The organism is Corynebacterium provencense, from assembly GCA_900049755.1.
Taxonomy (GTDB): Bacteria; Actinomycetota; Actinomycetes; order Mycobacteriales; family Mycobacteriaceae; genus Corynebacterium; species Corynebacterium neomassiliense.
This window is the reverse complement of record LT160593.1, coordinates 1464369-1507491: the sequence shown is the minus strand read 5'-3', so window position 1 is coordinate 1507491 and position 43123 is coordinate 1464369. Positions and strand designations below refer to the sequence as shown.

At 67.1% G+C, this 43123-nt stretch carries 39 protein-coding genes, 1 rRNA gene and 1 pseudogene (1 of these 41 running past the window's edge); 24 read left to right on the top strand and 17 right to left on the bottom strand.

Annotation, left to right across the window (positions count from 1 at the left end; genetic code table 11):
- Position 1: 1 nt before the first annotated feature.
- Positions 2–118, top strand: a 5S ribosomal RNA gene (gene rrf, locus BN3906_RS13220).
- Between the two features lie 205 nt (positions 119–323).
- On the opposite strand, the gene BN3906_RS13215 is transcribed toward rrf, so the two are convergent.
- Positions 324–1163, bottom strand: a complete 840-nt coding sequence (locus tag BN3906_RS13215; protein WP_066589329.1) for a response regulator transcription factor — start codon at positions 1161–1163, stop codon at positions 324–326.
- Positions 1163–2410 (bottom strand): ATP-binding protein, encoded by a 1248-nt coding sequence (locus tag BN3906_RS13210; RefSeq protein ID WP_187119938.1) that lies wholly within the window; start codon positions 2408–2410, stop codon positions 1163–1165. The genes BN3906_RS13215 and BN3906_RS13210 overlap by 1 nt, the downstream gene beginning before the upstream one ends.
- Before the next feature lie 237 nt (positions 2411–2647).
- Between BN3906_RS13210 and BN3906_RS13205 the strand changes: the two genes are divergently transcribed.
- A complete protein-coding gene (locus tag BN3906_RS13205) occupies positions 2648–3958 on the top strand; it encodes a PspC domain-containing protein (RefSeq protein ID WP_066589328.1) in 1311 nt (436 codons plus the stop codon).
- Here the strand turns inward: BN3906_RS13205 and BN3906_RS13200 are convergent.
- From BN3906_RS13200 to BN3906_RS13190, 3 genes are all read right to left on the bottom strand, one after another.
- Positions 3930–4694, bottom strand: a complete 765-nt coding sequence (locus tag BN3906_RS13200; RefSeq protein ID WP_066589326.1) for a gamma-glutamyl-gamma-aminobutyrate hydrolase family protein — start codon at positions 4692–4694, stop codon at positions 3930–3932. The genes BN3906_RS13205 and BN3906_RS13200 overlap by 29 nt on opposite strands.
- 104 nt (positions 4695–4798) lie before the next feature.
- The gene (locus BN3906_RS13195; RefSeq protein WP_066589321.1) at positions 4799–5467 is read right to left on the bottom strand and encodes a helix-turn-helix domain-containing protein; all 669 of its coding nucleotides are present in this window, start codon (positions 5465–5467) and stop codon (positions 4799–4801) included.
- A 62-nt stretch (positions 5468–5529) separates the two neighbouring features.
- Positions 5530–6768, bottom strand: a complete 1239-nt coding sequence (locus BN3906_RS13190; RefSeq protein ID WP_066589318.1) for an NAD(P)/FAD-dependent oxidoreductase — start codon at positions 6766–6768, stop codon at positions 5530–5532.
- Between the two features lie 121 nt (positions 6769–6889).
- On the opposite strand from BN3906_RS13190, the gene BN3906_RS13185 reads away from it, so the two are divergent.
- The 11 genes from BN3906_RS13185 to BN3906_RS13135 all read left to right on the top strand — a co-directional run bounded on the left by BN3906_RS13185 (position 6890) and on the right by BN3906_RS13135 (position 18605).
- On the top strand, positions 6890–8224 hold the full coding sequence (locus tag BN3906_RS13185; protein WP_066589315.1) for an allantoate amidohydrolase: 1335 nt from the start codon (positions 6890–6892) through the stop codon (positions 8222–8224).
- 100 nt (positions 8225–8324) lie between these two features.
- Entirely contained in the window at positions 8325–9461 is a 1137-nt protein-coding gene (locus tag BN3906_RS13180) for an ornithine cyclodeaminase family protein (RefSeq protein ID WP_066589312.1), read from the top strand.
- A 304-nt stretch (positions 9462–9765) separates the two neighbouring features.
- The gene (locus tag BN3906_RS13175; protein ID WP_227871004.1) at positions 9766–10401 is read left to right on the top strand and encodes a dimethylamine monooxygenase subunit DmmA family protein; all 636 of its coding nucleotides are present in this window, start codon (positions 9766–9768) and stop codon (positions 10399–10401) included.
- Positions 10398–11426, top strand: a complete 1029-nt coding sequence (locus BN3906_RS13170) for a PDR/VanB family oxidoreductase (RefSeq protein ID WP_237559554.1) — start codon at positions 10398–10400, stop codon at positions 11424–11426. Before BN3906_RS13175 ends, BN3906_RS13170 begins: the two co-directional genes overlap by 4 nt.
- On the top strand, positions 11423–12469 hold the full coding sequence (locus BN3906_RS13165) for a heme-dependent oxidative N-demethylase family protein (RefSeq protein WP_261797026.1): 1047 nt from the start codon (positions 11423–11425) through the stop codon (positions 12467–12469). Before BN3906_RS13170 ends, BN3906_RS13165 begins: the two co-directional genes overlap by 4 nt.
- 118 nt (positions 12470–12587) lie before the next feature.
- Entirely contained in the window at positions 12588–13820 is a 1233-nt protein-coding gene (gene amt / locus BN3906_RS13160) for an ammonium transporter (protein WP_066589306.1), read from the top strand.
- A 333-nt stretch (positions 13821–14153) separates the two neighbouring features.
- Complete coding sequence (locus tag BN3906_RS13155) at positions 14154–14477, top strand: cupin domain-containing protein (RefSeq protein WP_066590038.1); 324 nt, start codon at positions 14154–14156, stop codon at positions 14475–14477.
- Between the two features lie 84 nt (positions 14478–14561).
- Positions 14562–15038: a dimethylamine monooxygenase subunit DmmA family protein gene (locus BN3906_RS13150; protein WP_066589305.1), complete on the top strand. Its 477-nt coding sequence runs from the start codon at positions 14562–14564 to the stop codon at positions 15036–15038.
- The gene (locus BN3906_RS13145; RefSeq protein WP_066589302.1) at positions 15035–16048 is read left to right on the top strand and encodes a PDR/VanB family oxidoreductase; all 1014 of its coding nucleotides are present in this window, start codon (positions 15035–15037) and stop codon (positions 16046–16048) included. Before BN3906_RS13150 ends, BN3906_RS13145 begins: the two co-directional genes overlap by 4 nt.
- A complete protein-coding gene (locus BN3906_RS13140) occupies positions 16045–17193 on the top strand; it encodes a heme-dependent oxidative N-demethylase family protein (RefSeq protein ID WP_078057453.1) in 1149 nt (382 codons plus the stop codon). The genes BN3906_RS13145 and BN3906_RS13140 overlap by 4 nt, the downstream gene beginning before the upstream one ends.
- Before the next feature lie 125 nt (positions 17194–17318).
- Positions 17319–18605 (top strand): ammonium transporter, encoded by a 1287-nt coding sequence (locus tag BN3906_RS13135; protein WP_066589299.1) that lies wholly within the window; start codon positions 17319–17321, stop codon positions 18603–18605.
- Positions 18606–18702: 97 nt separating this feature from the next.
- Here BN3906_RS13135 and BN3906_RS13130 read toward each other — a convergent pair whose 3' ends face one another.
- Positions 18703–20184, bottom strand: a complete 1482-nt coding sequence (locus BN3906_RS13130) for a CitMHS family transporter (protein ID WP_066589296.1) — start codon at positions 20182–20184, stop codon at positions 18703–18705.
- A gap of 127 nt (positions 20185–20311) precedes the next feature.
- Here BN3906_RS13130 and BN3906_RS13125 point away from each other — a divergent pair, with 127 nt between their 5' ends.
- Positions 20312–21433, top strand: coding sequence for a sensor histidine kinase (locus tag BN3906_RS13125; protein WP_436834818.1), 1122 nt, complete (start codon positions 20312–20314; stop codon positions 21431–21433).
- Here BN3906_RS13125 and BN3906_RS13120 read toward each other — a convergent pair.
- Positions 21343–21657: pseudogene (locus BN3906_RS13120) on the bottom strand (ABC transporter permease subunit); the annotation flags it as partial. The gene BN3906_RS13125 and the pseudogene BN3906_RS13120 overlap by 91 nt on opposite strands.
- A gap of 94 nt (positions 21658–21751) precedes the next feature.
- Between BN3906_RS13120 and BN3906_RS13115 the strand changes: the two are divergent.
- Both BN3906_RS13115 and BN3906_RS13110 read left to right on the top strand, forming a co-directional pair.
- The gene (locus BN3906_RS13115; RefSeq protein ID WP_066589290.1) at positions 21752–22459 is read left to right on the top strand and encodes a response regulator; all 708 of its coding nucleotides are present in this window, start codon (positions 21752–21754) and stop codon (positions 22457–22459) included.
- A gap of 115 nt (positions 22460–22574) precedes the next feature.
- The gene (locus BN3906_RS13110; RefSeq protein WP_066589288.1) at positions 22575–23270 is read left to right on the top strand and encodes a hypothetical protein; all 696 of its coding nucleotides are present in this window, start codon (positions 22575–22577) and stop codon (positions 23268–23270) included.
- Between the two features lie 76 nt (positions 23271–23346).
- Here the strand turns inward: BN3906_RS13110 and BN3906_RS13105 are convergent, their stop codons facing one another.
- The 7 genes from BN3906_RS13105 to BN3906_RS13075 form a co-directional block, all read right to left on the bottom strand.
- A complete protein-coding gene (locus BN3906_RS13105) occupies positions 23347–24804 on the bottom strand; it encodes an APC family permease (protein ID WP_066589283.1) in 1458 nt (485 codons plus the stop codon).
- A gap of 11 nt (positions 24805–24815) precedes the next feature.
- Complete coding sequence (locus BN3906_RS13100) at positions 24816–26087, bottom strand: FAD-dependent oxidoreductase (RefSeq protein WP_078057452.1); 1272 nt, start codon at positions 26085–26087, stop codon at positions 24816–24818.
- Complete coding sequence (locus BN3906_RS13095; RefSeq protein ID WP_066589279.1) at positions 26087–27259, bottom strand: tyramine oxidase subunit B; 1173 nt, start codon at positions 27257–27259, stop codon at positions 26087–26089. Before BN3906_RS13095 ends, BN3906_RS13100 begins: the two co-directional genes overlap by 1 nt.
- Positions 27260–27347: 88 nt before the next feature.
- Positions 27348–27938, bottom strand: a complete 591-nt coding sequence (locus BN3906_RS13090; RefSeq protein WP_066589275.1) for a TetR/AcrR family transcriptional regulator — start codon at positions 27936–27938, stop codon at positions 27348–27350.
- A 73-nt stretch (positions 27939–28011) separates the two neighbouring features.
- A complete protein-coding gene (locus BN3906_RS13085) occupies positions 28012–28926 on the bottom strand; it encodes a 3-hydroxyacyl-CoA dehydrogenase (protein ID WP_066589272.1) in 915 nt (304 codons plus the stop codon).
- 21 nt (positions 28927–28947) lie between these two features.
- Positions 28948–29850, bottom strand: coding sequence for an NADP-dependent oxidoreductase (locus BN3906_RS13080; protein ID WP_066589269.1), 903 nt, complete (start codon positions 29848–29850; stop codon positions 28948–28950).
- 57 nt (positions 29851–29907) lie between these two features.
- The gene (locus BN3906_RS13075; protein ID WP_066589266.1) at positions 29908–30174 is read right to left on the bottom strand and encodes a hypothetical protein; all 267 of its coding nucleotides are present in this window, start codon (positions 30172–30174) and stop codon (positions 29908–29910) included.
- A gap of 137 nt (positions 30175–30311) precedes the next feature.
- Here BN3906_RS13075 and BN3906_RS13070 point away from each other — a divergent pair, with 137 nt between their 5' ends.
- The 5 genes from BN3906_RS13070 to BN3906_RS13050 all read left to right on the top strand — a co-directional run bounded on the left by BN3906_RS13070 (position 30312) and on the right by BN3906_RS13050 (position 34368).
- Positions 30312–30995 carry a hypothetical protein gene (locus BN3906_RS13070; protein WP_066589263.1) on the top strand — a complete coding sequence of 228 codons (684 nt, stop codon included), beginning with the start codon at positions 30312–30314 and terminating at the stop codon, positions 30993–30995.
- Between the two features lie 17 nt (positions 30996–31012).
- A complete protein-coding gene (locus BN3906_RS13065; RefSeq protein ID WP_130839038.1) occupies positions 31013–31984 on the top strand; it encodes a D-isomer specific 2-hydroxyacid dehydrogenase family protein in 972 nt (323 codons plus the stop codon).
- A gap of 65 nt (positions 31985–32049) precedes the next feature.
- Positions 32050–32826 carry a chymotrypsin family serine protease gene (locus BN3906_RS13060; RefSeq protein ID WP_066590031.1) on the top strand — a complete coding sequence of 259 codons (777 nt, stop codon included), beginning with the start codon at positions 32050–32052 and terminating at the stop codon, positions 32824–32826.
- A gap of 306 nt (positions 32827–33132) precedes the next feature.
- Positions 33133–34002: a 3-hydroxybutyryl-CoA dehydrogenase gene (locus BN3906_RS13055; RefSeq protein ID WP_066590029.1), complete on the top strand. Its 870-nt coding sequence runs from the start codon at positions 33133–33135 to the stop codon at positions 34000–34002.
- 168 nt (positions 34003–34170) lie between these two features.
- A complete protein-coding gene (locus BN3906_RS13050) occupies positions 34171–34368 on the top strand; it encodes a CsbD family protein (RefSeq protein WP_110482552.1) in 198 nt (65 codons plus the stop codon).
- Positions 34369–34418: 50 nt separating this feature from the next.
- Here BN3906_RS13050 and BN3906_RS13045 read toward each other — a convergent pair whose 3' ends face one another.
- Genes BN3906_RS13045 through BN3906_RS15275 form a run of 3 tightly spaced genes read right to left on the bottom strand, consistent with a single transcriptional unit; the run spans position 34419 to position 39167 of the window.
- On the bottom strand, positions 34419–36344 hold the full coding sequence (locus BN3906_RS13045; protein WP_187119937.1) for an ABC transporter ATP-binding protein: 1926 nt from the start codon (positions 36342–36344) through the stop codon (positions 34419–34421).
- Positions 36341–37546: a MalY/PatB family protein gene (locus tag BN3906_RS13040; protein WP_066589260.1), complete on the bottom strand. Its 1206-nt coding sequence runs from the start codon at positions 37544–37546 to the stop codon at positions 36341–36343. The genes BN3906_RS13045 and BN3906_RS13040 overlap by 4 nt, the downstream gene beginning before the upstream one ends.
- Before the next feature lie 52 nt (positions 37547–37598).
- Entirely contained in the window at positions 37599–39167 is a 1569-nt protein-coding gene (locus tag BN3906_RS15275) for a carboxylesterase family protein (RefSeq protein WP_066589257.1), read from the bottom strand.
- A 36-nt stretch (positions 39168–39203) separates the two neighbouring features.
- Between BN3906_RS15275 and BN3906_RS13030 the strand changes: the two genes are divergently transcribed.
- The 3 genes from BN3906_RS13030 to BN3906_RS13020 all read left to right on the top strand — a co-directional run.
- Positions 39204–41294 (top strand): M3 family metallopeptidase, encoded by a 2091-nt coding sequence (locus tag BN3906_RS13030; protein WP_066589253.1) that lies wholly within the window; start codon positions 39204–39206, stop codon positions 41292–41294.
- Positions 41295–41304: 10 nt separating this feature from the next.
- Positions 41305–41544, top strand: a complete 240-nt coding sequence (locus tag BN3906_RS13025) for a hypothetical protein (protein WP_066589246.1) — start codon at positions 41305–41307, stop codon at positions 41542–41544.
- Between the two features lie 193 nt (positions 41545–41737).
- A protein-coding gene (locus tag BN3906_RS13020; protein WP_066589244.1) for an AMP-dependent synthetase/ligase crosses the window boundary here: on the top strand, positions 41738–43123 show its 5' portion. It continues 462 nt past the right edge of the window; only the first 1386 of its 1848 coding nucleotides appear in the window; its start codon is at positions 41738–41740; its stop codon lies off the right edge, out of view.

The following is a 43123-nucleotide window of genomic DNA, read 5'->3' as shown; positions in this document are numbered from 1 at the left end:
TGTCGGTGGTTTCAGCGGTGGGGTCACGCCCGGTCCCTTTCCGAACCCGGAAGCTAAGCCTGCCTGCGCCGATGGTACTGCACCTGGGAGGGTGTGGGAGAGTAGGTCACTGCCGGCATCATTCTTTGTTGTTGAGGGTGTGTGGGTGCGGGGTCTGGTTGACTGTCCTGTGTGGATGGTTGGTCGGTTCCTGTGCCTGTGCACTCTCTGTTTTTTTGTGTGTGGTGTTCACCCACAATTCACCCCACAATCCACCCCAGGGGGCAGGGGTGTGTTTTCATTCACGCCGTCCGGTGTAGGTGCCCCCGCGGGACGGGGGACAGTCACCCCAACCGGTTGTCGGTCACCCAACGTGACAGCTGATGCCTGTTGCTCTGCTGTGTCTTACGCAGCACATGGGAGACATGGGTCTCCACGGTCTTCACCGAGATGAACAGCCTCTCCGCCATCTCGCGGTAGGTGTACCCCCGCGCCAGAAGTCTCATGACCTCCGTCTCCCGCGGTGTCAGTGCGTCCACCAGGACCGGTGCAGCCCCGCCCTCCGATCCCTCGTCCATCTGGGACGGGACCTGCCTGCCACCGCCCGGCATGTCAGTGGACCGCCCACCCGACCCGGCAGCACGCGGCCGTGGGGCGTCGACGTCGGTATCCACGTCAGTACCCGCTGCCGCTGCGGCACGGCTCGCGTGAGACCCCGAAGTGAAGGCGTCCAGAACATAGCCGGCCAGCCTGGGGGAGAACACGGCGTCCCCGGAATGCACCCGGCGCACCGCGTCCGCGAGCTCTTCGCCTCCGATACTCTTGGTGACATAGCCCCTCGCACCCGCGCGGATCAGCGCTATGACGTCAGCCGGCTGGTCAGACACGGACAGCCCGAGAAAACGGGGGGTGGTGCCACCCGGCTGTGTGTCCGGTGACCCGGCAGGATGCGCTACGGCGTCGCCGTCCGGAGCGAGGGAGGACCGGATCACCGCCAACCCACCGCCGTCAGGCATGTGGACGTCCAGGACGACCACGTCCGGGCCCAGCCCTGCGATGCCGGCGACAGCATCACCGACCGTTCCCGCCTCCCCGACAACCTCGAGATCGGCGACGGCATCGAGTTCCGAACGCACCCCCGCACGCACGATGGAATGGTCATCAACGAGAAACACCCTGATCATCACTGCCCCGTATCGGTCGTCGGAAGGTGAAGCGTCACTTCGGTGCCGAAGGTACCGGATTCAACCGTCGCACTGCCCCCGGCGTCCTTCATCCTCGCGATGACGGACCCGCGGACCCCGTGCCTGTCCGGCGGCACATCCTCAAGACGGAATCCCGGCCCACGGTCGTGGACGTAGATGTCGGTCGCATCATCACCTGTCTCGCAGAACACGTTGACCTCGTCACAGCCGGAATGGCGTGCCGCATTCACCATCGCCTCGCGGGCCGCCCGCAGCAGCTCCATGGAGGCTGCGGTGACCACCCGGTCCTCACCGACGGTCACCGGACGGATCTGCACCCCGTACATGTCCTCCACCTCCCCGCACGCGACCCGCAGACCACCGAAAACAGTCCCGGTGGACACCGACTCACCGGCACCGAACAACCACTGGCGCAACTGGCGCTCCTGGGTACGTGCCAGCCTCACGATCTCCGCCTGGTGGGACTTCCGCTGGACCACAGTCAGAGTCTGCAGCACCGAATCATGGATCCTCGCGGCGATCCGTGCACGCTCCTCATCAGCAGCACGTTCGCGGGCGGCGGCCTCGGCGGTGCTCCACAGCTTCAGCCAGAGAGGAATGAGAACAACAAGAACCCCGGTGACGAGGACCACCGCGGCGACAAGTGCGGGCAGGAAAGGACCCGACCCCTCGGCCCCCCAGGTCCGCCACGCCCAGAACCCCGGCCCGGCGGTGACCAGCAGCAGCCCACCGAGAAGTGCGGCCCACTGGGAGACACCGGGGGAGCGTCCGGGCGTCCTCCCCGGCAACCTGGCCGGGAGACCCGCAGGATCAGGACCGAACGTCCTCCATACGAGAACAGCGCCGGCGATGACGAGCACAGAGGACACTCCGAGGGTGAAAGACACCCCCACCCCGGCCCCGCACACCAGGACACCCACCGGAACCAGGAGACGGTCCACCGTCCCCGCGACCCGGTCACAGCCGCCACCCCTACGGGCCGCCGCAGGATTGGTCGCCTGATCCGCCGAATCCACCTGGACCGTCAGCGCGGTCAGCGCCGCATAGGCCATCGCCCCACTGCCGAAAGCCAGGCATGCGAGGACGAAGGCGATCCGTACCGATCTGGGGGAGACGCCCAGATGCGCGGCCAACCCGGTGCACACCCCCGACAGCACACGGCCCCGCCTCACCCGGTGGAGTTCCGGCGCCGGAGAAGCTGGGGCGGGGGACATGGGACCGGTCATGGTGTCCAGGGTGCCAGCCGGACATCCCCACGGCATCAGGGATCACCCTGAATCTCACCCCGACGACACGTGGCAGCCTACGGCCCCGACCGCCGTCGACCGGCTCCGCACCCTCGACCGGAGGTCGACAGGGCCGCACCGTCGACCGGAGGTCGACAGGGCCGGCCGGACAGCCGGGGGAATATCAGGGTGCTCCCCCGATGCGCGGACACCCCGCCGATAGGAAAGGTAGGTCCCATGGACGACAACCTCGAGAACCAGTTCCGACGCATGTGGGACTCCCGGCCACGACGCCTGCCACGGGACCAGTCACCCCACAGCTGGTTGTTCGGGGTGTGCGAGGGGATCGCAGTCAGGTACCAGATATCCCCGGTACTGGTCCGGGTCGTACTCGGGCTCAGCGTGTTCCTCGGAGGACTCGGACTGTGGGTCTACCTGGCGGCGTTACTGGTGTTCCCGCGCTACGGCGTCCCCCTGTCCCCGGCCGAGATCCTGATGAAGAACGTCACTGACCCCCGCTACGCCGTCGACCGGAAAGTCGGCGTACGCACCGGCCTGGTGGTTGTGGTGATGCTCGTGCTGGGAGGACTCGGCAGCAGCGGGGTGACACTCGGCGGAGTTCTTGGAGGAGCACTGGTCACCGGGGTGGTCTGGTGGCTGCTGCACCAGCGGCTTCCGGAACCCCCGGGAGACCTGACAGGCCACGGGACCACTGAGGCCAGGGCAGGGGCCACCGGGTCCGCGGCCGACCCGGTGACGGCTGTCCCGGACCTCGGGTCACTGACCCCGGCCGTCGGCTTCGCCCCGCCGCGGACCACTCCGCCGTCGTGGGATCCGTTGGGGGCGGCACCGTTCGCCTGGGACCTTCCCGACCCGCAGGACCCCGGCCCCGGTACAGGACAGTCGGGAGGCACGGCCGAAGCTGACCCGGGAGGCCCCGGAAGCAGAGCCGCCGGGACAGGGACCACCGGCAGCAGGACTCGCCGACCCGGCCCGTGGAGACGCCTGGTGCGGACGGTACTGGCCGGCGTCACCCTGGTGGCTGCCGCAGGTGTCGTGGTGGTCGTGGCACTGTGGGCAGGTGTCGGCAGGGACTCCGGGACGGCGGACACGCCAGACGGGGCGACGATGACCCGGAGCTTCACCGGTAGTGCCGTCCAGGTCCCCGACCTGGACCGGGACCGCACGGTGGAGGCACTGTTCTCCGACGTGGTCGTCGATCTCACCGGGGTGGAGTTCCCTGCGGACCGCGACAGGGCCGTACTCACCCTCGACAGCCGGTTCAGCAATGTCAGGCTGGAGATTCCGGAGTCGACGGCCGGACCCGCCTACCGCATCCGGGTGAACTGCACGGACGTGAAACTCAGTGACATCGACTGCGACAGCACCGCGACCGTGGAGGTCAGATCCACCGGCGGTGGTCGCGGCGGCGCCTCCGCCGGAACCCGCCCTGGGCAGGACGCCACCTCCCCCGGGGTCAGGGAACTGACCCTGGATCTGCGGGCCACCGCCTCAGAACTCAGGATGCGACAACATCCGACTGACTGAGCTGACGCTCCCGCTGCCCGCCCATCCGCAGCAGCAGGTGCGCCAGCTGTGTGGTGGCGACGTCGGGATGCTCAGGATGCCACTGCACCCCGGTGACAGGGGCGTGGTCGTGGAGGACAGCCTCGACCACCCCGTCGGCGGCGCGGGCCACCACCGTCAGATCCCGTCCGAGAACTCCGACAGCCTGGTGGTGGGTGCAGCGCACCGGTGAATCCAGGTCCAGGCCGTCGGTGTCCGTCCCGGGGACCGGGAAAACCGCGGTCGTGACGAACGGGTCGTCGCCGGAGTCTGACCGGTGAAGGTGGGTTGTCTCCAGATGCTGGACCAGGGTGCCACCCTGTGCGACATTGATCAGCTGCAGACCACGGCAGATGCCGAGCAGTGGCGTCCTGCGGGCCACGGCGTCGCGGATCACCGCGATCTCCACGATGTCGGCGGCGGGGTGGTGGCTCCCGGCGTCCTCGTAGTCGGCACCGGCACCGTAGAGGGTGGGGGTGACGTCCTCCCCGCCCATCACCACCGTGACATCCGCCGCCCGTGCCGCGGCGAGAGCGGCGTCGGTACCGACCTCGCCGGAGGCGGTGAAGTGGCAGCTCCACCCCAGGGAGGAGACTGCGGTCCGGACACCGTCGTTGAGCTGCAGGAGCAGGTGGTGGAACTCCGGGTCACCGGGTCTGGAGCTGACCGGGTGGAACACCTCGACGTGGAGAGCAGGGCTGGTGGGCTGGCTGGTCACGTTCGGTGCTCCTTGTCTGTCCGGGAGAGTCGGTCCGGGGCGTTCGCGGCCGGGCCCGGGGGATCGGTCCTCTGATTCAGGCCCTGTAGGTCAGGCTCTGTAGATCAGTCTTGGGGACTGTCTGCCGGGTAGGCGGTGATCGCGAGGAACCGGATGGGAAGTTCATTGAGTTCGGTGGGGCCGTGCACCCCCTCGCCGTCGAGGAGGAGAGCGTCCCCGGGCCGGAGCCGGTAGTCGGTCTCCTGGTAGCGGTAGGTCATGTCGCCGTCGAGCATGTACAGCACCTCGGTTCCGGGGTGCTGGAACCGCGGGTACGTCTCCGAACGGTCGTTGAGGGTGACGAGAACCGGTTCCAGATGCGGCCCGGAGGCTGTACCCCCGTGTCCACGGAAAGAACCGAGAAGCTCATATATGTGGTTGTGTCTGGTCCCGCGTCCGTTGATGATCGTGCCCTTGCCGGCCGGAGTGTAGGCGACCGGGCGTTCCACGGTGGAGTCCCGGAACAGGGTGGCGACCGGGACATCCAGGGCGGCGGCGAGGTTGGCCACCGAAGTCAGGGAGCAGGACGTCTGCGCGTTCTCGATCTTCGACAGCATCGCCTTGGACAGACCCGCCCGCTCCGACAGTGCCGCCACCGACATGCCCCGGGAGGTGCGCAGGGCGCGGACCCTGTGTCCGAGACCGACCTCGATGGACCTGTCCTCGACGGGTGTCGTCGGATCCGTGATCTCGTGGTCAGGGACGGCGTCGGCGGGGTCAGTGTGTTCGGTCATGGGCACTGATCGTAGCCGTACCGTGGACAATCCTCAGGACAGACAGACCGTCGGTGACCGGGCTACCTCATCTCGCCGGCGCCGATGTACGGGTGCAGGCTGCGGGTGAGGTCGCCTTCGGCGAAGCGGGACAGACGGAAGTCCGAGGCCGGCACGTCCGGGTCGGAGGATTCCCCGTCAAGCAGGAGGTCGGCGACGAACTCGGCGACGGCCGGTGCGATCTTGAAGCCGTGCCCGGAGAAGCCCACGGCGAGGAAGAGACCGTCGATACCGGAGGGGCCCATGATGGGGTTGTAGTCCGGGGTGGTGTCGTAGCAGCCGGCGTAGGTGCTGGTCAGGCCGGGATCGGGCATGTCCGGCAGTCGGTGCATGAGCTTGCCGATGGTCCACTCGATGAAGTCGTCGTCTGCACGGTTGGGGTAGTTGTCGGGATCTGCCCAGTGCGGTTCCTCGTGGTCGGAGTTGCCGCAGAGGATGTCGCCGTTGGGCTCGCCGGCGAGGTACTGCAGGCTGACGAGATCGGAGAGCACGGGGACGTGGGGGAGGGCCTCGCCGGGACTGACGAGCATCAGCTGTGCCCGCTGGGCGCGCACCGGGATGTCCAGCCCGACGGCGTCCCCGAGGCGGGAGGCCCATGCCCCGGTGGCGAGGATCACCTGGCCTGCTCCGACGGTGGATCCGTCGGCGAGGGTCACTCCGGTGACGCGGGCTCCGTCCTCACCGGATTCGCGGGTGAATCCGGTCACCTCCGTACCCTGGCGGATCTTGGCGCCCTGCCGGCGGGCCACGACGGAGAACGCCATGCCGAGCATGGGGGCGTCTCCGCGTCCTCCCAGGGGTTCATAGGCGATTCTGGCGAAGTCGTCGACGTAGAGGCCCGGCCACAGTTCGCGGGCTTTGTCGCCGCTGATGTACTCGACGTCGATGCCGAGGCCGTGCTGCATGTCGATGGTGGCTTCGAGGTTGCCGACGTTCTCCTCGCCGACGGCGACCATGTAGCCGCAGTTGCGGAATCCGCAGTCGTCGCCGAGGATCTCCTTGGCCCGGTGGAAGAACTGGGTTCCCTTCCACCCCATCTTCGCGACGGAGGGTGTGCCGTAGTGCGCCCTGACGACTCCGGAGGACTTGCCGGTCATTCCTCCGCAGAGCTGGTCGCGTTCGATGACGAGGACGCTCTTCTGTCCGCGGGAGGTCAGGCCCCAGGCTATGGCGAGGCCTTCGAGACCGCCGCCGACGATGACATAGTCGTAGTTGTCCGTGACGCCGGTCGGCGTGCCGGAGGTGCTTCCTGCGCTGCTCATGAAGTGTTGTCCTGTCTGTGGGGGAGGCGTACTGTGGAGCGAGATTCTTGCTGTGAATCGACGACAACTGACATGAAACTACCGCGATGTTACCGGAATGTAACGACAGGAAGAACGAACGATGACTGATATCCCGGCCGCCGCCCGCATCGCCGCAGAACTTGACGGTGACGCCGCCCTGGAGACCTTCCACACGATGTGGAGCGAACTCGACGCGATCGGGGTCCACCCCACGGGTACGCGCCGCTACTCGTGGACCGAAGAGGACGCCGCCCTGCGGGCATGGTTCAGCGCCCAGGCGTCCTCCCGCGGCATGGACGTCCACACCGACGCCAACGGCAACATCCGTGCCTGGTGGGGAGGACGCCCGGAGGACGGTACCTCCGGAGTGGTCACCGGATCCCACCTCGACTCGGTGGCGGACGGGGGGAAATGGGACGGTCCTCTCGGGGTGGTGCTCGGATTCCTCGCGGTGGACGCACTCGCGGCCGCCGAGCTGCAGGGGCGACGGGAGGGACCGTCGGGGTACGACGCCTACCGCCGGCGGAAGCCCCTCGGTGTCGTCGACTACATGGACGAGGAGGGCACCCGTTTCGGCGTGGCCTGTCTGGGGTCCAAGCTGATGGCGGGAGCGCTCGACCCCTCCAAGGCCCGGGAGCTCACAGACTCCGACGGGGTGACCCTGGCGCAGGCCATGCGGGACGCCGGCGCAGACCCCACCGGGATCGGCCGGGACGACGCGGAGATAGCCAGGTCAGGTGTCCAGGTCGAGGTCCACATCGAGCAGGGCAGGCAGCTCGACGTCATCGGCGCGCCGGTGGGGGTGGCCTCGGAGATCTGGCCGCACGGGCGGTGGGAGTTCGTCTTCGAGGGGCTTGCCGACCATGCCGGTACCGCCCGCCTGCAGGACAGGAAGGACGCCTCCCTTCCTTTCGCCGCCACCGTGCTGGCCGCCCGTGAGGCCGCCGCGGACCTGGATGCCCGGGCCACCTTCGGCAGGTTCAGGGTGGAGCCGGGTGGCCCGAACGTGGTTCCGGCGACCGTTGTGGCCCTGCTGGACGCCCGGGCCGCCACTGACGGCGTCCTCACTGCGATGGTTGACCGTGTCTCCCGGGCGGCGGGGACCGCGGCGGCGGAGCACGGGGTGACCGTGACGGTCAGGAAGATCTCCCATGCGCCGGTGGTCGAGTTCGACGCCTCTCTGCGTGAACTCCACGGGAAGCTGGCGGCGGCGGCCGGGGAGCCGGCCCCGGAGGTTCCGACGCAGGCCGGTCACGACTCCGGAATCCTGGCGCCGGTGATGCCGACGTCAATGCTCTTCGTCCGTTCCCCGCACGGGGTCTCCCACTCGATGATGGAGGATGCCTCGGATGCGGATGTCCTGGCGGGACTGCGGGCGCTGGTGCGTTCCCTGGCCGTGCTGACCGGCGGGGACGACGAACACTCCGATCATTAACAGATGCGAAACAAACCCTTGACCGGTCGGAAAACACCCGTCCGTAAGTTTCATAGTGTTCAACCTCAGCCACTCCAGGGAATCGCAAGGAGAACCCCGAATGACCATTGACGGCACCGCCATCAACTTCCGCTACCTCAGTGAACCCGACATGATCGAAGCCGGTGTCCTCGACATCGCCCGCTGCGTCGACGTGATGGAGGAGACCCTCATCCTGCTCAACAAGGGTGACTACCGGATGGCAGGTCTCAACCACAACTCCCACGGCGCCATGATCTCCTTCCCGGAGCACCCGGAGTTCCCGGGCATGCCCGCTGACGGCCCTGACCGCCGATTCATGGCCATGCCCGCCTACCTCGGCGGCCGGTTCAACAACACCGGGGTCAAGTGGTACGGCTCCAACGCCGAGAACCGTGAACACGGACTTCCCCGGTCCATCCACATCTTCGTGCTCAACGACACCGTGACCGGTGCCCCCAAGGCGATCATGAGCGCCAACCTCCTCTCCGCAGTGCGCACCGGCGGCGTCCCCGGAGTGGGCGTGAAGTACCTGTCCAACCCGGACTCCACGGTCCTCGCGGTCGTCGGCCCCGGCGTCATGGCCAGGACCAACACCGACGCCATCCTGGCACTGCGTCCGGGGATCACCACCGTGAAGGTGAAGGGACGCAGCCAGCGCGGCGTGGACGCCTTCGCCGCCTTCCTCAAGGAGAAGTACCCGCAGGTCGAGGTCATCGGATGTGACTCCATCGAGGAAGCGGTGAAGGACGCCGACATCGTCATGGCCGCCACCACCACTGACGCGGCGGGTCCCTCCGCCTTCCCGTACTTCAGGCAGGAGTGGCTCAAGCCGGGCTGTCTCGTCGCAGCCCCCGCCGCTGCGCGTTTCGACGACGAGTTCCTCGCCGGCGACGCCCGCCTGGTCCTCGACGCCTACGGCCTCTACGAGGCATGGGAGGAGGAGTACGGTGACCAGGCGTTCGTGTTGCTCGGCATCCCGGGCACCAGGTGGTACGACCTGGTCCGCGAGGGGAAGCTGGAGAAGTCCAAGATCGAGGTTGTCGCCGATGTCGCCGAGGGTAAGGCCCCGGGCTGGGATCCGGAGACGGTGACCCTCTACTCCGTCGGCGGAATGCCTGTCGAGGATGTCGCCTGGGCCACCGACCTCTACGCGACCGCCGAGGAGAAGAACATCGGCCAGGTGCTCAACCTCTGGGACAAGCCCGTGCTGGCCTGACCGTGGACCGTCGCTGGGATCGCCGGCAGGACAGCAGACAGGATGACCGACAGCTGCGGTGACGGCTGCGGTGGATGGTCCGAGGGGACCGGGTGTGCAACCCGGTCCCCTCGGGGCATGTCTGCCCCTGAGGTGGGTCAGGGGGACTGGTCCGGCGGCTCACCGGTAGCACCGGCGGTTTCCGCCGGCCGGTCCGGTGACGGACGCCGAGGTGTCGGCAGTGTTTCGGGAAGGGCGGGCCGTCGTCACCGACCTTTAACGGTAAGGCTCACAACATGAAACGGTTATTCATGACAATGAACCCATGACCACAGCAGAGATCACCACAGCACCACTGCACACCACCGGCCGGAACCCGCGGGACCCCTCCCCGCCGGCCACCAGTCTGCCCCGCTGGGCCCCCGCGCCGCCCCCGGTCGACGACACCTCCAGCGAACAGATGCTCGTCATCTGTGACGGGGACGCCGGTGCCGGCGACCACTGGTTGCGGGAACTGCGCTCCCGTGGCATCGAACCACTCCAGGTCAGGGTCCGTGCCCCCCGTCTCTGCGCCCCTGTACCCGTGCACACCGCCGAAGAACGGGGCCTCACCGGCCTCTCCCAGCTCCGGAGGATGCTCGACACCGCCACCGTGGGGCTGCGCCTGCTGGTCACGGGAACTGAATGGCAGGTGCTCACCGTCACCGCCGCCGCCCTGGAATGCGGACTGCTGCGCTCCGAGATACGTGCGGTCGCCACCTCACCGGGGATCTCCGGGGACCCGGTGCCGCTGATCGTGTTCTGCGTCCACTGTGAGGCGGAGACTCTGTCCCCGGCGGCGGCCCCGGGCGGAACCGTCACCTGTGCAGGTTGCGGCCGGTTGCTCGACATCCACCCCCACGTCAACAGTTCCCGCGCCCGTTACCTGGGCTCGGACGCCACGGCAGGAGAGCTGACATGAACGGTACCGCGAACACCACAGTGAAGGCCGGCCCGGTGACGGGCACAGGCAGGCCCCGTCCTTTCACCGTTGACTCCCGGGTGTGCGAGCTGGTCGTCACCGCCGTGGAACAGCCCACCGAACGGGTGAGGGTGCTCCACTTCGCCGCCCCGGACGGCCGTCAGCTCCCCGGATACTCCCCGGGCGCGAACCTGCAGGTCAATGCAGGCGGCAAATGGAACGCCTACTCTCTGACAGGGTTGGGTGTGGCCCCGGTGGAGTACGTCATCGGCGTCCTCGGTCAGAGCGGGGGATCCCGGTGGATCCACGACAACCTCCGCGTCGGGGACACCGTGGAGGTACGTGGTCCTGAAAACGCCTTCCTTCCCGATCTCAGTCAACGGCGCGTCTTCCTTGTCGCCGGCGGCATCGGCGTGACCCCCGTGGTCTCCTACGCCCGCGCGGCGGTCTTCCACGGCTGGGATCTCGAGGTCGTCTACAGCCACTCCGCGCCGGAGGACGCCTTCTCCCGCGAGCTGCGGGAGCTGGTCGACAGGGCGGGAGGACGATTCACCGAGGTGGGGCACCGGGACGAACTGACCGCGGTGCTCACGGACCGTTTCCAGCGTCAGCCCCTGGGGACCCGGGCCTATGCCTGCGGTCCGGACGGGATGATCGAACTGTACCGCAGCGTGGCCAAGAGCCAGGGCTGGCCGGAGGAGCGGCTGAACTGGGAGCACTTCGGTGTCTCGGACCTCGCACCGGGGAACGCCTTCGAGTACCGGGTGGAGGGGGACCCGGAGGGGGTCACCCGGAAAGTGCCGCCCGGGGTCAGCCTGCTCGATTCCCTCCTCGAGGAAGGACGCCGCGTTCCCTACCTGTGTCGGCAGGGAGTGTGCGGCCAGTGCCGCCTACCTGCCCGTGGCGCGACCATCGAACACCGCGACCATGTGCTCGACGACGCCGAGCGTGACGCCGGCGACTGTATTCTCACCTGCGTGTCCCGGGGAACCGGGGACGGAATTCTGGAGGTATCCCTGCCGTGAACACCACACCCGTGAAACTGCCTTCCGACCGCCTGGCCACTTTTCCCTGGCCTTTCTCCGGGGATGAACGGTCCTTCCGCTATTCGGTCAACGTCGGGGAGGCCCGTCTGCCCCAGCCCACAGCGGCGGGGGAGTGGGGTCGTGAGATCATCGCGATCGACGACGACTATCCGGCGCTGATCCGCGCCAGGGAGAATGTGCTGCGTGCCGACCCGGGCAGGCTTGCTGTCGCCGACCACATGGGACCCGCCTGCTGGGACGTGATGCTGTGGCTGATGACCCAGCTCGACGCCGACCACCCGGGTACCATGCACCTCGAACGGATCGGTGACGGTACCGGTGCGGGGGAGTACAGGTGGCGTAACGACCTGCTGGACATCGACCAGACCTTCGTCTTCGGTGACGACAGCTCCCTGCCGGAGAATCCGCTGCTCTTCATCGGCCGCCAGGTTCCGGAGGATCTTCTTCTCGCGACGGAACGGGAGGGCCAGATTTTTCTCGACGCAGGTCTGGTGACATTCGCCAACGACTGGTCGGTGAAATTCGACGTGGGAATGAGTTTCCGTGAAATTCACGGCCCGATTCCGAGGTTCACGGGCGAGGGAATCACGTCGCGTGCGGAGAAGTTCATGATGCTGATGACGGGGGAGAAAATTTACCGTCGGGTGAACTGGACATTCTCCGGAATAGGTTCCAAACGGATGGACGCGAGCCTGGAGACCTATGACCGGTGGGGATGGGAGCCTGCCAGGATCGTCGCAGACAGGGACTGGGGCAGGGTGCAGCTGCGCATCGAGCTCGAGCACTTCGTCCGCCTCCCGGTCACCGGGGCGCACCTGTTCAGCATCCGCACCTACATGGCGTCTCTGGCCGAGATCGCGGCGGTGCCGGAATGGGCGGAACAGCTCGCCGACATCGTCGAAGAACTTCCGGAGGATATTGCCACCTACAAGGGCTTCGTGGAATGGCGGGATGACGCCATGGCCTGGCTCCGGGACAATACCGTCACTGATTCCTCACCTTCCACTGCCGGAAACAATTGACTTCTGTTTCTTTTACCCGGGAGTAACCGAGGGTAGACGGTGGTGACACAGATTCACCGTAATCTCCTCTGCAGTGTTCCGGTCGGGTGCCGGGACAACTGACTGAGGAGAGTTACGTATGGAACCCGCAGACGTTGCATGGATCCTGGCCGCGGTGGCCCTGGTCCTGCTGATGTTCCCCGGCCTGGCCATGCTCTACGGCGGAATGCTGTCAGGGCGCAGTGTCATCAACATGATGATGATGGTCATGTCCTCCCTGGCCGTCACCACCGTCATCTACGTCATTGTCGGACACGGGCTTGTCGTCGGCGAATCTGTCGGCGGGCTAGGGCTCATCGGCGATCCGACAAGCTATTCGTTCTTCTCCGGGCTCGTCCATGACGACGGGGAGGGAACCACCCTTTTCGGGGCCTTCTACATCCTGTTCGCCGCGATCTCGGTGGCCCTTGTCGCATCCGGGGCGGCGGGGCGGATGAAGTTTGACGCGTGGATGATCTTCACCGTCTTCTGGGTCCTGCTGGTCTATGCCCCGCTGGGACACTGGGTGTTCAATCCGGAGGGGTGGATGCGCAACAACCTGGGCCTGCACGACTACGCCGGAGGTACGGCGGTGCACATGAACGCCGGTGCGGCTGGTCTGGCCCTGGCTTTCGCACTCGGCAGGCGGGCGAAGACAGAGGAGAAGCCGCACAATCTGCCTCTTATGCTCACCGGTACGGGCATGATCGCCATGGGGTGGCTGGGATTCAACGGCGGCACCGCCGGTGCGGCGAACTTCCTGGCGCAGTACGTGGTGCTGACCACGATTCTGGCCTTCGCCGGGGGAATGCTCGGATTCATCATCATGCAACGGATCTTCAACGGGGCCTACACGCTCATGGGTCTGGCCACCGGCGGTCTGGCCGGAATGGTGGCGATCACCCCGGTCGCGGACGCGGTGAACCCGGTCTGTGCTCTCGCGGTCGGTGCCTTGGGGGCGGCGGGTGCCTTCGGAATGATCCAGGTGAAGGACCGGGTCGGCATCGACGATGCGGCGGACGTCTTCGCCGTTCACGGGGTGGCGGGGATGGTCGGCGCTCTGTTCGTCGTCTTCTTCGCGGACCCTGCAACTCCTGCGGAGAGGACGGGCATCCTCTTCGGCGGTGAGTGGGACCTGCTGTGGAGGGAGGTGGTGGCCATCGTGGTCACCGTGGTCTTCTCCTTCGTGGTGACCTTCATCATCGCGAAGGTGATGAACATGGTCCATCCGATCCGTTTCGAGGAGTCGGTCGAGATCAGGGGGGTTGACGCCCAGGTCCACGCGGAGACCGCCTATGAGCGGGACAGTGCCTACGACAGGGTCATCGAGTAGCTCCTCTGCCAGGCCCGCCCCTGTCGCCGGGTCTGGTGTCGCCGTCGGGTCCCCGTGCGCTGCCGTAGTGGCGGACGGGGACCCGGTGTGTTTCGTGCATGTGTTGCAGGACAGGATGTATTGTTTACCGACCGGAAACTGATCGGAGACCAAGGGGAAAAGGGCGGCCCATAGAGTTTCTCAGTGTTCAACGACGAACACCCGGGGGAATTTTTTCCCGGACCGGAACCACTTTCCAGGAGAGCTCCAGTGACCGACCAGACCGCCACCGACTCCACCGCCACCCTTACCGGCACCACACCGTTCCTCGTGACCAAGGGCTTCTACGAGAACATGCCCCAGATGCCCGTCGAAGAGTACCCCGGCACCGAGGGCTACATCGACGACGTCTACGCAGATCCGTCCGGCTCATCCCTGTGGGCGGGGTACTTCCGCCTCAACCACACAGAGGCGCCGCTGGACTACCTCTACACCTACAACGAGATGAAGGTCGTCCTGGAGGGCACCTTCAAGCTTCACAATCCTGCCACGGGCCAGACCGAGTACGCCGGACCCAGGGACGCCATCTTCTTCCCCAAGGGGTCCCGGATCATCTTCTCCACCGAGGACGAGTACGCCCTGGCCTACTACGTCCGGTGCGAGGATCTCCCGGCCTAGCGCGACGAGACCAGCCGGTCCCCACAGCCGGTCCCCACAGCCGGTCCCGAAGCTCGGGGACCACAGAGAGGAAAGGAGAGCACCGTGCCCGTCCAGATGGAGACGACCACCGTCCCACGTTTCACCGAGACGTCCCCCACCGGCGGGGAGATACAGCGACCTGCCGACGCCCGGTACCGGGACATCGAGGTAGAGGTCCCGGCCGGAGACTTCGACACCACCGCGACCCGTCTGCTCGACCTGTGCCGGACGGCGGTGGTCGGGGACACGGTGCACCTCACCGGCCCGGAGGAGGAACTCCTCAGAGCTGCCGCTCTGCTGCGGGAGAACGGCTTCGACGACGACGAGATCAGCCTGACCTGCACCACCCCGGGCAGTCCGTTCAGCCGGCCCGGTGCGCGCCGGGTGAACTGCTGCCACTGCCGTACCGTGTTCACCTCGGAAGTTGTCGTCGGTGACCAGGTGACCTGCCCGGGCTGTGGCCGGGGCCTCGTCGTGTACCACCACTTCTCCCGCCGGACCGCCAGCTATCTCGCCTACATGCCAGAGGAAGAGTCATGACCGGCGTACTGCGTCATCCCCGTGTCGTCCGACCCGAGAATCTCGAGATGACTGTGAGCGCGGTCGACGCGCTCACCCCGGACATCCGCCATATCGTCTTCAGTCCGGTCGAGCCCTGCCGGACCGGGGCGTCCCTGCTTCCCCCCTTCGATGCCGGAAGCCATATCGTCGTGCACTGGGAGGGCGGGGACGGCTCCTCCGGAGCCAATGCCTATTCGCTGACCAATGACGGTGCGGCCCCGGACACCTACGAGATCTCCGTGCGCCTGTCACCGGAAGGGGCGGGAGGGTCACGGTGGGTCCACCGGCTCGTTCCCGGGGACACCGTGACGGTCAGCCGGCCCCGCAGTCTGTTCCGGCGCAGCAACCGGGCGTTGTTCGAGGTGCTTGTCGCCGGAGGTATCGGCGTCACTCCCGTCCTCGCCCATGCCAGGGACGCCGCACGGTGGGGACGTCCGGTCGAGGTCATCTACTCCCACCGTCCGGGGGCGGGTGCGCATGCCGCAGAACTGCGCGCGCTGTGTGACCGCCCCGGAGCGGTGTTCACCGAGGTCGGAGATGCCGCAGAGACCTCGCGGGTGTTCGACCGGGTCCTGTCCTCCAGTCCGATAGGAACCCACGCCTACATCTGTGGGCCGGCTCCGATGATCGAAGCTTTCCGTGACCGTGCCGCCGCCTACCGGTGGCCGAGCGGGCGGGTGCACCACGAGGTTTTCGCGGCACCCGAGCTCGACGCCGGTGAACCTTTCTCTGTCGTCGACGCGTCCTCCGGACGCAGTATCCCCGTCCCCTCCGGTGTCAGCGCACTCAGTGCCCTCGAGGACGCCGGATACCGCGTGCCGAACATGTGCCGCCAGGGAGTGTGCGGCGAATGCCGGCTCTCTGTCACCCGCGGCACCCCGGTTCACCGCGACATGGTCCTCACCGACAACGAACGGTCCGCCGGAGACACCTGGCTGCCGTGCGTCTCCCGTTGTGAGGGCTCCACCCTGGAGGTAGTTCTGCCATGACCGTCCCGTCCACCACCGCCCGTACCACCGCCGCCACCAACCGTGCCGACGGCGTGTACCGTCAGCCGCTTCCGGCGACCCCGCAGGAGGCCGACAGGTCCCTCGCGGAGTTCCCCTTTCCCTTCCCCCACGAGACCTACCGTTACAGTGCGAATGTCGAACCGGCCGAGAAGCTGCGGCGCAGTGCGGCCGGGCAGTGGGGGGAGACGGTCATCGACATCGACCGTCACTATGCCGCGGAGCTCCGCGAGAAAGACCGCATCCTCACCGTCGACCCGTCCCGGTACGTCGCCCTGCCACACATGCTTCCGGCGGAGTGGGACGCCCTGCTCGCCGTCCTCAACGAGCTCGCGGTGGTGTACCCGGGTTCCTTCACCCTGACCCGGACATCCACCGCGAAAGACGGTGAAGACAGAAAAGACAGTGCCGGTGCCGGTGACAGCTACCACTGGTCCAACCGGTTGTCGGATCCCCCGGTCGAGCAGGATTTCACGGTGGGGGACAGCTCCACCCTGCCGTGCGCACCACTGGAGTTCGCCGGCAGGCAGGTCCAGGAGGACATCGCCCTGCTCGCGGAGAGAGACGGAATGCTGTGGGGGGACTCGATGGTCGTGACCTTCGCGGCGGACTGGTCCCCGGCGTTCGACGCGGGCATGAGTTTCCCTGAGATCCACGGACCGGTGCCGAGGGTGCATGAACAGGGGATCGTGGACCGGGCCCAGAAGTTCATCATGGGTCTGCGACCCGGGCAACGGTTCCGCCGCACCAACTGGACCCTGACGATCGACGGACGCCTCGACACCGGCACCGAGTCCTACCCGGAGTGGGGGCCGGACCGCATGAGCGTGGTCAACGGCCCCCTCCGGGAGGTGGGGGACAGGGTCTTCCTGAGGGTGGAGGTGCAGCACCTGATCCGGCTGCAGTGGTCGGGTGCGGTGATGTTCCTCATCCGTACCTACCTGCAGCCTCTGTCCACCCTGGTACGGGTGCCGGAGTGGGCCACAAGGGTCCGGGACGTGCTCGCTGAGCTTCCCGAAGACATGGCCGAGTACAAGGGCGTGCACCGTACCCGCTGGCCGGCCGTGGAGTGGCTGGAGACCGTCGGTGGTGTGGACCCGGCGACACGGCCTGAGGTGGGGAACTGAGCAGTAACTGACATTTAACAGTAGTTACTTCAAGGAAACGCCGGGCGCGACGTCCCGAAATGAACGGCTTCTACCGTGACACATGAACGACAAAATGACGAATCAAGAATTTTCAAGGAGATGACATGGATGCAGCATCCGTCGCGTGGGTACTGACCGCGACCGCCCTCGTCCTGCTGATGTTCCCCGGAGTTGCCATGCTCTACGGCGGCATGCTCAACGGGCGGAGCGTCATCAACATGATGATGATGGTGATGAGCTCCCTGGCTGTGACGACGGTCGTGTACGTCATCGTCGGCCATGGTCTGGTGATGGGGGAATCCGTCGGAGGACACGGACTGATCGGTGCCCCGGGAGAATTCTCGTTCTTCAGTGACCTGGTCACCGACGACGGTGAAGGCACCACGATCAACGGGGCGTTCTTCATCCTCTTCGCCGCTATCTCCGTGGCCCTGGCGTCCTCGGGGGCCGCCGGGCGGATGAAGTTCGACGCCTGGATGGGCTTCGCCGCCATCTGGGTCCTCGTGGTCTACGGTCCGATCGCCCACTGGGTGTTCAACCCCGAAGGCTGGATGCGGGCGGACCTGCAGCTCCACGACTACGCGGGCGGTACGGCCGTCCACATGAACGCCGGTGCGGCCGGCCTGGCTCTCGCACTCTTCCTCGGACGACGGAACTTCACCAAGAAGGAGAAGCCGCACAACCTGCCGCTGATGCTCATCGGTGTCGGCATGATCGCCATGGGCTGGCTCGGGTTCAACGGCGGCACTGCCGGTGCCGCGGACTTCCTCGCCCAGTACGTGGTCCTGACCACGATCCTGGCGCTGGCGGGAGGAATGCTCGGCTTCATCATCATGCAGCGCATCATCGACGGCGCCTACACGCTGCTGGGACTGGGTACCGGTGCCATCGCCGGCATGGTGGCGATCACCCCGGTCGCGGACGCCGTGAACCCGACCGTCGCGATCATCGTCGGGATGCTCGGTGCCGCGGGTGCCTTCGGCGCCATCAAACTGGCACACCGCTTCGGAGTCGACGACTCCGCCGACGTCTTCGCCGTCCACGGTGTGGCCGGCATGGTCGGCGCGATGATCGTCGTCTTCCTCGGGGACCCGGAGGCACCGGCCGAACACGCCGGAATCTTCTTCGGCGGCGGCTGGGACATGCTGTGGAGGGAACCGGTGGCCATCATCGTCACGGTCGGCTACAGCTTCTGCGCCACCTACGTCATCGCCTGGCTGATGAACAAGGTGCACCCGATCCGCATCACCGCCCGCGACGAGAGCGTCGGCATTGACGCCGCCGTCCACGATGAAGCCGCCTACGACCGGTACAACCTCGACCAGAACGAGGCGGACAGTGACTTCGCGGACAGTGAGATCACAGGAGAGGCGGACCGTCAGTTGAAGTGACTTCGCCCCGCCGGACGGTGGCAGCCACCGGCCTCTCCCAGATTCAGGACCCCCGACGCGGAACTTGGCGCGACGGGGGTCCCGGGCGTTCTTCCGGCTATCCGGCGTGGAAGGGGACCACGCCGATGAGGATCGAGACGGCCAGCATCACCAGGGAGACGACGACCGCACGCCACAGGACCTTGCGGTGGTGTTCACCGAGGCCCACGTTGGCCAGGGAGACCAGGAGCAGGATCGCCGGGACCAGCGGGGACTGCATGTGCACCGGCTGGCCGGTGATCGAGGCCTGGGCCATCTCGACCGGGGCGATACCGTAGTGGGACGCGGATTCGGCGAGCACCGGGAGCACTCCGAAGTAGAAGGCGTCGTTGGACATGAAGAAGGTGAACGGCATCGACAGCAGCCCGGTGATCGGTGCGAGATATCCGCCGAGGGAGTCCGGGATCACCGTGGTGACCCATTCGGCCATGGCGTCGACCATGCCGGTGCCGTTGAGGACGCCGACGAGCGTCGCCGCGGCGAAGACCATTCCCGCGACGGCGACGATCGAGCTGGAGTGTGCCGTCATCTCGTGGGCCTGGTCCTTCACCCGCGGGAAGTTGACGACCAGGGCGACCGCGGCTCCGACCATGAACACGTAGGCCAGGGGGAAGATGTCGATGACCAGCAGCACCATCACCAGGGCAGTGAGCACCAGGTTGAACCAGATGAGCTTCGGACGCAGGGTGTCACGGTCAGGGTCGAGCATTGTGTCGGCCATGGAGGTGTGCTCGGACCCCTCGGCGACAGCTCCGGTGACAGCTCCGGTGACAGTGCCGGTGACAGTGCCGGTTCCTGAACCTCCGCCGGTCGCGGGCACCGCCACCGGTGCGTCGATGCCGACGGTGCCGAGCCGTCGGCGTTCGGCCAGTCCCATCATCCATGCGAAGACGAGGCAGACGACCACTCCGGCGATGAGGGAGGGGATCATCGGAACGAAGACCTCGGAGGGGTCCAGTCCCAGTGCCGCCGCCGCCCGGACGGTGGGCCCGCCCCAGGGCAGGATGTTCACCGTACCGTTGATGAGGCCGGCGACACAGGTGAGGATCACCGGGTTCATTCCCAGACGCAGGTAGAGCGGGAGCATCGCCGAGGTGGTGATGATGAAGGTGGTGGAACCGTCACCGTCGAGGGAGACAGCTCCGGCGAGGACGGCGGTACCGAAGACGATCTTCGCGGGGTCGTTGCCGAGTACACGGGTGATGACCCGTATCAGCGGGTCGAAGAGCCCGACGTCGATCATGATCCCGAAGTACATGATCGCGAACATCAGAAGTGCCGCCGTCGGGGCCATGTCCTTGACGGCGTCGATGACCATGTCGCCGAGACCCAGGCCGGCGCCTCCGATGAGACCGAAGACTGTCGGTACGAGGATGAGGGCGAGCAGCGGGGTCATCCTGCCCGTCATGATCAGGGTCATGAACGTCAGGATCATGAGGAACCCGAGGGCGACGAGAATGCCGTCTGACGGGGTGTGGCTGAGATCGTAGCCGGCGTCCGCCGCGTCGGCGGCGAGCGTGAGAATGCCGCTGGTGGACACTGCTCCTCCTTGGTGTGTCGGTGGCAATGTACGCACTTTAAAGTGATCTCTGACACATGGAAGCACTTGAGCGCATTGCCCCCACTTCGTCCCGAAACCCGCATTGTGTGCATTGTGCTCACCGGCTGTGTCCGGGACCACGTACACTGCCTCTGTGCGATACTCCACCCGCGTACTGCTGCTGCAGCTGGCGACGGTTGTCGCGGTCGTGGCGGTGTGCGCCGGAGTGTTCTCCTGGATCACCTACGACCGGCTCCGTGACAGTGCCGCAGACAACGCCACATCCATCGCCCGCAGCATCGCCGCGGCGCCACAGGTCCGCGAGGCTGTCGCGGCGAGGACGGGACAGTCCGGCCGCTCCGACCCTGCCGATACCCCGTTGCAGGACTACGCCGCCGACGCAGCGGCCCGGACCGGAGCTCTCTTCGTCGTCGTCACCGATGCCCGGGGGATCCGGCTGGCCCACCCCGACCCGTCCCTGATCGGTGAGCGGGTCAGCACATCCCACGACGCCGCCCTGCGCGGTGAGGAAGTCACCGCCTGGGAATCAGGCACCCTGGGTACCTCGGTCCGCGCCAAGGTCCCCGTCTTCGCCCCGGGCACCGGACAGCCCGTGGGGGAGGTCAGTGTCGGATTCCGGCCGGCACACGTGTTCAGCGGTCTTCCGAAGCTTCTGGCCGCCGTCGGTGCCGCCGCCGCAGGGGCGGTCGTCCTCGGTCTCGCCGCGACGGTCCTGATGCGGCGCCGGTGGGAACATGTCACCCTGGGGCTCCAGCCCGAGGAGATGGCGGAACTCGTCCGCGCACAGGCTGCGGTGCTGGAAGGGGTCGACGACGGAGTCCTGTCCCTGGACAACGCTGCGGTGGTGCAGCTGGCCAACTCCAGGGCGGGGTCACTGCTGGGGGTGGAGGACGCCGTCGGCAGGAACTTCACTGACCTGGGACTTCCGGAGGACGCGGTCCGGGACCTTCTGGCCGGCCGTTCCCGCGACCAGGTGGTCGTGGGAGACAAGGTGCTCTACCTCGACGCCCACCCCGTGCACCGCCACGGGCGACCGCTCGGCACCGTCATCGTGGTGCGCGACCGTACCGACCTGACCGCCCTGAGCCGGCGCCTCGGGACAGTCCGCGCCCTCGGCGGGGCNGGACACGGAGATGGTCATCGGTTCACCTTCTGCTGCTTCTGGAGTGCGGTCATGATGACCAGGACAATGACGGCGACGGCCATGAGGAGGGTGGCGGCCGAATAGGCGCCGTAGACGTTGTGGTCGTCGATGTAGCGGGAGTGGACCAGCAGGGTGAGTGTCTGCCCGCCTCCGGCGAACCCGGAGGCGACCATGATCACGGCACCGAACTCCCCGAGGGACCGGGCGACGGTCAGTGCCACACCGTAGGACAGCCCCCACCGGATCGAGGGAAGGGTGATCCGCCGGAATGTCTGCCACCGGGACGCTCCCAGGGTGGCGGCTGCCCGGGGTCTTCGCCACGGAGACGAGCACAGAGACCACAGATGCCGTAGAGACCACAGTCACATTCAGGGACGACGCAGACGGAAGAGGGGAGCGGTAGTGGCGGCATCGGACAGGACCGGGACCGGGGGTACCTCAGCCTCCCCGCGCGGACACGGGGTCCTGGTGGTCGACGACGATTTCCGGGTGGCGCAGATCCACGCCGACGTGGTCTCCGCGACACCCGGGTTCGTGGTGCGCGGGACCGCGCGGTCAGTGGCGGAGGCCCGGGGAATGATCAGCGACCGGCGTCCTGACCTGCTGCTCGCCGACGTTTTCCTGCCGGACGGCGACGGTGTCGAGCTCGTGCGGTCCAGCGGACTGGACGCCTTCGTCCTCACTGCGGCGGTGGAACCGGCGACAGTGCGACGGGCGCTGTCAGCAGGGGTCCACGCCTACCTCGTCAAGCCGTTCACCCGTCAGGAACTCACCGGACGGTTGGAACGCTACGCACGCTACCGCAGGATCGTCGACACCCCGCACCCCCTGTCACAGCGTGACATCGACCGGGCTGTGGCCAGTCTCCACGGCAGCACCCGTCCGGTGACCACGGCCGCTTCCGCCACCGAGAAGCTGCTGCTGGACGCCCTGGGGGACAGGGAACTGTCCGCCACCGAACTGGCGGAGCTCACCGGGGTGTCGCGGGCGACCGCGCAGCGGCGTCTCGCCGCTCTGGCCGGGCGGGGAATCGTGGGAGTGCACCTGCGCTACGGCCGGTCGGGGCGTCCTGAACATCTCTATGCGAGGTCCACCGGGTCAGGGTGGTGAATCACGGTAATCTTTGCGGTGCTGCACAGCTGACCCCCGAACTGTGGCACGGTGGAGGGGCGGAGTCGTCAGTTCATGGCCCGCCTGTCATCCGTTTCCCACCGAGGAGAATGCCGTGCACCATCGAAAAGGTCGTCCAGTCCGTCTGTCCGCAGCCGCCTCCGTCGGCGTCCTCGGTGTGACTCTCGCACTGCTCACAGGATGCGACAGTGACGGTGCAGGGGTTGTCGGGGCGGACGGTAACGACGGGGACCACACCGACACCGCCCTGAGCACCTCCCTGACACAGGCCGCACCGCAGCCGACGACCGGCGGTTCGTCCACCGGGGGGCCCGCTACCGGAGCGGGAGCGGGCACAGGAGCGGAGGAGTCGGACGGGTCCCCGCACCCCACGTCCGGGGCCGCGGCACCGTCGACGACACAGACCGGGGACGCCCCGGCCCGGACGACCGTGTCCTACGGCAGCTACCAGGTGCCCCTCGGTGACGACACTCTTCTCTGTTCATTCGAACAGGACCCTGCCCAGGCCGGATACGCCTGGGCGTGTGAGGCACCGGTTCACGTGAACTGGCAGGCGACCGACGGCGGCGAAGCGAACTCCGTCGCCTACCGTCCGGGGGCGGACCCTGAGGTCTACGCCCTGCTCGGCAACTCCGGGATCTCCCCGCAGGACTCTCTCGCCGCGGGCACGGTGACCGGGGTCGGAGACCTGTACACCGTCGACACCACGGTCGCGGACACCGTGACCGTCACCGACACAGCCACGGGAGCCGTGGTCGACCTCACCGGCAACGGTTACACCCGGTCGTGAGACGACCGGGTGCGGGGGATCCCGTGGGACAGCTCAGAGGTGGGCCCGGCAGGGGGACGGGGCCGGGCGGGGGCGTCTAGCTCCGGTCACCCATCTGCTTCGCCATGTTCCGGGTGATGATCTTGTCGTCGAACTCCGGGACGAAGGTGGCGAAGATCATGCCGAGGATGAAGACCGCCGGTGCGGAGACCGCCATGACCACGGCCACTGTGGTGCTGCCGACCAGGACCGTGAAGTTCGTCAGGATGAAATAGAGGGCGGTGCCGAGTCCCAGGAGCGACAGCACCGGTGCGATCAGGCGCTTCCACGCGGAGACCTGGAGGGAAGGCCTGGCGTGGAACCATGCGATCACCGCGACGGAGACCAGAAGCATGAGGATGACGATTGTGAACGTCGCGAGCCCGGAGAACCAGGTGAAGATCTGGGTGACCGGGTCCATCCCCGCCAGGGCACAGACCACGACCAGGACTGCGATGGTCACTGTCTGCACGATCGAGGACATGCTGGGGGACTGGTAGGTCAGGTGCACAGCCCGCAGTGCCTTCGGCAGCCCCCGCTTGTGGGAGATGGCGTGCTGGTAACGGGTGAGTACGTTGTGGAAGGACAGGACACAGGCGAAAAGGCTGGTGAGCAGGAGGACCTGAACGACCGGGCCGGCCCACTGCCCGACATAGTTCCGCGCGGTGTTCGCGATCATGTTGTCAGGGTCGTTGACCGCTTCCTCGAGGACACTGTCGGTGCCCCAGGCCTCCACGACCGCCCACCCGGAGACGGTGTAGAAGATGCCGATCACGGCCACGGCGATGTAGGTCGCCCGGGGGATGGTCCTGTCGGGGTCCCTGGCCTCGGACCGGAACACGGTGGTCGCCTCGAAACCGATGAATCCGGCCATCGCCATCATCAGGCCGACCCCGAGGGACCCGGAGAAGATGTTCTCCGGCAGGAAGGGCTCGGCGTTGATCCCGTCGGCGCCGCCCCTGCCGACGACGAAGACGTCGATGAGGACGACGATCGCGATCTCCGCGATGAGGAGGACGCCGAGCGCGCGGGAGCTCAGCTCGATGTTGCGGTAGCCCAGGAAGCCGACCACGGCGGTGACGGCGAGGGCGAAGGCCCACCACGGGATGTGCACCAGCGGATCGACGAGGATGGAGAGCTGTTCGCCGAGGAATCCGTAGACGGCGAACTGGATGGCGGTGTAGGTCAGCAGGGCGAGGTAGGCGGTGCCCATCCCCAGTCGGCGTCCGAACGCCGTCTCCACGTAAGAGTAGAAGGCGCCGGGTTCGTCGATGAATTTCGCCATCGTGGTCAGACCCACGGAGAACAGGACAAGGATGACGGCGCTGACGGCGTACATGGCAGGGTAGCCGGGGCCGTTGCCGATGGACATGCCGATAGGCAGGGCACCGCCGATGACGGTCAACGGTGCTGCCGCGGCGATGACCATGAAGACGATCGACGCGGTGGTCAGGGTACCTCCCCGGAGGGTGTCACCTCCGGTGGAGACGGGTGGGGTGGCGGTGGGAGCGGACATGGCAGAACCTCTCAGTGCAGTGTGGCGGGGATGATGGCGGGGGAGGGTCCGCGGTCGGTGGTGGGGTAGTCGAAGGCGGAGGGTCGCACCGCGGATTCGCCGGTCACGGCGAGCTCGGCGGCGATCCGGCCGTAGACCGGCGCGAACTTCATGCCGTTGCCGCTCATTCCGGTGGCCACGGTGAGTGTGCCGTCGAATCCGGGGACGAGGCCCAGGACCGGGGCGTGGTCGACGGTGAAACCGTCGTGGTGCAGGCTGATGCGGACCGGGGCGTCCAACATGCCGTTGAAGAAGGTGGAGGTGCGCTCGGAGAACACCCGGGTGATCTCCTCGGGGAGGACGCCGGTGCGCAGTTCCTCGAGACCGTCGGGGGTGTCGGCGTCCCCGGCGAAGTCCCCGTGGGAGATCTTCACGCTGTACCCGTCAAGGGTCGGGGCACCGTAGCAGTGCCAGATCTCCCCGTTGTCCCTGACGATGTCCCGCATGAAGATCGGGAGGTTCTCGGGCAGGAAATCGGTGATGTCGAGGGGAAGGTACCAGGTCAGGGGAATAGTCTGCACACTGATGTGGTGGGCGAGACCGGGGAAGAGGTCGGCCGCCCAGGAGCCGTTGGCGACGATCACCTTCGACGCGGTGACCACACCCCGGTCCGTCCGGACGACTGTCGCCCCTGCCGGACCGGCCCCCGGTTCGACCGAGAGCACCCGGGTGTTGTCCCAGAGCCGGGCACCGGCGTCCAGAGCGAACTGCTGGGCGAAGGCCACGGCGAGCTCGGGGCGGATTCCGCCTCCGGCCGGGTCGAGGATCGCCGTGTCCGCGGCGGCGCCGGGAGCGGACGGTGCGAAGACCGGGAACCGTTCCGCCAGGGCTGCGGAATCCAGTACCTCGTGGTCGAGACCGAACTCCTCGATGACCTTCATCGTCTGCACCATGGTCGGGAAGTCGGCGGGGCCCACGGAGACGGCGCCGACGGGCAGGAAGATGTCGCGGCCGGAGCGGGCGTTCATCTCCAGCCACATTTCGCGGGCCCGCTGCACCAGCGGGATGTAGATTCCGCCTTCTTTGAGCGCGACGCGGAACAGGCGGGACTCCCCGGCGTAGGAGCCGCGGGTGTGTACCCGGGTGAAGCGCTCGATCCCGAGGACGGACGCCCCCGGTGCAATGTCGGTGAGCTGCCACAGTGCCATGGAGCCGATGGTTCCGCAGCCGACGACCACATAGTCGTAGTGGTTGCCGGGCTGGGCGTCGTGGCGGGTGGCGTCAGGTGTCGTCGGAGTGTTCATCACGCCATCTCCGGGGTGTCCCAGACGGGGAGGACGGTGCCGATGCCCTTCTCGCAGGCGTTGCGGTAGAGCACCGTGGCCCAGGCGACATCCTCGACAGGCATGCCGCCGACGGAGTAGATGACGATGTCGTCCTCACTGAGCCGGCCGGGCGTGTCCCCGTTGATGATGTCGGCGATGTCGCTCACCGCCCCCGGTTCCAGGACGCCGCGCTTCTCGAGTTCGAGGAACTTGTTGCCGATGATGCCCACTGTCTCGAAGGCGTCCTCACCGAACTCCTCATGCCAGCTCTCGTAGAGACTGCGGTTGTCCAGCACCAGACGGGCGGCGTCGGAGGCCAGCCATTCGTCGGGCATGTTCAGGCACGCCGGTGCAGAGACGAAGGCACCGGGGGAGAGCCACTCCGGATCGAGGACAGGGTAGTTGCCGGCCCCTGTGCCGGCGGTGGTGGTGTAGGCGATGACCTGGGAATCCCGGACCGCTTCCTCGGCGGTGTCGACGACCTCCACCGTGGTGAACTGGGGGAGGTTCCGGCGGACCCAGGTGACGAAACTGTCGATACCGGCCTGGCTGCGACCCTTGATCTTCACGGTGTCGAGGGTGGGGACGCCGGCGGCGAACGCCTCCAGGGCGGTCCTGCCCATCACCCCGGGGCCCACGACTGCGGCGACGGTGGCCCCGGCCGGTGCGAGGTGCCGGGCGCCGACCCCGGACACTGCGCCGGTGCGGTAGGAGGACAGCAGGTTCGCGTTCATGATCGCCAGCGGTGCACCGGTGTCGGCGTCGTTGAGGACGAAGGTGTGTATGGAACGTGGAAGGCCGCTGCGCCGGTTGTCGATGTTGGACCCGTACCACTTCACGCCGGCGGTGTGGAACTCTCCTCCGAGGTACGCGGGCATGGCCATGAACCGACGGTCGGGGCCGTTCTTGGGCATCCGCTCATGGGGCGACTCATCGGGGAAGAGGATCTCGGACCCGTGGGAGTTGTGGTTGGCTCCGCCCATCCGGTAGTCGTCCCTGCCGAGCAGGGCGAACATCTTCTCCATGGTGGCCACGCAGCCGGGCATGTCCCTGACCCCGGCGGCGACCATGTCCGGTTCGGAGAAGTAGCGGGTGACGAGCCGGGTACCGGACTCTGCAGGTGGTGTCTGTGCTGGAATCGTTGCTGTCATGACCGGTAGTCAACCGGTCACGTGTTTCGGGGGCGTTGCGCTGCAGTATCGTCTTTGTACAGATGGAGAAAAAACGGGTATGTGCTGCTCAGAGGCCACGCAGTCGGGTGAAGAATGCCTCCAGGGTCGCCAGCATCCGCTCCGTCCGTCCCTCGGGAAGGTCGAACGCGGCGGTGATCTGGGTGCCCATCAGGATGGTGAGGAGCTCGTCGAGGGCAGCGGTGGTGTCTGTGTCGGGAGGGATCTCCCCGTCCTCCACCGCCTCGGTGAGACGCAGTCGGAGGAACTCGCGCCATGACCCGAAACTGCGGGAGAACAGGTCAGCCTCGTCCCCGTGGTTCAGTGCCCGCTGCCAGAAGGCCAGAGCCACCCGGGCCTCCGCCCGGCGGACGTCGTCGAGGGGCATGATCTCCTCGGCGAGGGTCCGCAGCCCGGCCATTCCACGTTCGGTGGTGGACAGGGCGGCACGGATGTCGGTCGCCTCGACGACGTACCGGTAGGCTTCCGTGATCACCGAGTCCTTGCCCGGAAAGTAGTACCGCAGCAGCCCGTTGGAGTAGCCGGTGACCTCGGCGATCCTCCGGGTGGTCACCGCGTCGATCCCCTCGTCGGCGATGAGCCTCCAGACTGACCCTATGATCTCGTGGCGTCTCAGGTCATGGTCGACTCTTTTCGGCATGACCCAGGATTCTAGCCGGGGCCGCCGTCGTGCTCAGGCCCGGGGACGTACCGGGCGGGTGAGCGCAGGGGGGTCAGTCCTCGTAGATGACCCAGTCCGGGTTCGGGCGGACGATACTGCCCTCGGAGTCGTACTCGTAGAAACCGAGACCGTCGCCGACACCCGTATGGCCCTTGTCGATGCCCCTGGACTTGAGCTCGTCACCGAACTTGCGCAGGGGAGAGCCTTCCGGCTGCCGGGCCTGGATGATGTTGTACGCCACATTGAAGCCGACGATGTCGTAGATCTCGAACGGGCCCCTCGGCGAACCGGTGGAGACCTTCCAGTCCTCGTCGATGACCGACGGGTTGGCGGCCTTCTCCACGTAGAGGTTGCCGGCCGCGTTCAGCCAGGGGATGAGCAGGCTGTTGAGGAGGTAGCCGGGAATCTCCTTGTGGATGGGGAACGCCTGGAGGTTGATCTCGCGGGCAAACTCCACGGTCCGGGTGAACACTGCGGGGTCGGTCTGGGCGGTGGCCATGACCTCACCGGTGTTGGACTTCCAGACCATGTTCGCGAAGTGGAGGGCCAGGAACCGGTCGGGATGGCCGGTTGAGTCGGCGAAGTCGGAGGGACGCAGTGAGGAGGAGTTGGTCAGCAGGATGGTGTGCTCCGGAACGGCGGCACCGACGCCGGCCCAGACGGTCTTCTTCAGCTCGAGGTTCTCCGGTACGGCTTCGATGACGACATCGGCGGCCTTCACTGCCTCGGAGAGGTCGGTGGAGCCGGTGATGCGGGCGATCGCGGCGTCGAACTTCTCGTCGGAGAAGTCGGAGAGGTCACGGCTGTAGTGGCCGCGCATCCACTCCCACCGGTCCGGGAGCTTGTCGAGGAACTCCTGCTTGATGTCGTACGCGACGACGTTCTTGCCCGCGTAGGCGGCCTGCATGACGATCTGGGAGCCGAGAACGCCGGTTCCGAGGACTGTTACATTCTGAATTTCACTCATGAGGCCCGAGCGTACGCCCGTTCAGAGCCGGAGGACGGTCTTGCCCTTAGCGTGTCCTGACTCCACCCGTGCGACCGCGTCGGCGGCCCTGTCGAACGGTAGAGCGGCTGTGATCCGTGGGGCGAAAGTGCCGTCTGCGACGAGCCCCGCAAGCTCGCCGAACACCGCCCGGCTACGGCGCCTGGTCACCCCGCCGCCGACGGCAGGATCAGCTGTACTCCGCACAGGACCCGAGGTCAGGGTGAGTGCCTCTACGAGGACGCCACCTCCGACGAGATCGACGACGGCGTCCACCGGTCCGGCGTCCCGCACCTCCACCGCCCAGTTTCCGGAGGAGGAGACGTGGGTGGCACCGAGTCCTTCGACGAACCGGCGCTTGTCCTCCCCCGCCACCCCCGTCACACGCAGGTCCATGGCGCGGGCGAGCTGGACCACGCAGTGCCCCACCCCGCCTCCTGCGCCGAGTACGAGGACGCGCCCCCCGGTCGACAGACCGTCACGGCGCAGCTCGTTGAGGATGTCCCATGCGGTGCCGGCGGCGACCGGGATACACGCCGCCTCCTCGGGCGTGACTCCCTCCGGCAGAGGTGTGGCGCCCACGGCGTCGAGCAGGACCCTGCCCGCGAAAGCCCCGGTCCCGGTGGCCGTCGACCCGAACACGGTCATACCGTGCTCCAGGCCGGTCACCGGGTCGGCGGAGAGAACCGTTCCGGAGGCCTCGCGGCCCATCGCCATCGGGAAGTGGACCGGGAACCGGCCCCTGCGGGCCCCCGACCGGACCTTGATGTCCGCCGGATTGACGGAGGACGCCGTGGTGGATATCAGGACATGACCGTCGGGGACCGAGGCGGGGTCCGGGTCGGCGACGTCGAGGAAACCGGCGACTTCCGGGCCTCCGTACGACTCGAAACCGAAAATTCGCATGGGATCCAGGGTATCGCCGGTGCCGTCCGGGCGCGCGACGACGCAACCGGACCGGAGCTACCGGGCGGCGGGCTCCCCGGACGTGAGGGTGGTGCCGTCCACGGATTCACCGGTGGCACCCGTGGCACTGTCCGTCGCAGCGGCCGCCGCGGATTCGGTGGCGGAGGTGGTCGGCTGTCCTGCGCCCTTGTAGCCGGGGTCGGGGGAGACGGTGGTGATCTGGGAGGCGTCACTGTTCTTCTGGTGCGGCGGTGAGCATGCCGAGATACCCAGCGCCAGGATCACGGCGGCGGAAAGGGCGGCGGTACGGCTGATGCGGGTCATCTAACGTCTCCTGGTTCAGGGTGCTCGAGGTGCAGTTGTGGAACGTCACGTCACTTCGGTCCCATCCTAAATGCTCGGTACGCGGGAACGGAACGCGGATACCCGTTCGGGTGTGCGTCCCGCGTTACACTCGGGTAATGGCATCCCGAGACACAGGCCCGGACAAGGATCCGGGCGCAGACCAGTACACGGACCGGTACAGTGCCCCGGACGGTCCCCGCCCGCCCCAGTACCGGAGGGCAGGTACCGGCGGGACGGACGGTGCCACCGAGAGATTCGACCCACCGGACCAGCAGACCCGTCATTTCACTCCGGAAGCGTACGGTGCAGGGTCCTACGGTGACAGTCCCTACGGTGCGGGGTCCTACGGTGACGGTCGCTACGGCGCTGTGCCGCCGGAGGGGGCAGGCTACGGCAGCCCCGACTACGGCCGTCCCCCGTACACCCCGGTGGAGGCGGACACTCCTCCGACCCGTCGGAGCAGTACCGGCAAAGTGTGGACCTCCGTCATCCTGCTGCTGGCCGCAGGCGTCGCACTGCTGTTCTTCGTCCTGTGGATCAGCGACCGCGGGTCCGGTCCGACGGTGGAGACCACGGTCACCCGGACGGTCAGTCCTGAGGCCACACCGGGTCCGGCACCGTCGGACAGCAGTGACGAGCCCAGCCTGCAGCTTCCGACCGAGTTCCCCACCGAACTGCCGGACCTGTCCGAGCTGCCGACGAACCTGCCCTCACCGGAGGAACTCGACCGCCTGCGGTCGGAGTTTGATGACCGTGTCGACGGGCTCCTGAACGAGTTGAACGGTCTGACGGCGAACTGACGGGTACAACTGTCCACATGAGCAACCGTTCCGACGGCGGGAGCACGCCCGTCGACCGTCCACTGCAGGTGTACATCGGTACACACCCGCTTCCGCTGACCGCCGCCGCTCTCGAAGCGGAGGGCGCGGTCATCGTCGACGACATCGCGGACGCCGACGCCTTCATCTGTGTCGCCGTCCGCCCCGAGCGTTTCCCCGAGCTGCCGGACAGGGTGAAATGGGTACAGCTGTGCCAGGCCGGGATCGAAGGGTTCATCGGGGCCGGTCTGGTCACCGCAGGGCCCGCGGGCGACCGGCGCTGGTCGAACGCCTCGGGCGTGTACGGACGGCAGGTCGCGGAAGCTGCTGTGGGGCTGCTGTTGTCCGTCATCCACATGCACGTACGAATCGCACGGGCTGCGAGCTGGAAGGTGTGGCGGGACGTGGACGCCGGGACCCGATGGCTCGGGGGATCCACGGTCGTCATCGTCGGTGCCGGCGGCATCGGACGCCACCTGATCGACATGCTCACGCCTTTCGGTGCGGAGACTGTCGCGGTGAACCATTCCGGACGCCCCGTCGACGGAGCGGTCCAGACTCTGCCGTTCTCCCGTCTCGATGAGGCTCTCCCGCTGGCGGACCATGTCATTCTGTCTGCGCCCCTGACACCTGAGACCCGGGGGCTGATCAATGCCCGGACCCTGGCACTGTGCCGTCCCGGTGTGACCCTGGTCAATGTCGCGCGCGGTCCGGTGGTGGTCACCGATGATCTCGTGGACGCCCTGCGGTCGGGGCAGGTCTCCGGTGCAGGACTCGACGTCACCGATCCTGAGCCTCTCCCGGACGGACATCCGTTGTGGACCATGGACAATGTCACCGTGACCACCCACTCGGCGAACACGGTGTCGTCGATGGACGCTCAGCTGGTCGGGCCGACCGTGGAGAACTACCGGCGTCTCCTGCGGGGGGAGAGGATGCTGACGGAATTCGAGCCCGGATCCACCTACTGAGGTCACGCTGACCGGGGGTGGTGAATGTCCGGCACAGCGGTGGCAGCTCAGGCTACACTGCAGCCATGAGATTCCACCGGAAAACCACTGCCCTCGGTGTGCTGGCCGTCATGGCCACCGCCGTCGCTCCTGCCGTCGCCTCACCGGCGGCAGCCACCACCACCCACGGCGGAGCTCCCATAGTCATCACCACGGACAAGGGGGACCAGGGGCTGTGCACCCTGAATTCCGTCGCCCGACAGGGAGACACCTACTACGGCATCACCGCCGGTCACTGCCTCGACCCTGAGCACCTCGGCGGCAGGGCCGTCTCCGTCAACACGTTGTCCGGCGACCTGCTCGCGGACTCCGCCGACCTCAGGGACAGTGACTACGTCATGGAAGGGGACGCCAGCATCTACGCCCCGGACGCGGGACTCGACGATTTCGCGTGGTTCCGTCTCAACAGTTCAGTCGACCCGGATGACACGGGAATCAGCAGCCGTCCGAACACCGGCATCAGTGAGCTTGACGCCCTGTTCGCCGCCCCCCGGCTGGAGTCCGGTGACCCGGTCCCGGTGTCTCAGAACCTCGTCGGCACGATCGTGTGCAAGGACGGTGCGATGACCGGGCGCACCTGTGGCCCTGTCCTGTCGGTCAACACCACTTCCCAGGAAGTTTTCGCGCTGATACCCGCCATCGCCGGGGATTCGGGCAGCCCCCTCTACGTCTTCGGTGACGACGGCCGGGTGCATGTGGTGGGAACGCTCTCGAGCGGGTCGCCGGTGCTGTTCAACCTCTTCGACGGCACTCAGAGTCACATGGCGGCGGTGGGGAAGCCCGGCCCCCTCCCGCAGTCATAAGAAGACCGCAGCAGGCTGACAGTTTCCTGACAGAATCGGCCCGTATCTTCGGTGGTGTTCCCGTGATCGGCGGGAATTTCCGGACCCGAAGGGAACTCATATACGGCAGCTGCGCATTCTCCTCTTGAAACGTCAGCAGACCACCCCCGGCCACGTCAGGTGCCGGGGGTGTTCTGTGTCCGGTACACCGGACTGTCGGGATTGTCCCGGGTAACATCTCACCGACACCGTGATACGGGTTACACTATGAAGATATAAGTGATCTGCTGGTCGGCACCGGCCGGCCCGTACAGCAAGGAGCAGTGGATGGTTCAGCGTGTAGGCGTCATCGGAGCAGGCCAGATGGGTGGAGGCATCGCCGAGGTAGCGGCCCGCTCAGGCAGTGAGGTCCTGGTCTGGGAGACCGAGCAGAGGTTCCTCGACACGGGGAAGGCGAGGATCGAAAAGTCGCTTGCCAGGGCCGTCGACAGGGGAAAACTCACCGAGGAAGACAGGGACGCCGCCCTCGGTCGGCTGACATACACCACCGACCTCGCGGATTTCGCGGACCGTGAACTGGTGATGGAGGCCATCATCGAGAACGAAGACATCAAGAAGGACGTCTTCTCCAGGCTCGACGCCATTGTCGAGGACACGTCCGCTCCCCTGTGCTCCAACACCTCCTCGCTGCCGATCCAGTCGATCGCCTCGGCCACGAAACACCCGGAAAGGGTCATCGGCCTGCACTTCTTCAACCCGGTGCCGGTGCTCAGGCTTGTGGAGGTCATCCCCGCACTCACCACCTCGGACGCCACCGTGGAGACCGCCCGCACCTACGCCACCGAGGTTCTCGGCAAGACCGCGATCCTGGCGAAGGACCGGTCCGGATTCATCGTGAACTTCCTGCTGGTCCCGTACCTCCTTTCGGCGGTGCGGATGGTCGAACAGGGTGTGGCATCGAAGGAGGACATCGACACCGGCATGAAGCTCGGCGCGTCCCACCCCATGGGCCCGCTGACACTGGCGGACATGGTCGGCCTGGACACCTGCGCCTTCATCGCCGACGTCATGCACGAGGAGTACGGCGACCCCTCCTACGCATGTCCTCCGCTCCTCCGCCGGATGGTGCAGGCGGGACACCTGGGCAGGAAGACAGGCAGGGGTTTCTACGACTACACCCGGGATTCCGGCAACTGAGCCATATGCACCTGCCGGACAGTTCGGGTAGAAGTGGAGGAAGACTGCGCGACAGCGCGGCAGCAGTACCACAACGGTGCGGTACCGCCGGCGCAGACAGCATGACGCCGGCAGCCGGACCACCACAACCAGACCAGAACTATCAGGGAGTTGAGCGCCATGTCCGGAATTGACGACGCAAAGAACAAGGCTGAGGGGCTGGCAGGCCAGGCCAAGGAAGCCCTCGGTGACGCCACGGGCAACGAGTCACTGGAGAACGAGGGCCGGGCAGACCAGGTCAGGTCCGAGGTCAAGGAAAAGTTCGAGGAGATCAAGGACAAGGTCACGGACGCCGCGAACAGGATCATCGGTGGCGCCAAGGACTGATCAGGGTCTGATCAGGGTCTGAGCAGGCTCTGATCGGGGTCTGGGCAGGGTCAGGGCCTTACCTCGTCCCGCGGTGAACCCCCGTCGTCGACAGTCACGTCGTCGTCGGGGGTTGTCCCATGGAAACCGAAGCTACGCAGCCGCCGGCGGTCCTCCTCCGACGAACTGGCGGTGAGCCGGAGCAGCTCGGCGTAGATCCCTCCCGAGACCGCCAGCCGGGAAGGGGGACCGATTTCGTCGACACGTCCGCCGTCGACGGTGACGATCGTGTCCACTGTGGCGATGGTGGACAGCCGGTGGGCGATGACCAGGGTGGTCCGGCCGACCATCAGCTCTTCCAGCCCCTGCTGGACCGCCTGCTCCGAGCGCGTGTCCAGCGCGGACGTCGCCTCGTCGAGGACGAGGATCGGGGCGTCCTTCAGCATGGCCCGGGCGACGGCGATGCGTTGCTTCTGCCCGCCGGACAGGCGAAGTCCCCGCTCACCGATCAGAGTGTCGTAACCGTCGGCGAAGCCGCGGATGAACTCGTCGGCGTTGGCCCGGCGGGCCACCTCCCTGACCTCTTCGTCGGTGGCGTCAGGTCTGGCGTAGGCGATGTTCTCCCGTATGGTCCCGGAGAACAGGGACGGCTCCTGGAAGACCACGCCGACCATGCTCCGCAACTGGGCGGAGGTCAGGTCGGAGGTGTCGTGGCCGCAGATCCTCAGGTGCCCGCCGGTGGGCCGGTACAGTCCGAGCAGCAGGTTGACCAGGGTCGACTTCCCGCCACCCGACTCGCCGACGAGAGCGACCTTCTCATTGTGGTGGGCGGTGAAACTGACCTGGTGGATCACCTCGTCGGCGGCGTCGGAGGAGTCGTAGCCGAAGGACACCCGGTCGAAGTCGATCACCGGGGCGTCCGGTGACGTCGGTGCCGGGACAGCGACCGTGCCCGCAGGCTCCACCAGGTCCGGACCCGTCGGGGTCGCGGCGTCCAACAGAGCCGGATCCGAGGTCGGTTCCGGGGTCTCGTCCATAGCCTCGAAGTAGTCCCGGGACCCCGCGGCGGCCTTCTGAGCCGAATCCACCATCCAGCTCATCATCGACGCCGGCCCCCTCACCGTCGCCACGAGCTGGACCAGCAGCACCATGTCACCCAGGCTGAAATGTCCCTGCAGCGTGCGCAGGAAGAGCATCAGGTAGATCGCCAGAAAGATCACGTTCATCCCGCCGGTGCGCACCGTGTCCATGAGGTGCCACCACCGTGACTGTGACTTTGTCAGGTCCACGGTGTCGGCGAAATGCTCCTGGAAGTGACGCAGCTCCCGACGTTCGGTGACGAAGGACTTCACCACCTTCACCTGGCCGATGACCTCGGCGAAACGGCCCTGCGCGACATCGATGTGCCGGTTCTTGTCGACCTCCCACCTCATCCATCGCCGACTTGTCAGCGCCGTGAGCCACAGGTACAGGGGAAAGATGATGACGAGCAGGAGAGCCAGGGGGAGGTAGTACCAGGCGACTACGGCGAGCACCAGGACGACCGTCAGCAGCATCGAGAAGAAGTTGTTCGCGAAACTCTGGATGAACTGGGTCAGGCCGAGGATCGACCGGTCGAGCCGGGAGATGACGGTACCGGTCACCTGTCGGTCGAAATAGGTCTGCGGCAGTGAGAGCAGCCGTGCGAAGTACCTGTCCGACAGCAGCTGCCGCATCCGGACGCCCAGGACGTCACCGAACCAGCCGCCGATGTTGTGGACGACAGTGAAGGCCAGTTCCGTCGCGAACAGTCCGAGGGCGATGAGTACGACAGCCTTCGTCGCATCCGGGATGTCGCGTCCCCCGCCCGCGGCGTCCACGATCACATCCGTGGCAGCCTTGATGAGGAACGGTGACGCCAGTGTCAGCAGGGCGGTACCGGTGGACGCCACGACCACCATGACATAGTACGGCCACAGCTGCCGGGTCGAACGCAGGATACGGGTGAGACTGTTCACTTGTCTCCCGGACAGTTCTCGCCGCCGTGCAGGTCAGCCGAGCTGATGCGGTCCAGGGCCTCGTCGATGACCTCCCGTGAGGTGCCGAAGTTCAGCCGTGCATGACCGGCGCCCACAGTCCCGAAGTCCGTGCCTTCGTTGAGTGCCACCTTCGCGAAAGTGCGCAGACGCTCCGCCGGACGGGTGACGGTCCCGTCCGCACCGCGCAGCCGGTCGACCTCGGACAGGTCGAGCCAGGCGAGGAAGGTGGCCTCCTGGCGGGGCAGCCGCACCCCGGGCAGCACGCGGGGGAGCTGTTCAGCCAGGTACCCCCAGTTCGCGTGGAGATGGTCGACCTCCTCCAGCAGCCAGTCGTAACCGCTGGTGTACGCGGCGGTGGCCGCAGCCGTCCCGATGGTCGAGGCTTCCCCTGTCAGCAGGTTCGACAGGTGTCCGATGGTGCGGGCGTCCTCGGCGGAGGTGGAGATGATCTGCGCGCACTTCAGTCCCGCGGTGTTCCACCCCTTGGACGTGGCGGTGACGGTGACGGTGATCTCCGCCGCCGTGTCCGAGACAATCGCTGTGGGGATGTGGTGCCCCGAGAAGACCAGGGGTGCGTGGATCTCGTCGGAGATGATCCGGACACCGTGGGCGTCAGCCAACCTGACCACCGCGCGGAGTTCCTCGGCGGTGAACGCCCTGCCCAAGGGATTGAAGGGGTTGCACAGGACCATGGAGCCGACCCCATTCGGGTTGGCGTCGGAGGTGAAGGCCCGTTCCAGTGCGTCGAGGTCGAAGGTGTCGCCCTTCATCGGCACATAGATCACCGGGCGCCGTGTCGCCTGGGGAATCTTCTGGAAGGGAGGGTAGGCGGGCATCGGGATGACGATCGTCGACCCCTCACCGGTCAGTGCCTCGATCGCCACCATCACGCCCTTGACCACGTCAGGGCAGTATGTCACGGCAGCGGGGTCGATCCCCCACCCGTGACGACGCTCGACGAAGGACGCCACCGCCTCGGCGAGGTCCCGGGACGCCGGCCCCGCCACCGGATATCCGAAGTACTCCCGGTCCACGGCGTCCTGCACCGCCGCGGCGACGGCGGGGCAGGTCCCGAAGTCAGTTTCAGCGACCCAGAGGGGCAGGACGTCGGCAGGGTAGCGCGTCCACTTCATCGTGCCGCGGGCACGCAGGGTCTCCAGGGAAGGGAAGGTGAGAGTCATGCGGTTCAGTGTAGGGCCGGGCCCGACAACCGGGCGAGTGACGGTCACCCGGTCACAGTGGCAGCAGGGTCCGGACAGTGCGGAGGATGTCCCGACCGGTCGTGGAGGGACCACCGGTCAGGTCGAAGATGCGTGAGATCCGCCCCTCCGCCCACCGCGGCCACCCCGGCTCCCGGCCGTGGGCGAAGGACACGATCTCCGAGCGCAGCTCCCTTCCCAGCCCTTCCAGACGGTGCGGGGCGTCAGGCCCGCAGAATCTCCGCACCAGTGGGGGGTCGACACCGACGGTGCCGAACAGTACGGGGAGTTCACCGCAGTGGAGAGCGTCGATCCGCTGCCCGTCGGCCAGCTCCCCGCCCCGGAACTCACAGGCCCAGACATCACGGCCGGGAGCGGCCTCGAGCAGTCCAGAGGCCCACCGTCGGACCATCGTGTCGCCGACGGTCCGTCCCAACGGGCGGTCACCGTCGACCTGACGGCACCATGCCGCGAGACTGCCCGGAGGGACCCCCAGCGCCAGCATCCCCGGGGCCAGAACCCCGGCGGGGAGACCGGAACGGTGCAGCCACCGGTCCGTCCCGGCCACCCCGGGGAAGCGGACCAGTTCATCCTCCATGGTCGAGACCAGCAGAGGGACGTCACGCAGCCGGTGCAGGTCGACCGGTCCCGGCCCGAGGGCGCAGTCGGTGGCGTAGACGCCGGCGAGCAGCCGGTACGCCCGCCGCAGCCGGTCCTCGCCGAGATCGCTGACCCGTTCCAGGGTGAGGGGACCGCCCGGAGCCAAAGGGGCTGCCCCGGGCGTTGGCCCCGGGGGTAACCGGGGGGCCCTTGTCGCCCCCCGGGAACCCCGGGACCCCCCCGGTCTTTTATCCACATCAGAATGTGAAAAAGAAAAAGGCCGGGCCGCCCGCCGCAGCCGGTCCTCGCCGAGATCGCTGACCCGTTCCAGGGTGAGGGGACCGCCGAGACCCGCCGCCGTGACCGCCCGGCGCAGCCTCCAGCCGTTGCGCGGCCGGATCCTCGGCAGTCCCGGAGACAGGACCACGGCCCGGTGGAACAGGGCGTCCGCACGGCGTTCGGTGAGCAGCTGCATGATCAGCCCGCCGCCGGCGGACTGGCCCGCCAGGGTGACATTGTCCGGGTCACCGCCCACGGCGGACACGGCGTCCTGCACCCACCGCAGAGCGTGGACGAGGTCATCCACCCCCCGGAAAGCGCCGGGGGTGTCCCCGTCCAGGGGGATGAAACCCTCGAGACACTTCCGGTAGTTCAGGGTCACCACGACGCACCCCGCTGACGCCAGGACCGACCCGTCGTAGAATCCGTCGTCACCGTGGCCCTCCTCGAAACGGCCCCCGTGGATCCACGCGATGACGGGACAGGACGCCACCTCCGCCCCCTCCGGGGCGAAGACGGAGACGGTGGTGGCCGTTCGCAGACCCCGGCGGCGGGAGGAGTCGGAGCAGTCCAGCACCCCCTGCCAGGACTCCGGCGGTGCCGGCGGGGCGAACCCCGGACTGTGCGCCACAGGCACAGCGCGGAACACGTGGACGCCACCGCGGCGGGTGCCGGAGACGGTGCCGTGCGGGGTGGTGAACAGCGGTGCCCGGGAGTCGGTCATGCGGACCACTCTAGGGCCCCGGCTACCCTTGAGGGCATGAATCCGCTGCTGGAACCTTCCCCCCTCGACCACGAACTCCCGGACTTCGCCGCGGTCCGGGTCAGCGACCTGGTGCCGACCTTCCGCGCCGCACTGCAGGAGCACGACGCCGAGATCGCCGCGATCACAGGTCTCAGCGAACCCCCGACCTGGGAGAACACCATGGACGCACTGGAGGCGTCCGGCCAGATGCTGCAACGTGTGCTGGCCATCGTGTTCAATTACGCGGGGACGGACGCCACCGACGAGATCACCGCCGTCGAGGAGACCGTGGCGCCGGAGCTCTCCGCCCACAACTCCCGCATCCTGCTCGACCGGGAGCTGTACGCCCGGGTGAAGGCAATGCCTGCCCAGCCCGAGGGAAGTGAGAACGCCGCTCTGCTCGACCACTGGCTGCGAGCCTTCCGCAGGGGAGGGGCGGACCTCGACGACGCCGGTCGGGAGGAACTGGCGGCGATCGACACCCGCCTGGCGGAACTGTCCACCAGGTTCTCCCGCAACCTCATGGAGTCCACCGTACGCAACGCCGTGGCCGTGACCGATGAAGCGAAACTGGAGGGCCTCGACGAGTCGCGCCGGGAGCAGCTGCGCGCCGACGCGGAGGCGGAGGGCAGACAGGGCTGGCTGATCCGGCTCGGACTGCCGGCCGTGCAGCCGGTGCTGGAGGAGCTCGCCGACGCGGACCTGCGCCGCGAGATCGCCTCGGCATCGCGGGCGCGCGGCAGTGCAGGAGCGGCGGACAATTCCGGTGTGGTCCTGGAGACCGTGAGGTTGCGGGCCCGGCGTGCGGAGCTTCTGGGCTACGCCCACCATGCGGAGTTCGTGGCGGAGGGGGAGACTGCAGGAACGGTCGACGCTGTCGAAGAGCTGCTGGACACGGTGACACCGGCGGCCGTCGACAACGCCCTCGGCGAGCACAAGCGTGCCCTCGATCTCGCGCACGTCAACGGAGTGGAGGCGGAGACCCTCGGCGAGGCGGACCTGCCCTACTGGTCCGCCAGACTGCGCGAGGAGGACCTGGCGGTGGACACCTCCGGGCTCAGAAAGTACTTTCCGCTGACCAGGGTGCTGCGTGACGGCGTCTTCTACGCGGCCGAACGGCTCTACGGAATCCGGGTCACCCCCAGGGACGATCTGGCCGGATACCACCCGGATGTCAGGGTCTGGGAGGTCAGTGAAGGTCCGGACCGGGGCGGAGAGTCACTCGGTCTGCTGCTCACCGACCTGTACGCCCGTCCGACGAAAAGGGGCGGAGCGTGGATGAGCAGCTTCGTCGACCAGAACAGGCTGCTGGGGCAGACTCCGGTGGTCGTCAACGTCCTCAACATCGCCAGGCCGGCGGAGGGGGAGGAGGCGTTACTCTCCCTCGACGAGGTCACCACGCTGTTCCACGAGTTCGGGCACGGACTGCACGGACTGCTCTCCGATGTGCGGTACCCGTCACTGTCGGGGACCAACGTGCCCCGGGACTTCGTGGAGTTCCCGAGTCAGATCAACGAGAACTGGGCGCTGGAGCCGGAGGTCCTCTCCCACTACGCGCGGCACGTCGAGACCGGGGAGCCGCTGCCTCCTGACCTGGTGTCGGCGGTGAAGGCCGAGGCCCGGTGGGGGCAGGGGGTCGCCCTGACGGAGTTCATCGCCGCTTGCCGGGTGGACCTTGCCTGGCACCGGCTGTCGTCCCGCCGGGCCGCCGAGGTCACCGATGTGGCGGCGTTCGAGCGTGCGGCGCTGGAGGACGCCGGTCTCACAGTTCCCGGTGTGGGGCCCCGCTACTCCTCGACCTTCTTCAGCCACATCTTCGCCGGCGGCTATTCGGCGGACTACTGGAGCTACCTGTGGGCGGAGGTTCTCGACGCCGACGGCTTCGACGGTTTCGTCGACACCGGTGCGGCCGCCGGAGAGGTGACACAGCATCCGGACCCGGACGACGTGCGTTTTGCGGGGGAGAGGTTCCGGCGGATGATCCTGTCGCGTGGTGCGACGATCGACTACGACGACGCTTTCTGGATGTTCAGGGGCAGGCAACGCAGTGTCGCACCGTTGCTGAGCCGACGGGGACTGTCCGGGTCGGGGCCGGTGTCCGGGTAGTATCGACCGGGTGACGGACGGATTCGAGCAGTGGGTGATCGGCCTGCCGGTGTGGTTCCAGACTCCTCTGGTGCTGGCGGCACTCTCTGTCGTCGCTCTGGCGGCGGCAGTGGTCCTGCTCCGCGTCCTTGCCCTTGTTCTTCCCCCTGACGAGGCGGAGCGCCGGGCTTTCGGTGGTGTCTCCCGTGGCAGCGGCGGTTCCGGTGCCGGACCGGGTGACAGAGACAGGGAAGGAGGTGCCCGGCGGTGAAGCAGCATTCACGGGTACGGCAGGCCCTGGTCCTCCTTATCGTTTTCCTTGTAATAGTATGGGCGGTCACGGCGATTTTCTGAGCTGATCTTCCCGATTTGTCCCGCGACAGAATCCCCGGGGGTATGTTCGCATATTGATGATTTCACAATGTGTCGCGAGCCACACTCAGGCACTGACTGTAAGGAGAGACATGCAGGAGTACTCCTCGGAGGCACTGTTCACGGTCGGAGAGAACGAAACCTGTCTGACCGTTCTGCGCGACAACACCCGCCGTCGGCCGCAGACCGTTCTCTACAGCCGCCCCCGGAAGTTCGAGTGGGTCGACGTCCGGGCCGACGAGTTCCTCCGCGAGGTCTACGGTGTCGCCAAGGGTCTCATCGCCAACGGTGTCGAACAGGGTGACCGGGTGGTCCTCATGTCGGACACCCGCTACGAGTGGAACCTCTTCGACTTCGCGATCATGGCCGCGGGCGCGGTCTCCGTGCCGATCTACCCCTCGTCCTCGACCTCGCAGTGTGAGTGGATCGTCGAGGATTCCGGGGCACGGATCGGGATCGCCGAGAAGTCCGGCCACGCCACCCGCCTGGAGACGTTCGTCAACTCCGGTTCCCCGGCAACGGGTGCGGGACCGGACAACGGGTCAGGCGCCCACCTCGACCGGGTCCTGACCATCACCGAAGGGGCGGTCGACACGCTCATCGAGGAAGGGAAGGACATTCCCGACGCCGACGTCGACGCCAGGATCGATGCCACCCGATCCTCCGACCTTGCGTCCCTGGTCTACACCTCCGGCACCACAGGCCGGCCCAAGGGTTGCAGGCTGCTGCACTCCAACTGGCTCGGTGAGGTCCGTGCGATCCTCACGAACCCGATCGGCGGCATCGCCGTCGAAGGCAACCGGGGCCTGACATTCCTCCCCCTGGCGCACGTGCTGTCCCGGGCGGTGTCACTGGCGACCACCCTGGGCGGGGCGACCCAGTCACACTGGTCGGACATGTCCACCCTCGTCCCCGAGTTCACCCGAGCCCAGCCGCATCTCATCCTCGGCGTCCCCAGGGTCTTCGAGAAGGTGCACGCCGGGGTGAAGTCGAAGGCCGTCGACGGAGGGGGCGTCGGCGCGAAGATCTTCCCCCTCGCAGAGAAGACCGCCGTCGAGTACTCCAAGGCCGTCGACACCCCTGAGGGGCCCGGTCGACTGCTTCGTGCGCGCCGTGCCCTGTTCGACCGGTTGGTCTACCGCAAGGTGCGTGAAGCGCTCGGCGGCGCACTGCAGTACTGCATTTCCGGAGGTTCGGCGCTGAACCCCGAGCTCATGCACTTCTTCCGCGGTATCGGCGTCCGGATCTACGAAGGCTACGGCATGACCGAGACAACGGCCGCCATCGCCGTGAACTTCGAACCCGACAACATCATCGGCACCGTCGGCAAGCCTGTCGGCGGCAACACCGTCCGAATCGCCGACGACGGTGAGATCCTCATGAAAGGCGTCGTCGTCTTCGACGGCTACTGGAACAATGAGGAGGCGACCAGGGAGAGTTTCACGGAGGACGGTTTCCTGCGCTCCGGAGACCTCGGC

Bases quoted from the DNA above. Each gene is read 5' to 3' on its own strand.
- BN3906_RS13215 (WP_066589329.1), bottom strand. From the start codon at position 1,163: ATGATCAGGGTGTTTCTCGTTGATGACCATTCCATCGTGCGTGCGGGG.
- BN3906_RS13210 (WP_187119938.1), bottom strand. From the start codon at position 2,410: ATGACCGGTCCCATGTCCCCCGCCCCAGCTTCTCCGGCGCCGGAACTC.
- BN3906_RS13205 (WP_066589328.1), top strand. From the start codon at position 2,648: ATGGACGACAACCTCGAGAACCAGTTCCGACGCATGTGGGACTCCCGG.
- BN3906_RS13195 (WP_066589321.1), bottom strand. From the start codon at position 5,467: ATGACCGAACACACTGACCCCGCCGACGCCGTCCCTGACCACGAGATC.
- BN3906_RS13190 (WP_066589318.1), bottom strand. From the start codon at position 6,768: ATGAGCAGCGCAGGAAGCACCTCCGGCACGCCGACCGGCGTCACGGAC.
- BN3906_RS13185 (WP_066589315.1), top strand. From the start codon at position 6,890: ATGACTGATATCCCGGCCGCCGCCCGCATCGCCGCAGAACTTGACGGT.
- BN3906_RS13180 (WP_066589312.1), top strand. From the start codon at position 8,325: ATGACCATTGACGGCACCGCCATCAACTTCCGCTACCTCAGTGAACCC.
- BN3906_RS13175 (WP_227871004.1), top strand. From the start codon at position 9,766: ATGACCACAGCAGAGATCACCACAGCACCACTGCACACCACCGGCCGG.
- BN3906_RS13170 (WP_237559554.1), top strand. From the start codon at position 10,398: ATGAACGGTACCGCGAACACCACAGTGAAGGCCGGCCCGGTGACGGGC.
- amt (WP_066589306.1), top strand. From the start codon at position 12,588: ATGGAACCCGCAGACGTTGCATGGATCCTGGCCGCGGTGGCCCTGGTC.
- BN3906_RS13155 (WP_066590038.1), top strand. From the start codon at position 14,154: ATGCCCCAGATGCCCGTCGAAGAGTACCCCGGCACCGAGGGCTACATC.
- BN3906_RS13145 (WP_066589302.1), top strand. From the start codon at position 15,035: ATGACCGGCGTACTGCGTCATCCCCGTGTCGTCCGACCCGAGAATCTC.
- BN3906_RS13140 (WP_078057453.1), top strand. From the start codon at position 16,045: ATGACCGTCCCGTCCACCACCGCCCGTACCACCGCCGCCACCAACCGT.
- BN3906_RS13135 (WP_066589299.1), top strand. From the start codon at position 17,319: ATGGATGCAGCATCCGTCGCGTGGGTACTGACCGCGACCGCCCTCGTC.
- BN3906_RS13105 (WP_066589283.1), bottom strand. From the start codon at position 24,804: ATGTCCGCTCCCACCGCCACCCCACCCGTCTCCACCGGAGGTGACACC.
- BN3906_RS13100 (WP_078057452.1), bottom strand. From the start codon at position 26,087: ATGAACACTCCGACGACACCTGACGCCACCCGCCACGACGCCCAGCCC.
- BN3906_RS13095 (WP_066589279.1), bottom strand. From the start codon at position 27,259: ATGACAGCAACGATTCCAGCACAGACACCACCTGCAGAGTCCGGTACC.
- BN3906_RS13090 (WP_066589275.1), bottom strand. From the start codon at position 27,938: ATGCCGAAAAGAGTCGACCATGACCTGAGACGCCACGAGATCATAGGG.
- BN3906_RS13085 (WP_066589272.1), bottom strand. From the start codon at position 28,926: ATGAGTGAAATTCAGAATGTAACAGTCCTCGGAACCGGCGTTCTCGGC.
- BN3906_RS13080 (WP_066589269.1), bottom strand. From the start codon at position 29,850: ATGCGAATTTTCGGTTTCGAGTCGTACGGAGGCCCGGAAGTCGCCGGT.
- BN3906_RS13075 (WP_066589266.1), bottom strand. From the start codon at position 30,174: ATGACCCGCATCAGCCGTACCGCCGCCCTTTCCGCCGCCGTGATCCTG.
- BN3906_RS13070 (WP_066589263.1), top strand. From the start codon at position 30,312: ATGGCATCCCGAGACACAGGCCCGGACAAGGATCCGGGCGCAGACCAG.
- BN3906_RS13065 (WP_130839038.1), top strand. From the start codon at position 31,013: ATGAGCAACCGTTCCGACGGCGGGAGCACGCCCGTCGACCGTCCACTG.
- BN3906_RS13060 (WP_066590031.1), top strand. From the start codon at position 32,050: ATGAGATTCCACCGGAAAACCACTGCCCTCGGTGTGCTGGCCGTCATG.
- BN3906_RS13055 (WP_066590029.1), top strand. From the start codon at position 33,133: ATGGTTCAGCGTGTAGGCGTCATCGGAGCAGGCCAGATGGGTGGAGGC.
- BN3906_RS13040 (WP_066589260.1), bottom strand. From the start codon at position 37,546: ATGACTCTCACCTTCCCTTCCCTGGAGACCCTGCGTGCCCGCGGCACG.
- BN3906_RS15275 (WP_066589257.1), bottom strand. From the start codon at position 39,167: ATGACCGACTCCCGGGCACCGCTGTTCACCACCCCGCACGGCACCGTC.
- BN3906_RS13030 (WP_066589253.1), top strand. From the start codon at position 39,204: ATGAATCCGCTGCTGGAACCTTCCCCCCTCGACCACGAACTCCCGGAC.